At 65.3% G+C, this 57,671-nt stretch carries 47 protein-coding genes (2 of these 47 running past the window's edge); 29 read left to right on the plus strand and 18 right to left on the minus strand.

The features are described from left to right. Positions 1–413 carry the 5' portion of a DUF1697 domain-containing protein gene (locus AB4Y63_RS15395; protein WP_441791942.1) on the minus strand. The gene continues 112 nt to the left of window position 1, outside the view, so only the first 413 of its 525 coding nucleotides appear in the window; the start codon lies at positions 411–413; the stop codon falls past the left edge of the window. Between the two features lie 115 nt (positions 414–528). On the opposite strand from AB4Y63_RS15395, the gene AB4Y63_RS15400 reads away from it, so the two are divergent. The 3 genes from AB4Y63_RS15400 (at position 529) to AB4Y63_RS15410 (ending at position 3,271) form a co-directional block, all read left to right on the plus strand. Continuing rightward, positions 529–1,242 carry a PadR family transcriptional regulator gene (locus tag AB4Y63_RS15400; RefSeq protein ID WP_441791943.1) on the plus strand — a complete coding sequence of 238 codons (714 nt, stop codon included), beginning with the start codon at positions 529–531 and terminating at the stop codon, positions 1,240–1,242. A 212-nt stretch (positions 1,243–1,454) separates the two neighbouring features. After that, a complete protein-coding gene (locus tag AB4Y63_RS15405; protein ID WP_441791944.1) occupies positions 1,455–2,489 on the plus strand; it encodes an ATP-binding cassette domain-containing protein in 1,035 nt (344 codons plus the stop codon). Next, the gene (locus tag AB4Y63_RS15410) at positions 2,486–3,271 is read left to right on the plus strand and encodes an ABC transporter permease (protein ID WP_441791945.1); all 786 of its coding nucleotides are present in this window, start codon (positions 2,486–2,488) and stop codon (positions 3,269–3,271) included. The genes AB4Y63_RS15405 and AB4Y63_RS15410 overlap by 4 nt, the downstream gene beginning before the upstream one ends. A 199-nt stretch (positions 3,272–3,470) precedes the next feature. Here AB4Y63_RS15410 and AB4Y63_RS15415 read toward each other — a convergent pair whose 3' ends face one another. Further along, entirely contained in the window at positions 3,471–4,523 is a 1,053-nt protein-coding gene (locus tag AB4Y63_RS15415) for a hypothetical protein (protein WP_441791946.1), read from the minus strand. Next, entirely contained in the window at positions 4,520–4,885 is a 366-nt protein-coding gene (locus AB4Y63_RS15420; protein ID WP_441791947.1) for a PadR family transcriptional regulator, read from the minus strand. The genes AB4Y63_RS15415 and AB4Y63_RS15420 overlap by 4 nt, the downstream gene beginning before the upstream one ends. A 301-nt stretch (positions 4,886–5,186) precedes the next feature. Here AB4Y63_RS15420 and AB4Y63_RS15425 point away from each other — a divergent pair, with 301 nt between their 5' ends. The 18 genes from AB4Y63_RS15425 (at position 5,187) to AB4Y63_RS15510 (ending at position 32,738) form a co-directional block, all read left to right on the plus strand. Then, positions 5,187–7,343, plus strand: a complete 2,157-nt coding sequence (locus tag AB4Y63_RS15425) for an acyl-CoA dehydrogenase family protein (protein ID WP_441791948.1) — start codon at positions 5,187–5,189, stop codon at positions 7,341–7,343. A gap of 356 nt (positions 7,344–7,699) precedes the next feature. Further along, the gene (locus AB4Y63_RS15430; RefSeq protein WP_441792045.1) at positions 7,700–12,454 is read left to right on the plus strand and encodes a DUF4082 domain-containing protein; all 4,755 of its coding nucleotides are present in this window, start codon (positions 7,700–7,702) and stop codon (positions 12,452–12,454) included. A 63-nt stretch (positions 12,455–12,517) separates the two neighbouring features. Then, complete coding sequence (locus AB4Y63_RS15435) at positions 12,518–13,657, plus strand: Gfo/Idh/MocA family protein (protein WP_441791949.1); 1,140 nt, start codon at positions 12,518–12,520, stop codon at positions 13,655–13,657. Next, on the plus strand, positions 13,657–14,652 hold the full coding sequence (locus AB4Y63_RS15440; protein ID WP_441791950.1) for an NAD-dependent epimerase/dehydratase family protein: 996 nt from the start codon (positions 13,657–13,659) through the stop codon (positions 14,650–14,652). Before AB4Y63_RS15435 ends, AB4Y63_RS15440 begins: the two co-directional genes overlap by 1 nt. After that, the gene (locus AB4Y63_RS15445) at positions 14,649–15,815 is read left to right on the plus strand and encodes a DegT/DnrJ/EryC1/StrS family aminotransferase (protein WP_441791951.1); all 1,167 of its coding nucleotides are present in this window, start codon (positions 14,649–14,651) and stop codon (positions 15,813–15,815) included. Before AB4Y63_RS15440 ends, AB4Y63_RS15445 begins: the two co-directional genes overlap by 4 nt. Then, positions 15,812–16,447: a NeuD/PglB/VioB family sugar acetyltransferase gene (locus tag AB4Y63_RS15450; RefSeq protein WP_441791952.1), complete on the plus strand. Its 636-nt coding sequence runs from the start codon at positions 15,812–15,814 to the stop codon at positions 16,445–16,447. The genes AB4Y63_RS15445 and AB4Y63_RS15450 overlap by 4 nt, the downstream gene beginning before the upstream one ends. Next, complete coding sequence (locus AB4Y63_RS15455; RefSeq protein WP_441791953.1) at positions 16,444–17,565, plus strand: DegT/DnrJ/EryC1/StrS family aminotransferase; 1,122 nt, start codon at positions 16,444–16,446, stop codon at positions 17,563–17,565. Before AB4Y63_RS15450 ends, AB4Y63_RS15455 begins: the two co-directional genes overlap by 4 nt. After that, the gene (locus tag AB4Y63_RS15460; RefSeq protein WP_441791954.1) at positions 17,562–18,806 is read left to right on the plus strand and encodes a hypothetical protein; all 1,245 of its coding nucleotides are present in this window, start codon (positions 17,562–17,564) and stop codon (positions 18,804–18,806) included. The genes AB4Y63_RS15455 and AB4Y63_RS15460 overlap by 4 nt, the downstream gene beginning before the upstream one ends. Beyond that, positions 18,806–20,392, plus strand: coding sequence for a lipopolysaccharide biosynthesis protein (locus AB4Y63_RS15465; protein WP_441792046.1), 1,587 nt, complete (start codon positions 18,806–18,808; stop codon positions 20,390–20,392). Before AB4Y63_RS15460 ends, AB4Y63_RS15465 begins: the two co-directional genes overlap by 1 nt. Further along, on the plus strand, positions 20,389–21,834 hold the full coding sequence (locus AB4Y63_RS15470; RefSeq protein WP_441791955.1) for a glycosyltransferase family 4 protein: 1,446 nt from the start codon (positions 20,389–20,391) through the stop codon (positions 21,832–21,834). Before AB4Y63_RS15465 ends, AB4Y63_RS15470 begins: the two co-directional genes overlap by 4 nt. Next, a complete protein-coding gene (locus tag AB4Y63_RS15475; protein WP_441791956.1) occupies positions 21,831–23,042 on the plus strand; it encodes a rhamnosyltransferase WsaF family glycosyltransferase in 1,212 nt (403 codons plus the stop codon). Before AB4Y63_RS15470 ends, AB4Y63_RS15475 begins: the two co-directional genes overlap by 4 nt. Then, positions 23,039–24,397 carry a glycosyltransferase family 4 protein gene (locus AB4Y63_RS15480; protein ID WP_441791957.1) on the plus strand — a complete coding sequence of 453 codons (1,359 nt, stop codon included), beginning with the start codon at positions 23,039–23,041 and terminating at the stop codon, positions 24,395–24,397. The genes AB4Y63_RS15475 and AB4Y63_RS15480 overlap by 4 nt, the downstream gene beginning before the upstream one ends. After that, a complete protein-coding gene (locus AB4Y63_RS15485) occupies positions 24,394–25,962 on the plus strand; it encodes an acyl-CoA ligase (AMP-forming), exosortase A system-associated (RefSeq protein ID WP_441791958.1) in 1,569 nt (522 codons plus the stop codon). Before AB4Y63_RS15480 ends, AB4Y63_RS15485 begins: the two co-directional genes overlap by 4 nt. Beyond that, the gene (locus AB4Y63_RS15490; RefSeq protein ID WP_441791959.1) at positions 25,959–27,185 is read left to right on the plus strand and encodes a pyridoxal-dependent decarboxylase, exosortase A system-associated; all 1,227 of its coding nucleotides are present in this window, start codon (positions 25,959–25,961) and stop codon (positions 27,183–27,185) included. The genes AB4Y63_RS15485 and AB4Y63_RS15490 overlap by 4 nt, the downstream gene beginning before the upstream one ends. Before the next feature lie 28 nt (positions 27,186–27,213). After that, positions 27,214–27,471: an acyl carrier protein gene (locus AB4Y63_RS15495; protein WP_441791960.1), complete on the plus strand. Its 258-nt coding sequence runs from the start codon at positions 27,214–27,216 to the stop codon at positions 27,469–27,471. After that, positions 27,449–29,236: a hypothetical protein gene (locus tag AB4Y63_RS15500; protein WP_441791961.1), complete on the plus strand. Its 1,788-nt coding sequence runs from the start codon at positions 27,449–27,451 to the stop codon at positions 29,234–29,236. The genes AB4Y63_RS15495 and AB4Y63_RS15500 overlap by 23 nt, the downstream gene beginning before the upstream one ends. Next, positions 29,233–30,717, plus strand: coding sequence for a DUF4082 domain-containing protein (locus AB4Y63_RS15505; protein WP_441791962.1), 1,485 nt, complete (start codon positions 29,233–29,235; stop codon positions 30,715–30,717). The genes AB4Y63_RS15500 and AB4Y63_RS15505 overlap by 4 nt, the downstream gene beginning before the upstream one ends. Positions 30,718–31,145: 428 nt before the next feature. Then, on the plus strand, positions 31,146–32,738 hold the full coding sequence (locus AB4Y63_RS15510; RefSeq protein ID WP_441791963.1) for a DUF4082 domain-containing protein: 1,593 nt from the start codon (positions 31,146–31,148) through the stop codon (positions 32,736–32,738). A gap of 58 nt (positions 32,739–32,796) precedes the next feature. On the opposite strand, the gene AB4Y63_RS15515 is transcribed toward AB4Y63_RS15510, so the two are convergent. Next, the gene (locus AB4Y63_RS15515; protein ID WP_441791964.1) at positions 32,797–33,663 is read right to left on the minus strand and encodes a hypothetical protein; all 867 of its coding nucleotides are present in this window, start codon (positions 33,661–33,663) and stop codon (positions 32,797–32,799) included. Positions 33,664–33,760: 97 nt separating this feature from the next. On the opposite strand from AB4Y63_RS15515, the gene AB4Y63_RS15520 reads away from it, so the two are divergent. Then, positions 33,761–34,636 (plus strand): glycosyltransferase, encoded by an 876-nt coding sequence (locus AB4Y63_RS15520; protein WP_441791965.1) that lies wholly within the window; start codon positions 33,761–33,763, stop codon positions 34,634–34,636. Next, a complete protein-coding gene (locus AB4Y63_RS15525; protein WP_441791966.1) occupies positions 34,633–35,286 on the plus strand; it encodes a polysaccharide deacetylase family protein in 654 nt (217 codons plus the stop codon). Before AB4Y63_RS15520 ends, AB4Y63_RS15525 begins: the two co-directional genes overlap by 4 nt. A 6-nt stretch (positions 35,287–35,292) precedes the next feature. On the opposite strand, the gene AB4Y63_RS15530 is transcribed toward AB4Y63_RS15525, so the two are convergent. The 4 genes from AB4Y63_RS15530 to AB4Y63_RS15545 form a co-directional block, all read right to left on the minus strand. Further along, on the minus strand, positions 35,293–36,195 hold the full coding sequence (locus AB4Y63_RS15530) for a glycosyltransferase family 2 protein (RefSeq protein ID WP_441791967.1): 903 nt from the start codon (positions 36,193–36,195) through the stop codon (positions 35,293–35,295). 64 nt (positions 36,196–36,259) lie between these two features. After that, a complete protein-coding gene (locus AB4Y63_RS15535) occupies positions 36,260–37,546 on the minus strand; it encodes an O-antigen ligase family protein (RefSeq protein WP_441792047.1) in 1,287 nt (428 codons plus the stop codon). Between the two features lie 93 nt (positions 37,547–37,639). After that, entirely contained in the window at positions 37,640–38,416 is a 777-nt protein-coding gene (locus AB4Y63_RS15540) for a hypothetical protein (protein ID WP_441791968.1), read from the minus strand. Beyond that, positions 38,413–39,114, minus strand: a complete 702-nt coding sequence (locus AB4Y63_RS15545) for a hypothetical protein (RefSeq protein ID WP_441791969.1) — start codon at positions 39,112–39,114, stop codon at positions 38,413–38,415. The genes AB4Y63_RS15540 and AB4Y63_RS15545 overlap by 4 nt, the downstream gene beginning before the upstream one ends. Before the next feature lie 290 nt (positions 39,115–39,404). Here AB4Y63_RS15545 and lhgO point away from each other — a divergent pair, with 290 nt between their 5' ends. Continuing rightward, on the plus strand, positions 39,405–40,595 hold the full coding sequence (gene lhgO, locus AB4Y63_RS15550) for an L-2-hydroxyglutarate oxidase (RefSeq protein ID WP_441791970.1): 1,191 nt from the start codon (positions 39,405–39,407) through the stop codon (positions 40,593–40,595). A 1-nt stretch (position 40,596) separates the two neighbouring features. On the opposite strand, the gene AB4Y63_RS15555 is transcribed toward lhgO, so the two are convergent. Genes AB4Y63_RS15555 through AB4Y63_RS15570 form a run of 4 tightly spaced genes read right to left on the minus strand, consistent with a single transcriptional unit; the run spans position 40,597 to position 44,196 of the window. Continuing rightward, positions 40,597–41,607: a hypothetical protein gene (locus AB4Y63_RS15555; protein ID WP_441791971.1), complete on the minus strand. Its 1,011-nt coding sequence runs from the start codon at positions 41,605–41,607 to the stop codon at positions 40,597–40,599. Next, entirely contained in the window at positions 41,604–42,890 is a 1,287-nt protein-coding gene (locus AB4Y63_RS15560; RefSeq protein ID WP_441791972.1) for an MFS transporter, read from the minus strand. Before AB4Y63_RS15560 ends, AB4Y63_RS15555 begins: the two co-directional genes overlap by 4 nt. Positions 42,891–42,901: 11 nt before the next feature. Then, on the minus strand, positions 42,902–43,588 hold the full coding sequence (locus AB4Y63_RS15565; protein ID WP_441791973.1) for a hypothetical protein: 687 nt from the start codon (positions 43,586–43,588) through the stop codon (positions 42,902–42,904). A 5-nt stretch (positions 43,589–43,593) separates the two neighbouring features. After that, positions 43,594–44,196 (minus strand): acyltransferase, encoded by a 603-nt coding sequence (locus tag AB4Y63_RS15570; RefSeq protein ID WP_441791974.1) that lies wholly within the window; start codon positions 44,194–44,196, stop codon positions 43,594–43,596. A 270-nt stretch (positions 44,197–44,466) separates the two neighbouring features. Here AB4Y63_RS15570 and AB4Y63_RS15575 point away from each other — a divergent pair, with 270 nt between their 5' ends. From AB4Y63_RS15575 to pip, 5 genes are all read left to right on the plus strand, one after another. Then, positions 44,467–45,438 carry an ABC transporter ATP-binding protein gene (locus AB4Y63_RS15575; RefSeq protein WP_441791975.1) on the plus strand — a complete coding sequence of 324 codons (972 nt, stop codon included), beginning with the start codon at positions 44,467–44,469 and terminating at the stop codon, positions 45,436–45,438. Beyond that, entirely contained in the window at positions 45,435–46,283 is an 849-nt protein-coding gene (locus AB4Y63_RS15580) for an ABC transporter permease subunit (RefSeq protein ID WP_441791976.1), read from the plus strand. The genes AB4Y63_RS15575 and AB4Y63_RS15580 overlap by 4 nt, the downstream gene beginning before the upstream one ends. A 66-nt stretch (positions 46,284–46,349) precedes the next feature. Beyond that, positions 46,350–47,666, plus strand: a complete 1,317-nt coding sequence (locus AB4Y63_RS15585) for a sensor histidine kinase (protein ID WP_441791977.1) — start codon at positions 46,350–46,352, stop codon at positions 47,664–47,666. Positions 47,667–47,680: 14 nt separating this feature from the next. Then, positions 47,681–48,325, plus strand: coding sequence for a response regulator (locus AB4Y63_RS15590; protein ID WP_441792048.1), 645 nt, complete (start codon positions 47,681–47,683; stop codon positions 48,323–48,325). 74 nt (positions 48,326–48,399) lie between these two features. Beyond that, the gene (gene pip / locus AB4Y63_RS15595) at positions 48,400–49,362 is read left to right on the plus strand and encodes a prolyl aminopeptidase (RefSeq protein WP_441791978.1); all 963 of its coding nucleotides are present in this window, start codon (positions 48,400–48,402) and stop codon (positions 49,360–49,362) included. A gap of 12 nt (positions 49,363–49,374) precedes the next feature. Here pip and AB4Y63_RS15600 read toward each other — a convergent pair whose 3' ends face one another. The 6 genes from AB4Y63_RS15600 to AB4Y63_RS15625 form a co-directional block, all read right to left on the minus strand. Beyond that, a complete protein-coding gene (locus AB4Y63_RS15600; protein WP_441791979.1) occupies positions 49,375–50,187 on the minus strand; it encodes a CDP-alcohol phosphatidyltransferase family protein in 813 nt (270 codons plus the stop codon). A gap of 17 nt (positions 50,188–50,204) precedes the next feature. Beyond that, positions 50,205–53,618, minus strand: a complete 3,414-nt coding sequence (locus tag AB4Y63_RS15605; RefSeq protein WP_441791980.1) for a fibrinogen-like YCDxxxxGGGW domain-containing protein — start codon at positions 53,616–53,618, stop codon at positions 50,205–50,207. Between the two features lie 60 nt (positions 53,619–53,678). Beyond that, a complete protein-coding gene (locus tag AB4Y63_RS15610; RefSeq protein WP_441791981.1) occupies positions 53,679–54,383 on the minus strand; it encodes a hypothetical protein in 705 nt (234 codons plus the stop codon). 239 nt (positions 54,384–54,622) lie between these two features. Beyond that, a complete protein-coding gene (locus tag AB4Y63_RS15615) occupies positions 54,623–56,146 on the minus strand; it encodes an oligosaccharide flippase family protein (RefSeq protein ID WP_441791982.1) in 1,524 nt (507 codons plus the stop codon). 1 nt (position 56,147) lies between these two features. After that, entirely contained in the window at positions 56,148–56,918 is a 771-nt protein-coding gene (locus AB4Y63_RS15620; RefSeq protein ID WP_441791983.1) for a WecB/TagA/CpsF family glycosyltransferase, read from the minus strand. Then, on the minus strand, positions 56,915–57,671 hold the end of the coding sequence (locus AB4Y63_RS15625) for a hypothetical protein (protein ID WP_441791984.1). Its footprint extends 818 nt past the window's final position; only the last 757 of its 1,575 coding nucleotides appear in the window; the start codon falls outside the window, past its right edge — the gene reads right to left on this strand; the stop codon is at positions 56,915–56,917. The genes AB4Y63_RS15620 and AB4Y63_RS15625 overlap by 4 nt, the downstream gene beginning before the upstream one ends.

Genomic DNA, 57,671 nt, shown 5'->3' on the forward strand with positions numbered 1-57,671 from the left:
ACGGTCCAGTAGATGACCCCGTCGCCGGGCCGGATGCTCTCGAACTGCGCATCCAGCTTGTCTTGCCAGGTGAGCAGTTCGGCGGCCAGGGCCGGGTCGAGGGTGAAGATGACATACGGATGCCACCCCTCGCGTTCGGCCTCGAACGGAAAGTCCTCGATGATGCGCCCGATCGTCTCCACGTCGAGCACGTGCACCCACGCCTCGTAGCCGAATCGCTCGCCGAGGGCCGCCTCAATCTGCGGCTTGAGCTCAGCGGCTGAGAGGGGAGAGTCGAACAACACATTCCCGGTCGCCAACACGGTCTTCACGTTGTCGAGTCCGAGGCCCGAAAACAGCGCGGCAACGTCGGCCATCTTCAGGTTGATTCCGCCGACATTCACACCACGTAGCAGAGCTGCATAACGAGTCATGAGGCGAGAATATCGGCTGGCACCGACATCCGCGCGTCCCCTCATAACCGTCGCCAGATGCTCTTGACAGAGCACTCGGTGCGGAATACTCTGAGTGAAGTATTTGGAGGTGAGTATGTCGAAGCGAGTGATTTCGAACCCATTGGCCCTGGCCGTACTGTCGTGCCTGTGGGAGCGCCCGATGTACCCGTACGAGATGACCACCAACCTGCGGGAGCGCGGAAAAGAAGACAGCATCAAGCTGAACTTCGGTTCGCTCTACGCGGTGATCAAATCGCTCGAGAAGCACCAGCTCATCGAGGCGAGTCACACGGAGCGCGAGGGCAATCGGCCAGAGCGCATTGTCTATGCGATCACGGATGCCGGCCGCGTCGAGTCGAGAGAATGGCTCAGCGAGCTGCTGGCCCAGCCGGTCAAGGAGTACCCGGCGTTCGAGACCGGACTCTCGCTGATGCCCATGCTTCCGCCCGCCGACGCCATTGGCTTGTTGCAGGAACGACTCGACCGGCTGGGCGTCGAGCTGGCTGCCCGAGCCGACCAACGTGCGACGGCCCTCATGCAGAGTCTTCCCGAACTGTTCCTGATCGAGTTCGACTACCGCGTCGCGATCATGACCGCGGAACGCGATTTCGTTGCATCGTCGGTCGAGCGGTTCGCGAACGGCAGTTTCGGCGGGATGCAGATCTGGACGCGCCTGCACGAGCTTCTCGGGGAAGGCCGCACTGCGGCGGATATTCAGGCCGAGTTTGGCGCCGAGATTTTCGGCGATCCCGAATTCGGCAGCCCCGGCCTCCGTACGCACAAGGAGGACGCCGACCCCGCGCCCTGACCCGCACACAACTCAACAGCCACCCATAAAAACGGTGGCCCGGATGCGCCAACATCCGAGCCACCTCACATCCGAGTCGTTCCAGCGTGAGCTGAATTCTGCGTCAACAGTCGCCTCAGAGCGTGCTGTCAGTTTAGAGCTGACCGCACGCTCATGCACCGCACCCAACCGCATCTCACACCGGAGCGCTCCCACCCCCAAGGAGGAGCCTCATGGCTACATCACAGACAGATCTGGCGCTTCATGCGACCGATCTGGTCAAAACCTATTCAGGCGGACGCGGCAAGCCGCCGATCCGTGCCCTCGACGGACTGAGTTTCCAGGCCGAAGCCGGAACCATTTTCGGCCTGCTGGGCCCGAACGGAGCCGGCAAGTCCACCACTGTGAAGATTCTGTCGACATTGTCACGCGCCGACTCGGGAACTGCGATGGTCGCCGGGATCGACGTGGGCAAGCATCCGGAGCAGGTGCGCCACGCCATCGGATTCGTCGCCCAAAAGCAGGTCTCGGACCCGATGGACACGGGCTTCGAAAACCTGGTGCTCGCCGGGCGCCTGCACGGTATGAGTGCGAAGGCTGCCCATGCGCGGGCCGACGAGCTGCTTGGCCGGTTCGCTCTCGAGAGCGCGGCCAAGCGCCAGGTGAAAACCTATTCGGGCGGCATGGCCCGCAAACTCGACGTGGCGCTCGGCCTGATGCACCGGCCGGCCGTGCTGTTTCTCGATGAGCCGACCACCGGGCTCGACCCCGAAGCCCGCGCCGAGATGTGGGCAGAGATCGAGCGGATGGCCCGGCAGGAGCAGATGACGGTTCTGCTCACCACCCATTACCTCGAGGAGGCCGACCGCCTGGCCAACCGGCTCGCGATCGTCGACCGCGGCCGCATCGTCGCCGAAGGCACACCCGATGAGCTGAAGAGCGGCCTGCGTGGCGATGCCGTCGTGGTGGATCTGCGGGAAACCGCTGACCTGCCCGCCGCCCGCGCCGCACTCGAACGGGTGCCGGCCTTTCTCGAGCTAACGCTCGAGGGGCGCACGCTCCGCGCCCGGGCGGACGACGGCGCGACGGCTTTGCCGCTCGCCCTCGCCACCCTCGACGCGGCAAACCTGCGCGTGGCATCCGCCACCGTCGCCCGTCCCAGCCTGGACGACGTGTACCTGCGTCACACCGGGCACAGTTTCGCCCGTGCCCACGCGAACAGCGGGGCCATTCCCGCCGTAGAACTCGCAGAGGAGAGTGCATCATGAGCATCGCAACCGCCGTCACCCACACCGGAATTCTCACCGCCCGCCAGTTGCGCGCGGCCTGGCGCATCCCTGCGTTTCTGGTCTTGAACCTGGTGCAGCCCATGATCTGGCTGCTCCTGTTCGGCCAGCTCTTCAAATCGGTCGTCGACATCCCCGGCTTCACCGGGGGAGAAAGCTATCTCGAGTTCCTCACGCCCGGAATCGTGATGATGATGGCGTTGTTCGGCAGTGCCTGGGCCGGCACCACCTACATCCAAGACATGGACCGTGGCGTGATGGACCGCCTGCTCACCTCCCCGACGAATCGGGGCGCGCTGATGGTGTCAACGCTGGCGTATCAGGCGATCCTCACCCTGATTCAGACTCTGATCGTCGTCGGCGTCGCGTGGCTGTTCGGGGCGCGATTCGAGGGGGGAGCAGCCGGCATCCTGCTCATGGTCGTCGCTGCGATGCTGCTGACGGCCATCTTCTCGGCCCTGTCGAACGCGGCGGCCCTGCTTGCCCGCAATCAGAACGTGCTCATCGGGATCTCGCAAATGATCTCCATTCCGCTGATCTTTCTCAGCAGCGCGCTGATGCAGACGAGCCTGTCGGCCTCCTGGGTGGCGACCGCCGCGGCCTACAACCCGGTCGAATGGGCGGTCATCGTGGCGCGGCAGGCGTTGCAGGCCGTGCCGGACTGGGCAACGATCTGGGCGCACCTCGGGATGCTGGCGGCGCTGGCCATCGTGATGGCCTGGCTGTCGACGCGGGCGTTCCGCGCCTATCAGCGCTCGGCCTAGGCCGCACGTAACGGAGGAGATTCTGCGACTCGCCGCCACCAACCGACAGGTTGGGGCGGCGTGGCGCAAAATCTCCTCCTCTGCGTTCAGTCGACGGATGCGTCGGCGTCGGCGAGCGCCTGATTCTCCCGTCCGAGAGCTTCGAGAGCTTCGGTGACGAGATACGTGATGTCGACGAAGAGGATGCGCTCCTGCTTGGTCATTGCGTCGGCTGCTGCTCGGCGGCGGGCTGAGTCGAATCGGTCACCGTTGGTGGCGCGAGAGTAGGCGTCGGCTCAGATGTCGGCGCGGGCGTTCGAGTTTCCGGGAGAGGCGGCACCTTCGCAAAGGGGGCTGCCGCGGCTTTCGCTTTCTCCACGTTCGGTTCGCCGCCGTGGGGATCTTTCACAACCTGAAGCGGGAACACGTTCCAGCCGCGGCCGCCATAGGCCCCGGCAAACGGCACGGTCGAGAGGCTGTTCCCCGAGTAATAGGTTTGGTCATAGTTTTGACCAACATATGCGGAGCCGACGGTTGTGAGCGGGTCACCGGCTTGGTCGAAGAGCTGCACACCGGTCAGCGGATCGCCATTGGCGTCGTAGGCAAAGATGTTGCCCACCCTGTTGCCATCAATCCAGAGCCCGTCCAGATCTGGGGAAGGTGACGAACTGGCGGAATAGTGGACCCTGACATCGTTGAAAACGACGGCGAGCATGAACGGCAGTGCGATGATGCTGATGATGCTGACGAGAGTCCGCACCATTCTCAGCCAGGGTGTCGGCACCCATTTTCCCCGCCCCCACTGAACGCTGACAACGACGGCAGCGAGAAGAAGGGGTAGTCCGGCGGTGCTGAGCGGACGTGACCCGAAGAAGAACGTGGCCGCCTGATAAATCGCCCAACCGCGGAGCAGCCACCACACCGGACGCAACGCGACAAAGAAGTCAATGAGCCACGCCCCAACCGGTGTTGCCCGAACCCGCCGCACAAATTCCTCACGCGCATCGGCAGCGTGATCGCGCCACCGCCGCTTCGGCGGAACCAAGGCACGGCGCTCAGAAAACCCCGCTGAAGCGCGCAACTCTGCGGCGTACAGCTCGGGGTCGCCGAGCGTCAAAGCTCCGTCCTGGTCAGAAGCCTGCTCCAAGAGATCGGCCTCGAGGCCGCCCGTCAGATCGTCAACATCCTCAGCCGGAAGATCATCGAGATACGTCCGGATCGCGGCGGCGAAGGCCGCTACCTCGGCGTCCAAGAGTGTCGCGGTGTCGCTCATATCTTCTCCCCAATCTTCCGAATCACAGGTTTCTGTAGAGGCGCGGGTTCGGCCAGCAATTGCGTCATCGCCGTCGCGAAGTGCCCCCAGATCTGCCGCTGTTGGGCGAGCATCTGGGTGCCTTCCGGGTTTATCGCGTAGTACTTGCGATGAGGGCCGTCCTCGGACGGCACCACGTAGCTCGACAGCGCGCCCGCCGCATAGAGTCTGCGCAGTGTGCCGTACACCGAGGCGTCACCCACTTCGCCGAGCCCGGCGTCGCGTAGCCGCCGCACGATGTCGTAGCCGTACCCATCCTCATGTTGAACCACCGCGAGCACCGCGACATCCAGCACGCCCTTCAACAACTGTGTTGTATCCATTCGGCCTCCCTCAATCTGCAGTCACGGTAGCACGCACTGCACAGTAGTGTGGCGCGCGAACTAGCGTGTCGTGCGTCAGAGCAGTGGCCGGGCAGGCGATCCTGGCCCCTCGTACGGCATCCGTTTTGTAGAAGTACGACCTGCTCAGACTCGTCGACCTGAGGAAACCTACAGAACGGATGCCGCGCACGGCATACTTCTTTGTCGCCGTCTCACGCACTATTTCCGCCGCGTTCGAGCCGCGCCTAACGTGGGTGCACAGCAGGCAACGACAGCACCGCGTGAAAGAAGAGGACCGACGATGGTTGATACCGCACAGCGCCCCGCCCCCCGTTCCCCCAAGTCGGCAGCGGCCTCCGCTGCCTCAGGCACCGAAAAGACGGCCAGCACAACCGCGGCCGTCGACCCGAACGTCAACACCGGCCCGATCAAGATTGCCGGCGACCCGACCGCGCCGCACGTCGACCTCGAGCAGCTCGGCCGCATGCTCCTCGGCACCTGGGCCGACGTACGTCTCGCCGCCCGCAAACTCACCGCGCAGCCCGAGATGCAGCGCATCGAAGGCCAGTCGATGCCCGAGCACCGCGCCCGCGTCTTCGCCCAGATGCAGGTCCTCGCCGACAACGGCCACGTGCACCGCGCCTTCCCGGCCTCCGTCGGCGGCCACGACGACCATGGCGGAAACATTGCCGGCTTCGAAGAACTCGTCACCGCCGACCCGAGCCTGCAGATCAAGGGCGGCGTGCAGTGGGGCCTGTTCGGCGCCGCCGTGCTGCACCTCGGCACCCAGAAGCACCACGACGCCCTCCTGCCCGACATCATGAGCCTCAAGACTCCCGGGGCGTTCGCCATGACCGAGATCGGTCACGGTTCGGATGTCGCGAGCATCGGCACGACCGCCACCTATGACCCCGACACCGAAGAGTTCGTCATTCACACGCCGTTCAAGGCTGCCTGGAAAGAGTTCCTCGGCAACGCGGCGAACGACGGGATCGCCGCCGTCGTCTTCGCCCAGCTGATCACGCAGGGCGTGAACCACGGCGTGCATGCCTTCTACACGCCGATCCGCGACGAGAACGGCGACTTTCTGCCCGGGATCGGAGGGGAAGACGACGGATTGAAGGGTGGCCTGAACGGCATCGACAATGGTCGTCTGCACTTCACGAACGTGCGGATTCCACGCGAAAACCTCCTCAACCGCTACAGCGACGTTGCCCCCGACGGCAGCTACACGAGCTCGATCCACAGCCCCGGCCGACGCTTCTTCACCATGCTCGGCACCCTGGTGCAGGGCCGGGTGTCACTCGACGGCTCGGCGGTTGCGGCGTCCGCGCTCGGCCTCACGATCGCCATCACCTACGCCGGTCAGCGCCGCCAGTTCACGGCCGGCAGCGACACCGATGAAGAGGTCATCCTCGACTACCAGCGGCACCAGCGCCGGCTGCTGCCGCGCTTGGCCACCACGTATGCGGCCACGTTCGCTCACGACGAGTTCCTGGTGAAGTTCGACGAAGTGTTCAGTGGCAAGGCCGACACCGACGACGACCGCCAAGACCTCGAGACCTTGGCCGCAGTGCTCAAGCCGCTCTCAACCTGGCACGCACTCGACACCCTTCAGGAGGCGCGCGAAGCCTGTGGGGGAGCCGGTTTCATCGCCGCGAACCGCCTCGTCGGGCTGCGTGCCGACCTCGACGTGTACGCCACGTTCGAGGGCGACAACAATGTGCTGCTGCAGCTCGTGGCCAAGCGCCTGCTCACCGATTACAGCAAGCAGTTCGCCTCGGCGGATGTCGGTGCCCTTGCCCGCTACGTTGTCAAGAACGCCGCCGACCGTGCCTTCAACGGCACGGGCCTGCGCCGTCTCACCCAGAACGTTTCCGACCGAGGCTCCACGGCGCGATCCGTTGGCGCGCTGCGAGAGACCGCCGTGCAGCGTGAGCTGCTGACTGACCGGGTCGAGAGCATGATCGCTGCTGCGGCGACCGTGCTGCGTCCGGCGAGCAAGCTTCCGAAGAAGCAGGCGGCGGACCTGTTCAACTCCCAGCAGAATCAGCTGATCGAAGCGGCGCGCGCTCATGGTGAACTGCTGCAGTGGGAGGCCTTCACACGCGCTGTCGATGCGACGACGGATGCCGGCACCAAGCAGGTGCTGACCTGGCTGCGCGATCTGTTCGGGCTCGGCCTGATCGAGAAGCACCTCTCCTGGTACCTGATCAACGGGCGTCTGTCGGCTCAGCGGGCCGTGGCGCTCACCGCATACATCGACCGGCTGATCGCCCGCATCCGCCCGCACGCCCAAGATCTCGTCGACGCTTTCGGCTACTCGCAGGAACACCTGCGTGCCCCGATCTCGAGCGGCATCGAGGCGGAGCGTCAGGCCGAGGCTCGCGCCTACTACCGCGACCTGCGCGCTTCCGGCACTGCGCCGATCGATGAGAAGGCGTCGAAGAAGCGGTAGCCCGCGCAATTCTCCCCTCGTTAGGGGGGTATGTGTGGTTTGGTCTTTTGTGCCAATCTCAGTAGGTGAGCGAAAGTCAGGTTTGATATACCTGGCTTTTCCCCTGATTTTCGCTCGCAGCTGGGACGGCACTCACATCGTTTGCAACTCGAGACGAGGTGCCAGCGACTGGGAGACGTTACCCGAACGGCTCCAGGCAGACCACGTGCCGGGGAGCGATCGTGTCTCAGTCGTTGCATTTCGAAACACCCGGTGGACCCTCCCGGCAGTCGGATTCCCCTCGCTCCCGTTGGGGGGTGACATCCGCGACCCTCGTGATTGCGCTGTTTTCGAGCTCGCTGCTCGCCTTCACCGCGATGCCCGCAGAAGCGGCCACGGGCTGCGGTGTGGCAGCGAACCCGATCCTCTGCGAGAACGCACTTCCCGGCACCGACCCATCGGTCTGGGACATCAGTGGCGCCGGTGACTCCGACATCCAGGGGTTCTCGACCGACATCAGTGTGAACGTCGGCACGGCTGTTCAGTTCAAGGTCGACACGTCGGCCCACGCTTACAAGATTGAGATCTTCCGTACCGGTTGGTATCAAGGCCTCGGTGCCCGAAAGATCGCCGATGTCACTCCTTCTGCCACGCTCCCGCAAGCGCAGCCCCAGTGCATCACGGATGCCGCCACCGAGTTGTACGACTGCGGCAACTGGAACGTCTCGGCGTCGTGGGCTGTTCCGTCCGATGCCGTTTCCGGTGTGTACTTCGCCTTGTTGACCAGAAACGACAACGGGAACTCCAGCCACATCACCTTCGTCGTGCGCAACACAGCCAGCCACTCCGCCGTGCTGTTCCAGACATCCGATCCCACCTGGCAGGCCTACAACACCTACGGTGGCTCTGATTTCTATCAGGGTGCCTCGAACGGCCGGGCTTACAAGATCAGCTACAACCGACCGGTGACCACCCGAAGTGGCCCGGACGGACGCGACTTCTATTTCAGCAACGAGTACCCGATGGTGCGATTCCTGGAGAAGAACGGCTACGACGTTTCGTACTTCAGTGGTGTCGACACCGACCGGTTCGGCGGGGCTCTGATGAACCACAAGGTGTTTCTCTCCGTCGGCCACGACGAGTATTGGTCGGCGGCCCAACGGAGCAATGTGGCCGCGGCACGCGATGCCGGGGTGAACCTGCAATTCCTCTCCGGCAACGAAATGTACTGGCACACCCGTTACGAGCCATCGGCCGACTCGAGTGCAACCGCCTACCGCACGCTCGTGTCCTACAAAGAGACCTGGGGAAACTCGAAAATCGACCCCGCCGCTGAATGGACCGGCACCTGGCGGGACCCCCGGTTCGCCTCACAGGCCAACGGTGCGGGCGTGCCGGAGAATGCGCTCAGCGGCACGATGTACATGTCGAACTTCTCCGATCTTCCTGTGACGGTCTCCGCGGCGGAGGGTAAAACACGGCTGTGGCGTAACACCAGCCTGGCCAGCCTCGCCGCGGGTTCCACTGCGGCGCTCGCCCCGCACACGATCGGCTATGAGTCGGACGAGAACATCGACAACGGCTTCCAGCCGGCCGGACTGATCAATCTGTCCACGACGACCGGGGCTGTGCCGCAATACCTGCAGGACTTCGGAAACGTCGTCGCGGCCGGCACGACCACTCACCATGTCACGCTCTACCGCGCGCCCAGCGGCGCGTTGGTCTTCTCAGCGGGCACCGTGCAATGGACGTGGGGACTCGACCAGGAGCACGATGGGCCTGGTGCGCCGGCCGACCCGCGGATGCAGCAGGCGCAGGTGAACCTGCTCGCTGACATGGGCGCGCAACCCGCCACGCTCACAGCCGGCCTCGTCGCGAGCCCGGCCAGCGCCGACCACACTGCTCCCATCGTCGTCTTCAGCTCCCCGGCAGCCGGTGTCTCGGTCGCAAACGGATCCCAAGTGACGGTGACCGGAACAGCATCCGATGTCGGCGGCGTTGTCGCCGGGGTCGAGGTTTCGACCGACGGCGGCACCAGCTGGCACCCCGCGACCGGGCGCACGGCGTGGAGCTACAGCTACATTCAGCACGGGGTCAATGCGGCGAGCATCAGGGCGCGTGCCATCGATGACAGCGGCAACTACCCGTCGTCGCCGAGTTCGCTGCCCGTGACGGTCACCGGCCCATTCTCAGTGTTCGGAAATGAGACGCCGCCCGTCGCGGACGCCGGGGACACCTCCGCGGCCGAACTCGGACTGCGGTTCATGCCGACCCAGAGCGGCTTCGTCTCCGGAGTGCGGTTCTACAAGAGCACAGCGAACACGGGCACCCACACCGGCTCGCTCTGGAACTCGTCCGGAGTGCGCCTGGCAACTGTGACGTTCGCCAATGAGACCGGCTCGGGATGGCAGACGGCCTCGTTCGCTCAACCCGTCGCCGTTGCGTCCGGAACGACGTACACCGTGTCGTACTCGGTTCCGAAAGGCCACTATGCTGCGACAAGCAACGAGTGGGCATATCGCGGCCGGACCGCGGCACCGCTCTCCGTGGCCGGTGGGTTCGGTGCGGCTCCGGCCGGTGTCTACAACACGTCGCTCGGCGCGTTCCCCACCGATAGTTTTGATCAGAGCAACTATTACGTTGACGCCATGTTCACCTCGTCTGACAACTCACCGCTTTCGGCGATGAGCCAGGCTCCTCTTCCGGGGTCGTCGAGCGTTCCGCCGAACACGACAATCAGCGCCGTATTGTCCAAGGACGTCGTTCCCGCCTCTGTCGCGATCACCGTCAAGAATCCGGCCGGCGTCGCGGCGTCCGGCACGGTCAGCTACACCGCCGCCACTCACACCGCCACTTTCGTGCCGACGAATCCGTTGGCCAACTTCACCGTCTATTCCGTCACTCTCGCCGCCACCGCCTCCTCCGGAGGGTCGCTGACGTCCGGCCAGACCTGGTCGTTCACGACGGCGCGCGCCGCCGGAACTGAAGGAATCTGCCCGTGCGGGTTGTTCACCGATTCGACCATGCCGACGACGCTGGAGGTCACCGAAGGGGTGCCGCTCGCGCTGGGCGTTCGATTCTCCAGCACCGCCAACGGCACGATTTCAGGCATCCGTTTCTATAAGAGTTCAGGGAACACCGGGCCGCACACCGGAACGCTCTGGTCGTCGACCGGAACGCAATTGGCAACTGCCAGCTTCACCGCTGAAAGCACCTCCGGCTGGCAGACCGTGACGTTCAGTACCCCAGTGGCCATCACCTCCGGCACCCAATATGTCGCGTCGTACACCAACACGACGGGAGTCTGGTCGGCATCGCCCGGTGCGTTCGCTGGAGCCGGGATCACCAGAGGTCCGCTTGTCGCCGGCACCAACGCCGGAGCATTCACCTATGCGACCGGATTCCCCGGCTCGCAATCATCGACGAACTATCTGGTTGACGTCGTCTTCAACCAGGGTCCGGATCCGATCACGGTCGTCAGCCGGAACCCGGAGGCCGGCGCCGTCAACGTCGACCCGGCGTCGACCGTCTCGGTACGCCTGTCGACACCCGTCGCCCCCGGTTACACCCTGGCCGCGACAACCGGAGGCTCCACCGTGGCCGGATCGACGGCGCTGTCGTCTGACGGGCTGACGGTCACCTTCACGCCGGCGCAGGCGCTTCCGGGCGGAGCACTGATTGCGATCAGCCTGACCAATCTGATGTCGACGCAGGGGGTCGCGCTTCCGACCCAGAACTGGTCGTTCACGACTGCGGCGTCGACCGTCTTCACCCTGTTCGCCAACCGAACCCCCACCGTTGCAGCAGCGACCGACGACTCGCTCTCGGTCGAGCTCGGCATGGCGTTCTCGACCGCCCAGGCCGGAACGGTGACGGCAATCAGGTTCTATAAGGGCAGCGGAAACACCGGCACACACACCGGATCGCTCTGGTCGTCGACCGGTACCCGCCTGGCCACGGTGACGTTCACGGGTGAGAGTGCGAGCGGATGGCAGACGGCCCAGCTGAGCACGCCGGTCGCCCTGGTCGCCGGCCAAAGCTACGTCGTCTCCTACCTGGCTCCCAACGGCCACTACTCCTACACCTCGAATGACTTCGCCCAGCCGAAGATCAACGGACCGCTCACCGCAGGATCGGCCAATAACGGGCGCTACCTCTACGGGGCCGGAGGCTTCCCGACGAGCACCTGGAATGCCACGAACTACTTCGTGGATGTGGTCTTCGCTCAGGCAGCGCCGACGTCACCCCCCACCCCGACTCCGACCCCGACCCCGACTCCGACTCCGACTCCGACTCCGACGCCGACGCCCACGCCCACTCCGACTCCGACTCCGACTCCGACGCCCACGCCCACGCCGACTCCGACCCCGGTGACCGTCGTGTCGACTGCGCCGGCGGCCGGCGCCTCGGGTGTTGCCCCGACCACCACGGTGACGGCGCAGCTCTCGGCCGACCCGGTCGGCACCGTCTCGCTGAGTGTGACCGGCCCCGCCGGATCTGTGCCGGGGGCGGCATCCTATTCCGCAGCGACGCGTACGGTCAGTTTCGTGCCGACCGCTCCGCTTGCATGGTCGACCTCGTACTCGGCAGCCGCCACAATCGCCGCTGTTGCGGTGCCCGGCGGGTCCTGGTCGTTCACGAGCGCGGCCCAACCGCCCACTGTGAGCGCGCTGTCGATCTTCGCGGCAGACGCAACACCGATCGTGCCGGCCTGGGCCGATCAGAGTGAGATTCAGGTCGGGGTCCGCTTCACGGCGGCGGTGGCGGGAAGCATCACCGGTATCCGCTTCTACAAAGGCACGCAGAACACCGGCACCCATGACGGATACCTCTGGTCGAGCACCGGAGCAATGCTGGCTCACGTTGTCTTCGCCAATGAAACCGCCACCGGGTGGCAAACCGCGACCTTCGACCAACCCGTCACGATTCAACCGGGGGTTGAGTATCGGGCGAGCTATCACAGCACTGTCGGCTGGTACTCCGTGACAGTTGGCGGGCTCACTGCCCCCGTGATCACTGGCCCGCTGACCACGCCCGCCACCGGAGCCGTCTATCGCTACGGCGCCGCTTTCCCCGACCAACTGTCTACCCACAACTACTGGATCGACGTCTTCTTCGTTCCGGCGCCATGACGAATCACCGAACAGCGTTGCCGTTACCCGAGCGGCCACGCATCATCGACTTTGGGGGAGAACGTGACTGAAAAACTGAGAATCGCCGTGGTCGGCGCGGGTTACTGGGGGCCCAACCTGGCCCGCAACTTCCATGCCTCTCCAGAATGGGAACTCGTCGCCATCTGCGACATTGACCACGATCGCGCAGCAGCTCTGGCAGAGCAGGTAGGTGGGGCACGCGTCGTCACGTCGCTCAGCACCTTGCTCGACGCCGAAGACATCGATGCGATAGCGATCGCCACTCCGGCACGAACCCACCACGGAATCACCCGGGATGCTCTGAACGCCGGCAAGCACGTGCTGGTCGAGAAACCGCTGGCGGACACCGGCGAGAGGGGGCGTGACATGGTGCGCGCCGCAGCCGAGCGCGGCCTGGTATTGATGGCGGATCACACGTATTGCTATACCCCTGCGGTGCAAAAGATTCGGGAGCTCATTGCTGAGGGCGCCCTGGGCGACATTCTTTTCATCGACTCCGTGCGCATCAACCTGGGCTTGATCAGACCGGATGTCGACGTGTTCTGGGATCTCGCGCCCCACGATCTGTCGATCATTGACTTTGTGCTTCCCGGGGGGCTCCATCCACTCAGTGTGTCGGCGCACGGGGCTGATCCGGTGGGCGCCGGGAAGTCATGTGTGGGTTATCTCGCGTTGCCGTTGCAGAACGGTGCAATGGCGCACGTCCACGTCAATTGGCTGAGCCCGACGAAAATTCGCCAGATGATCATCGGGGGCACCAAACGAACTCTGGTCTGGGACGATCTCAACCCGCAGCAGCGCGTCAGCGTGTACGACCGCGGCGTGGATCTGGGTCTGCAGACACTCGACGGATCGGAACGTACCGAGGCCACGATCTCGTATCGCCTGGGGGATACCTGGTCTCCAGCCCTGCCTGAGCGGGAGGCGCTCGGTGCCATGGCTTCAGAATTCGCCGCATGCATTCGTGAACAGCGACCCTCCCGAACCGACGGTGCAGCCGGCCTCCGCGTGCTGGCCGTGCTCGAGGCAGCGAATCGCAGCCTCGAAGCAGCAGGTGCTGCCGTGGTGCCGTCGACCGTCCCGGCATCCGCGACCGCGACGGCGACTGCATCCGTCGCGCCGTCTCTGTTCGTGGCACATCCAGAATCTGGCCCAGATCGAGAGTTGGTGGGAGAACACTGATGACGAAACTTGAGGGGGCCGCCGTCCTCGTGACCGGCGGCGCAGGGACGATCGGATCAGAGATCGTCGACCAACTACTCGACGCGGGCGTCGCACAGGTCGACGTTCTCGACAACCTCGTGCGTGGCCGGCTGGCGAACCTCGAGGGTGCCCTGGCGTCGGGCCGAGTGACGCTGATCGAGGGGGATTTGCGGGATCGCGATCTGGTGCACGATGTGACCAGGGGCAAGGACCTCGTGTTCCACCAGGCGGCGATCAGGATCACTCAGTGTGCTGAAGAACCCCGATTGGCGCTGGAGGTTCTCGTTGACGGAACATTCAACGTCATCGAGGCGGCGGTCGAACACTCAGTGGGCAAACTGATCTCCGCGTCGAGCGCATCCGTCTACGGACTCGCCGAGCAGTTCCCCACGTCCGAACGCCACCACCACCACAACAACGACACCTTTTATGGTGCGGCGAAATCGTTCAACGAGGGCATGCTGCGCAGCTTCCGGGCGATGAATGGGATCGACTATGTGGGGCTTCGCTACTTCAATGTGTACGGGCCCCGGATGGATGTGCATGGGCTCTACACCGAGGTGCTGGTGCGTTGGATGGAGCGCATCGCCGACGGGAAACCGCCGCTGATCTTCGGTGACGGCTTGCAGACGATGGATTTCGTCTTCACCAGGGACATCGCACGGGCGAATCTCCTTGCCGCGGCGAGCGACGTTCGCGAAGGCATCTTCAACATCGCGAGTGGAACCGAGACGAGCCTGCTCGGTCTGGCAGAGGCTCTGCTCGCCGCGATGGGGTCGGATCTCTCGGTCGAGCACGGCCCGGAGCGGGCGGTGAACGGGGTGGCCCGGAGGCTCGCCGACACCTCTGCGGCCCGTGACACTCTCAATTTTGAGGCGTCGGTGTCGCTCGAAGACGGACTACGGGAACTCGTCGAGTGGTGGGAACCGTTGCGCGACGAAATCGCCGCGGGGCGATCGTTGGTGACGTCATGACCCGCATCAATGTGATGAAGCCATGGATGGGCTCAGAAGAGATGCTCGCACTCAGCGAGGTGATCGCATCGGGGTGGGTGGCCCAGGGGCCGAAGGTGGCGCAGTTCGAGCGCGAGTTCGCCGCTGCGATGCAAGCCGGCCACGCCGTCGCCACCTCGAATTGCACAACCGCCCTGCACCTGGCGCTCATCGTGGCGGGTGTCGGCGCCGGCGACGAGGTGATCGTCCCGTCGTTCTCGTTCATCGCCACCGCGAACGCGCCGACGTACGTCGGCGCGCGACCGATCTTTATCGACGTTGACCCCGCCACCGGCTGTGTCACGGCGGACGGCGTGGCAGCCGCCATCACCCCGCGCACGCGTGCTGTGATCGTCGTTGATCAGGGTGGCATTCCGGTCGACCTCGATTCCATACGCGCGGTGTGTGATCCGCTGGGCCTCGTCGTGATCGAAGACGCCGCCTGTGGGGCCGGGTCCACCTATCGCGGCCGCCCGGTGGGGGCGGGCGCCGATCTCGCCGCGTGGTCCTTCCACCCGCGCAAACTGTTGACCACGGGCGAGGGGGGAATGCTGACAACCTCGAATGCCGAATGGGCGGAGCGGGCACGGCGGTTAAGAGAGCACGCCATGAGCGTCTCGGCCAGCGATCGGCAGTCACACGTGCTTGCACCGGCCGAGGAATATCTGGAAATCGGCTTCAACTACCGGATGACCGACCTGCAGGCGGCCGTGGGCATCGCGCAACTCGGGCGTCTGCCCGAGATTGTGCGCAGGCGTCGTGAGATCGCCGACGGCTACAACGAGGCGCTGCAGGGCATCGACGGGCTCCGCCCGGTCGGCGACCCCGACTGGGGCACCTCGAACTTCCAGTCCTACTGGGTCGAGGTCGAGCCCGAGTTTCCGACCGATCGCGACGGCCTGCTCGTGGCGCTCGCGGAAGCCGACATTTCCGCGCGGCGGGGCATCATGGCGGCGCACCGCCAACCGGCCTATTGGACGGCCGAGACCGGCGATGCATCGCTCGGTGTGACGGAACGCCTCACCGACAACACGCTGATTCTGCCGTTGTTCCACCAGATGACGGAGGAGGAACAGCGCCGCGTTGTCGATGTGCTGCGCGCGAGTTCCGCCGCACGGACCGGCGCGGGCGGCCGGCACTCATGAGAGACCTGATCCTGCTCGCGGCCAGTGGGCTGGCCAGGGAACTCGCATCGGCGGATCTGCGCGACAGCCGGGTAGTCGGTGTGCTCGATGACAATCGCGGGCTGCACGGCACTGAGTGTGCCGGAGCGACCGTGCTGGGCGGAGTTGCGCTCGCGGCCGAACTCGATGCCTACTTCGTGTTGTGCATGGGGTCCGGGCGTGCGCGTCGCCATGCACGTCTGCGCCTCGCCGAGCTCGGCGTCGTCGATTCGCGTTTCGCCACGATCATCGACGCCTCGGTGCGTGTGCCGGAATCATGTCAGGTCGGTGTCGGAAGCGTTGTGCTCGCTGGGACCGTGCTGACCGCATCCGTCACCGTGGGGCGTCACGTCGTGCTCATGCCCCATGTCACGCTCACTCACGACAACGTGGTCGACGACTTCGCGACGCTCGCGGCCGGAGTCTCCCTGGGCGGCTCGGTGCACGTGGGCGAAGCAGCCTCTCTTGGAATGAACTCCTCGGTGCGACAGGGCCTGGTTGTCGGCCGCGACGCTGTCGTCGGCATGGGCGCGGTGGTGTTGGAGCAGGTTCCAGATGCCGAGACCTGGGTGGGCGTCCCCGCACGCGCGATCGAGAGGACGGTGCGAGCGTGAAGGTTCCGTTTCTCGATTTGGCCGCGCAGCAGGCTGAGATCGCCGAGGAAGTGCTTCCAGTGTGGGAGCGCCTCTTTGCGACAGCGGGCTTCATCGGCGGAGAACAGGTCGACGCGTTCGAGTGTGAGTATGCCGAGTTCATCGGCGTGGGCCACTGTGTCGGGGTCGGCAACGGCACCGACGCGCTGGAGCTTGCGCTGCGCGCGGTCGGAGTGAGTCCAGGCGACGAGGTGATCGTTCCGGTGAACACCTTCATCGCCACCGCGGAGGCGGCCTCCCGGGTCGGTGCCGTTCCCGTCTTCGTCGATGTCGACCCCGACCATCTGCTGATCGACCCGGCCGCGGTCGAGGCGGCGATCACCCCGCGCACTCGGGCGATCATCCCCGTGCACCTGTACGGCCAGACTGCGCCGATGAAGGAGCTCGTCGCGATTGCCAAGCGGCACGGGCTCTTCATCGTCGAAGACGCCGCCCAATCGCAGGGCGCGTCGTCGTCTGTCGGTCGTGCCGGCGCGATCGGCCACGTCGCGGCGACGAGCTTCTACCCGGGCAAGAACCTCGGCGCGGCCGGCGACGCCGGCGCGGTACTCACCGACGACCCGGCCATCGCGGAACGGGTGAGAAACCTCGGTGCTCACGGTAGCTCGGTGAAGTATGTGCACGACCGGGTGGGCGTGAACTCGCGCCTCGACGCAGTGCAGGCTGCGGTCTTGCGCGCGAAGCTGCGCCGACTCGACAGCTGGAACGCCGCGCGCAGGGGCGGAGCTGCTCGCTACTCTGAGCAACTTGCCCAGGTGCCCGGAGTGCGAGTGCCCACCGTGCGACCGGGCAACGAAGACGTCTGGCATCTCTACGTCGTGCAGGTCGATGAGCGCGCCCGCGTGCTTGCCGAGCTCACTGCTGCGGGCATCGGCGCCGCCATCCACTATCCGACGCCGCTGCATCTCACGGCGGCCTATGCCGGCCTCGGCTATCGACAAGGCCAGTTCCCGGTCGCGGAGGCTGCGGGCGATCGCATCCTGTCGCTTCCGATGTTCCCGCACCTCACCCCGGACCTGCAGGCGATGGTCGTCGCCGCGCTCACCACTGCCACGACGGCGAGGGGAACAGGGCGATGAACGACGCGATCAATGGGGCAGCGACGCTCACAGTACTGGTGCACCTCAACAGCCTTGAGCTGGGCGGCACGCAGATCAACGCTGTCGATCTTGCGGCGGAAATGCGCGGTCGTGGCGTCGAATCGATCCTGTTGGGCGCCCGTGACACCATTCCGGATGGCCCGTCGCTGATTGAGGTCGCAGCGGCGCGTGGTCTGCAAATCTCTCTCTACGATCCCGCGCCGAGCATCTTTCCGCGTGCGCGCCAGATCACCGCTTTCGCCCGCCGACACCACGTCGATCTCGTGCATGTCTACGGATCATGGGGTGGCGGCGCACGACCGACCTACTGGGGGCCTTCCCGGTTTGCACGGACGCCGTGGGTGCAGACCGTCTACGAGATGAGCGTGTCGCCCAAGCTCTATCGTCGTGTGCCGATGATCGTCGGTACGGGCTATCAGCGCGATGAGCAGCAGAACCGCCCGGGGCGAACCATCCTCATCAGCCCGCCCGTCGATCTGATTGAGAATCACCCCGACGGGCACGACCGGACGCAGTTTCGCCGTGTGAATCGAATCGATGATGGCCCGCTCTTGGTTATCGTCAGCCGGCTTGACGCCAGCATGAAGTCCATCCCTGCCTTCGCCGCGATCGACGCGATGCGCATGCTTGCACCGATGGGAGCAAGCCTTGCCCTTGTTGGCACAGGCGACAATGTGGATGCGACCCAGGTCAGGGCGGATGCCGTCAACGAAGAGGTGGGCAGAGACGCCGTGCGGCTGATCGGGCCGATGGCCGACCCTCGACCCGCCTACGCCGCAGCCGACATCATGCTCGGGATGGGCGGCTCCGCCGCACGGTCATTGGCATTCGCGAAACCGCTCGTCGTGCAAGGCGAATCGGGATGGTCGATGCTGTTCGAGCCGTCGTCCGCCGAGACCCTCGCACGATCGAGTTACTGGAGTCCCGAGGCAGTTCCAGACGCTGCCGCGCGGCTTGCCGCGATCGTCGCACCACTTCTTGCCGACGCCGAGCGGCGCACCGAACTCGGCAGTTTCGGTCGGGCTTTCGCCGAGGAACACTTCGCCCTCACCGCGATGGCCGACCGGCTCAGCGACTTCTACCGCACTGTCCAGGGCGAGTACACGAGCCGGGATTGGCTCGCCGACCTGCCGTTCGAAGGGCGAACGCTTTCCGCCAAGGTTGTCCGCGCGACTCGACAGGCGCTGCGTCTCGCGCCGATCTCGGAGGAGAGTGCGTGATGGAGGTCGAGCGGAAGCGGGATGCCCCTGCCGAACTCTTCACCGACGTACCTGAGGTCGGGGGAGCGCCGAACGCGCTGCCGCCGATTGAATCGGCCCCTCCGCTCGACGTCGGGCGCAGTGCTGCCGCGGGAGTCGTCTGGCTGACGGTTCAAAAATGGGCGATTCGAGTGCTCAGCTTTGTGACGATCGCGGTGCTCACCCGACTGCTCAGCCCGGAGGATTTCGGCGCCGTGGCGGCAGCCTCGACGGTGCTGCCGTTCTTCTTCCTGCTCGCCGATCTCGGGTTCGCCGCCTACATCGTTCAGGTCGAGAAGACCGACCGAACAATGCTGAGCACCGCTTTTTGGTTCTCGATGACGGCTGGGATACTGCTCTGCGGGTGTGTCTTCTTCGCCGCGCCGCTGCTCGGCGCGGTCTTCGGATCCGCCGGCGTCGTACCGGTTCTGCAGGTGCTCTCGCTCTGGGTAGTCGTCACCGCAATCGGCTCGGTTCCGACAGCCCTTCTGCGCCGCGACATGCGGTTCCGGGCGATCGCGGCGCAGGGAGCGGCGGCTGCCGTCGTCGCCCAAGTCGTCGCGATCTTCATGGCTTTGTCCGGCCTTGGAGTCTGGGCCCTCGTTGCACAGTCGCTCGTCGCAGCCGTCATCTCGACCGTGCTGGCGTGGTGGGCGGTCACCTGGCACCCGACGTTTGAGTTTTCACGAACGGACTTCGTGCGGATGGCGCGCTTCGGCGGACAAGTGCTGGGTGTCGAGTTCGTTGCAATGCTCCGTGCCTGGGGTGAGGCCGCTGTCATCTCGGCGACCCTCGGTCTTGCGGCACTCGGGTACATGAGCATCGCCCAGCGCCTCGTGCAAATCGTGCAGGACCTGACGGGAAGCGCGATAGTCCCGGTCACCAACGTCGCCTTCGCCAAGATTCGCGATTCGGCCGCGCGATTGCGCGATGCCTACCTCCGCGCGCTCAAAGTGACCTACGCCGCTTTGTCGCTGCCGCTCACCATCGTCGCCGTCGCGGCCCCGCTCATGATCCCGATCCTTTTCGGCGACGGGTGGCAGCAGAGCTATCAGGTGGCGCAGGTGCTCGCGCTCGCCGGCACACTCTCGGTTGGAGCATGGCTGGATCATGGCTTGTTCTACGGGCTGGGCAGGCCCGGTGCCTGGTTCGTCTACGCCGTGATCATCGACCTGCTGACTTTCGCCACCACCGTCTTCACCGTGCGGTGGGGACTCGTCGCCGTCGCCGTCGGATTCTTGTGCGTTGCGACATTTGCCACGATCGTCCGTTGGTTCCTCGTCGCACGTGCTCTGCAGACGCGCCCGCGCGTGATCGCCGGTCCGTTCGTCTATTTGGTCATCGCCGTCGGATGCATGGGAGCGGCAGGGTGGGGCGTCAAGCTCTGGACGGCTGCACTTCCGCCCTGGCTTTCGATTGTTCTGATCGTGCTCGCAATGCTCGCGGTGCACATCGGGATCACGCTACTGATGGCCCGGCCCGCAATTCATGAAGCGCTCAGGATCGCGAGTCGGTTCGGGATCGGCGAACGTTTTCAGTTCCTCGCGCGGATGCGAGAGCAGTCATGACCGCCGCGCCGGGGCTGGCCACTCGAATGGGCGGACAAACGTTCGCGCTGACGCTTCGCGTCGTCACCGGGGCGACCGGGATGCTGCCACCACGCATCCGCTACGGGTACGTGCACCGAATCACTCAGGTTTTTCTGCGCAAGCCGCTCCCGGAATTGCGCGCACGGGTGGCCGATTCGGCATTGGGGTCGTCGGCGCCGGCCGGATGCGCCGGAGATCTCACCTGCGTCCTCGGGGTTGGCGCACTCGACATCGGCGGGATCGGCTCGGTCGTGGAGGTGCTCGCCACCTGGCTTCCGGCGGCCGGGGTCACCCCGGCCGTTGTCTGCCTCGGTGACGGTGTGCGTGCACAACGCATCCGCGACCTGGGTATCGAGGTGCGTTCCGTATTCGATGGTGCGACGGCGCTCCGCGCGATCGACGAACTCCGCCCGGATGTCATTCAGCTCCACGGCGCCCCGGCCTTTCTTGAAGCGGCCGCCCAGGAGAACGGAGCGCCGCTCGTGCCGGTGATGCACAACACAGAGATCCACTTCTCCCGTGCCAGATGGCGCAGGTTGTCGGAGCTTCTCAGCCGATCAGCTTCCGCCGTCGCCGTCAGCGAGCTTGTCCGCACGTTCCACGCGGCTCATCTGCCGGTGCTGCTCCGGTCGCGGATCGCGGTGATCCCGAACGCTGCGCCGGGAAGCCGTGCGCCCGACGCCGAGCAGCGTCGTGTCGCCCGCGAGAGTCTTGAGCGCGCCGTCGGCGGTCGTTTTCACGATGACGTCGTCTTCGTCTGCCTTGCCCGGTACGACGCGCAGAAGAACATCGCCGGGACGGTTGCCTCATTTCTGGCGTGCGTTGCGGCAGGCGTGCCGGCACAGCTCGTGATCGCGGGCGAACCATCCGACTGGGTTGAACTGCGGCGGTCCGACGCGATCCGACGCGGCAGTCGAGATGCCAAGCGAGTGCATCTGCTCGCCACCTCCGACGCACGAACGCTCCTTGCCGCCGCCGACGCCTTCGTTCTCAACTCATTCTTCGAGGGATGGCCTGTTGCCGCGACGGAAGCGTGGACCGCGGGTCTGCCGCTCATCCTGAGCGATGTCGGCGGGGCCCGAGAGCTCATCGCCCGCGATCCCGCTCGATCGGTTCTCATTGCCAACGGGGCGGGAGAGGCGAGCGTCGTGACCGACGCACGGGTTGAGCGTGCACGGTGGAGCGCGGGACACCAGCGAAATGCGTCCGAGTTCGGGGATGCCATCCGTCGCGTCGTCGACACGGTGCAGCGCGAACGTGTGGCGCCGATCCCGCCGCGCGACGCAGCCGACGGTGTCGTCGCCATGATCGAGGCGCACGCGCGTGTGCTGCGGGACGCAGCAGGTCGAAGTTCCTCCGGAAATTCGACCCGGCCGGGCCGATTTTCGGGCGATGAAGTGAGAGGGGCGGTCACGACATGAGTCGAGGGACACAACTGATCGGGAAGACGCGCCGGGCGCTGGCCGTTGGCCTGCCCGGGATCGCGCAGCGCATCGCGCAGCGGGCCTACCGCAAGACGGGCGCGGCAGACCTCCTCTTCAACCTTGACCTGGACGACCTCCTCGTCGACGTGCCCGCCGAGCTCCCCGTGCCTGCGACGCGTCCGGAACAAGGCCGGCCGCTTCGCATCGGCTGGGTGACCACTCCGCCGGCGGCAGGATCAGGCGGCCACACCACGCTCTTCCGAATCGTCGAGGCGCTGGAGGCAGCGGGGCACACTGGCGTGCTGTTCCTCTACGACAAGCACGGTCTCGACGTCGCACGCCTGACCTCGGTCATCCGGGAGTACTGGCCAGGCATGCAGGCCGAAATTCGGGATGCGCGCGCCGGGATCGAGGATGTCGATGCGGTCGTCGCGACATCGTGGGAGTCTGCGCATGTGATCGTCAAGTACGCGCGCTCGCCGATGCGGCGCCTCTATTTCATTCAGGACTACGAGCCGTTTTTCTACGGGCACGGCGCCGAGTCCGCGCTGGCCGCGATGACCTACCGGCTTCCGTTCCGTCGCATCGCACTCGGTGAAATGCTCGACGGGATGATCCGCGAGCAGACCGGGCTCGCCAGCGATGTCGTACCGTTCGGCTGTGACTCGGCTGTGTATCACTTGCCCGCTGCTGGAACTGCGCGCAGCGGAATCGTTTTCTACTGTCGTCCGGACTTCCCGCGCCGTGGCTATCAGCTCGCCTGCATCGCGCTCATGGTGTTTCACCGGAGACACCCTGACCAGGAGATCCACGTGTATGGGGCGCCGCCGCGAGGACTCAGCATCCCCTTCACTTTTCACGGGCGCATGACGACCAGTGCGTTGAACGACCTGTACGGGCGGACGATCGCTGGACTCGCGATGTCCTTCACCAACATCACCCTCGTTGCAGAGGAGATGCTCGCCGCGGGCAACATCCCGGTCGTCAATGACATTCCGCTCGCGCGCCAGGTGCTGCCCAATCCCCATGTGCTCTGGGCGGAGCCGACCGCTGTCGCGCTGGCCGACGCGCTGAGCGCTGCTGTGACCGCCGACGACCTCGCCGGCCGCGCAGCGGATGCCGCGGCATCCGTCGTCGGACGGTCGTGGAAGCCGACCCAGGACGCCGTCGTCCGCATCATCGTCGAGGAGGTGACGGGAGCATGACCGCAACAACTATTGTTCAACCGCCGCACGTGCTCATCATCGTGCAGAATCTACCGGTCCCACTGGATCGGAGGGTGTGGCTGGAATGCCAGGCCCTGATCGCACGGGGGTACCGCGTCAGTGTGATCTGCCCGAAGGGGCCAGGCGACCCCGGCTATCAGCACCTCGACGGAGTGGACATCTACAAGTACCGCCCTGCGCCGGAGGCGGAAGGTCTCGTCGGATTCGCCTGGGAGTTCGCGTACAGCTGGGTGCGCACTGCGTGGCTGTCAACGCGGGTGCGACGCAATCGACGATTCCACATCATGCAGTCGTGCAATCCACCCGACACATTTTGGCTGCTGGCTCTTCTCTGGCGTCCCTTCGGAGTCGCATTCGTCTTCGACCACCACGATTTGAATCCCGAGCTCTTCATTTCCAGGTTCGGTGAGCCGCAGGGCGGGGCGAGGTCTCTCGAGTACCGCGGCCTGCTGTGGCTCGAACGACGAACACTCCGCGCCGCGCATCGGATCATCTCGACGAACGAGTCGTACAAAGCTGTTGCAATCCGACGCGGAGGCCGCCGACCAGAGGAGGTGACGGTTGTACGCAGCGGACCGGACACCCGTCAGATGCGCCCGATCTACCCCGCGCGACCACGACCTTCCGATGAGATCAATCTGGTCTACCTCGGCATTATGGGCCCCCAGGACGGAGTCGACCAGGTGCTCCTCGTCGTTGACGAACTGGTGCACCATCGTGGACGCACGAATGTGACTGTCACCCTCCTCGGTTTCGGCGACTGCCTTGAGAACCTCAAGGTGCAATCGGCCGAACTGGGACTCGGAGAGCATGTCACCTTCACTGGACGAGTGGACCGCGCGGCGATCGCGGAGCACCTCAGCCGGGCCGACATCGGACTCTGCCCGGACTTGAAGACCCCACTCAACGATCTGTCGACGATGAACAAGACGATGGAGTACATGTCGTATGGGCTACCGGCCGTGTCCTACGACCTCGTCGAGACTCGCGTCTCCGGCGGAGACGCGCTGCTCTACGTCCCCTCGAGCGATATCACGGCGTTCGCCGATGCCGTCGAGACGTTGATCGACGACCAGGCGCTGCGCGCCGAGCTCGGAAGGAAGGCCCGCGCGCGAGTGGCCACGCTCATGGATTGGCGGCCGCAGGCTGAGGCCTATGTCGGGGTGTTCGACGAGTTGTCCGGATTCTCGCAGGCCGGACCGGCCGTCCCCGCGACCGAGGTCTCGCCCAGTGTCGACCCAGAGGGCCGACGCTACGTCGACCTTGATGACGCCGAGGAGTTCAACCGATTCCTCATCGAACGCAGCGCGCAGGCCGAGAGGAGAAGACGATGATGCCGGCCAGGACGAGCCTCCATCACCTGCTCAGCCAAGCGGCCGCCGCGACCCCGGATTCACCGGCGTTGACCTACCGCAATGTCACCATCAGCTACGACGAGACCTGGCGGATGTCCCGCGCCGCCGCAGCACAGCTCCTTGACGTAGGCCTTCAGCGTGGCGACCGTGTGGCGATCTACCTCGAGAAGCGCTTCGAAACGGTCGCGTCGATCTTCGCCGCCTCAGCTGCCGGGGGGATATTTGTCCCGGTCAACCACGTGCTCAAAGCGACCCAGGTGTCTCACATCCTGCAGGACAGCGGCGCACGAGTGCTCATCACCTCGGCCGACCGGCTCTCTCAGCTCAGCTCTGTGCTTCCGACGACGCGTGTCGCGCACGTGATCGTCGTCGGCGATGTGGCGCCAGATCCCGCCGCATCCTGGCAGGTCCACCGTTGGGAAGACGGGCAGGCGGCGGGGGGAGTCCCGCGCCGGTCCCTTGCAATCGACATCGACCCGGCCGCGATCTTGTATACCTCCGGCAGCACGGGCAAGCCCAAGGGAGTCGTGCTCAGTCACCGCAACCTGATCGTCGGCGCCGAGAGCGTGAGCACATACCTGGAGAACACCAGCGATGACGTCATCCTCAGCGTGCTCCCGCTGAGCTTCGACGCCGGCTTGAGCCAGGTGACGACCGCCTTCTCGGTCGGCGCCCACTGCGTCCTCATGAATTACCTCCTGCCACGGGAAGTGGTCAAACTGTGCGAGCGGTACGGCGTCACTGGCCTCACCTGTGTGCCTCCGCTCTGGCTGCAATTGGCTGACTTGAACTGGCCGGAGGCGGCCGCCCGTCGCATGCGGTACTGGGCCAACACGGGGGGCAGGATGCCGCGTCCGACCCTCGATCGATTGAGAGGGGTTTTCACCGGGGCCGACCCCTACCTGATGTACGGCCTCACGGAGGCGTTCCGGTCCACCTACCTTGATCCCTCGGAAGTCGATCGTCGTCCCGACTCAATCGGAAAGGCCATCCCCAATGCCGAGGTTATTGTCCTCCGACCAGACGGGACGCCGTGTGAGGCTGGTGAGGAAGGCGAACTTGTGCACCGCGGCGCCCTCGTCGCGCTCGGCTACTGGAACGACCCGATCCGTACTGCCGAACGCTATCGCCTCGTGAATCACCCTGACCAGCAGTGGCGCGCCCCCGAGCGGGCTGTCTGGTCGGGGGATACGGTGGTGGCCGACGAGGAGGGCTTCTTGTACTTCGTAGGCCGCACTGACCAGATGATCAAGACCTCGGGGTACCGGGTGAGCCCGAGCGAGATTGAGGACGCCGCGTACAGCACCGGTCTCGTGCGCGACACCGTCGCCCTCGGCGAGGATGACCCCATTCTCGGCCAGCGGATCGTACTGGTGGTCACACCGACGACGGCCGAACTCGACATCGCCGCGCTTGTCGCCGCACTCAAGCAAATCCTGCCCCTCTACATGGTCCCGTCCCGTATCGACGTTCGCGAGGACCTGCCCCGTTCAGCCAACGGCAAATACGACCGCACGCTCCTCATGTCGGAGGTGTCCGGATGAAACCGCAGGAACACATCGCCGCGTTCGGCACTATGGACGGCGAGCTCCGGGTCGGCGGGATTCCGCTCAGCCGGCTCGCCGCACGCGTCGGGTCGACGCCGTTCTTCGCCTACGACCGCGCGCTGCTCGACCAGCGTGTCGATCGACTGCGCTCCGTGCTCCCCGCACGTGTCGAGCTGAGCTTCGCGATGAAGGCAAATCCCATGCCTGCCATCGTGCAATATCTGGCACGCAGGCTCGACCGGATTGACGTCGCCTCCGGGCTTGAGCTGCGGACTGCGCTCGACACCACGATCTGGCCTGACAAGGTCAGCTTTGCGGGGCCCGGCAAGACGCCTGCGGAGATCCGGCAGGCGGTCGCAGCCGGCATTCTCGTCGAGGTCGAGTCCACTACTGAATTCCGCCGGGTGATCGCGGCGGGCGACCAGCTCGGGCTCACCCCGAACGTTGCCGTGCGTGTGAACCCCGACTTCGCGGTGAAGGGATCAGGGATGCGGATGGGCGGCGGACCGCAGCAGTTCGGCATCGACGCGGAACAGGTACCTGCGGTGCTGCGCGAATACGCCACGGCGGGAGCGAACGTGCTCGGCTTCCACGTGTTCGCCGGTTCGCAGAACCTGAATGCGGCGATCATCGCCGAGGCGCAGCGGCACACCGTCGACCTGGTGAGCGGCCTCGCCGAGCACCTGCCCACTCCTGTGCGTTACCTCAACCTGGGTGGCGGATTCGGCATCCCATATGTCGAGAAGGACCAGCCGCTCGACCTGGACGCCGTCGCAGGAAACCTCCACGAGCTAGTTGACGGGCCAATCGCCGAGCGGATGCCCGAGGCAAGTCCGGTGATCGAACTTGGTCGCTATCTTGTCGGGGAGTGCGGGGTCTACGTCACCCGCGTGCTCGACCGCAAGGTGTCGCGCGGCACGACCTTCCTTGTCGTGGACGGGGGCATGCATCACCAGCTCGCCGCCTCGGGCAACTTCGGCCAGGCCATCCGTCGCAACTACCCGGTCGCGGTTGGAAATCGCGCCGAACTCGCTGCAGAAGAAAACGTCACGGTCGTGGGATGTCTCTGCACCCCTCTCGACTTGCTCGCTGATGGAGTTGAGCTGCCTCCGGCCGATATCGACGACCTCGTCGTGATCTTCCAGGCGGGCGCGTACGGCCTGACCGCCAGCCCGACCGCATTCCTCGGGCATCCCGCACCCGCGGAAGTACTCGTCTGACCTGTCCTCGTCTCATAAAGGAGTAACCATGACTGACACCCTGAACGCCGTTCGAACCGTCCTGATCGAGGCGCTCGAGCTGCGCCAACGCCCGGAAGACCTCGAGGAGGACACCGCGTTGTTCGGCTCTCTGCCGGAACTTGACTCGTTCGGCGTCGTGAGCCTCGTGGCATCCCTCGAGGATCGCTTCGACATCACCGTCGACGACGACGAGTTCGGTGCCGAGATCTTCGAGACGGTGGGCACTCTCACTGGGTTCGTCGATGCAAAACTCGCGGCCGCTTAGCCAGGGGCCGCACGGCGCCCTCCCGGGATTCGTCGCCGTCGACCGCGACGATGCGGTGATCGACGGGATGCTCGGGCGCCACGAGAGCCTGACGACGACGGCGAGTGGTCCGGCGAGACTGGCCTCATGGGGCTTGAAATCGGTGAATCCGTCATCATCGACCTTGGCGCTCTCCCGCGTGAGGAGGACAAGCCACGGTGAAGTTTCTGCAACGGAGATCGCCGAATGCATGCGGCAGGATCCTGGGGGCCTGACGCGACTGCTCCCTCCCTTCGCCGCGGTACGCGGTGACGAACGGGGGGTGACCATGGTGGCCGACTCGATGGGGTTCAGGCAGCTCTATCACAGCGTGCCGGATGCCGCAGGCCCGCCGGTCCTCTCCACGTCGGCCCTGTTCGCGGGGTGGATCCGTGGTGCCGAAATCGACCACACCGCGGTCGCTGTCCAATCCCTGCTCGGGTGGCAACTCGGCCAGCGCACGTTGTTCCGCGGGGTCGACAAGCTCGCCCCCGGTGCGATCGCTCACCTCGGCACGGACGGCGTTCGAGTGAGCGCGACGGAACGAGGGATCGAAGCCGGAATTTCGCTGGAGGAGGCTGTGTTCGAGGCCGCCGCCATACTGCGCGCGTCGCTGGAGGCGCTCCTGGACGACCACCCCGAGGCGGTGTTGCAACTTACCGGCGGACAGGATTCCCGTCTGCTCCTCAGCGCCATCCCGGTCGCCCGACGGCGAGGTCTCCGGGCAATGACGCTGGGTGCGCCGGGCAGCGGGGACGTCATCGTCGCGCGGCAGCTCGCCGAGCGCTACGGAATGCGGCACGACGTTCACGACCTCGCAGCTCTCGACGGGCTGGATAGCGCGGACGCGTGGGGCATCGTGCAGGATGCTGCGATGCGACTGGACGGAATGTCAGATCCGGTTGCCCTCGCCGCCCTCACCGTTGCAGAGCGCGACTTCGATCAGGGTGTGCGGATCTCGGGACTCGGTGGGGAGATTGCCCGTGGCTTCTACTATGTCGGCGCCGTGAGGGAGCGAGCATTCACGCGAAAGGATGCGGAGCAGCTCGCGGGGTGGCGCATGTTCGCGAACGAAGCCGTCGAGCCGGGCCTGCTCGACTCAGAGTTCTCGTCGTGGGCGCGCTCGACGGCCGACGATGAGGTGGCCTCCGCCCTGTCGGCGGCAGGGGGCGAGTGGTTTAGGGCCACGGACGAGCTGTACCTGCGGCACCGCATGCAGCGATGGGCAGGGGTCACCGACACTGCCGTCGGCGCGCAACGGATAGTTGTCAACCCGATGCTTTGTCAGGAATTTCTCAGTATCGCCTCGAGGCTGTCTCCGGAGGACAAAGCGCACTCCCTGTTCCTCGCCCGACTGCAGATGGAACTCGACCCGGAGCTGGGCAGAATCCCCCTGGAGGGACGCTCGGCCCCGATTGCCACGGCGTACCCGAACCCGTGGCGATCGGCAGCCGGTGCCCTGAATACGGGACGCCGTGTGGCTCGAAAGGTCGGCCAACGTCTTCGGCACGGTAATCGTCCTCCGGCCGGGGGTTTCCAACTCGCGGGGAAGGTCGTGGAACACTGGCGTACGCATCCGGAGGTGCTGTTGGCGACGGAGCTGACGACCTTCATTCGACCGGACTGGATCGACGACATGCTCGCTGAGCGAGTCGTACCGCGACCGAGTTCGGTCGCCTTTCTGGCTAACCTCATCGTGGCGAGCGGTGCTCGAGTCCCACGGGGCGACCCGACGGGCGCGCGATGACGCATGCCCCTGATGCCGACAATGTTTCGACCACGTCCGGCGCCTCCTTCCGACGCAGACACTTGGCGGCCTTTCTCGCGATCGTGCTCGTACTCGTGCTGGCGGCGACAGCAGGCCTATGGTTCCTGGGCACAGCAACGGCGGCTCCCGACACGATCATGGGCAGCGACGCTCCAACGAAGCTGGCGCAAAACTCGGACTCCAGTGGGGTTGAGGTCGGCACGCGGTTCAGCGTGCTCGCAAACGGCACGGCCACCGGGATGCGCTTTTGGAAGGTTTCCGCAGCACCGGGGGTCCATGAAGGAACCCTCTGGACGGCTCAAGGGAAGGAGCTGGCGAAGGCTAACTTCACGGCCGAGACGAGTTCCGGTTGGCAATCCGCGGAGTTCGACAATGAGATCGCGCTGCAGGCGGGTCAGACGTACGTTGTCTCGTACTACGCTGCGGCGGGGCGTTACGCGGTGACGGAGGAGTACAGCGGGACCTCGCTCTCGCCCGATCTGGAGATTTCCCCGGGATTCGGCCTCTTCACATACGGATCCTCGACGCGGTTTCCCACCGACACCTACCGCAACAGCTCGTACTGGGTGGATGTGGTGTTCACGCCAGACTCGCCGCTCGACCAGAGGAAGAACGGCACGGCGTCGACACGACCTGCTGCGCCACCGACACCGACACCGACGCCAGTACAGCCCACACTGGTCGAAGGATTCCCGTCGGCGGACACAACGGGAGTGCCCACCGGAACCGCACTCTCCCCGTACACCGGGCCGTGCAGGATCACGACCGCTGGAACCGTCATCGACGCGAAGACGGTGAACTGCACCCTGCAGGTCGAAGCGCAGGGTGTCGTGATCACCCGTTCTGTCATCAATGGAACCGTTTTCACCGAGGAGGACGGCGTCGGATCTTTCGCGATCAGCGATAGCGACGTGGTCACCGGAGGCGAGATGGGAACCGGAATCGGTGACGCCCGCTTCACGGCCACCCGAGTAGAAGTGACCGGCGGAAATCGTTCAGTGAACTGCTCCCTCGATTGCACCATCGCCGACTCCTATCTCCACGGTCAGTTCCGTGATGCAGAGGGCAAGGCGCATGAATCCGGAATACGGATGGGGTCGGGCTCTGTGATCAGCGGCAACACCATCGCCTGCGATGCACCCGATGTGGCCCCGGATGCGGGATGCTCGGCAGCCCTGACCGGCTATGGTGACTTCGCGGTCGTGAAGAACAACACGATTGACGGAAACCTGATCGTCGGGAATTCGGGCGGCTACTGCACCTTTGGCGGTTCGACACCGGGCAAGCCGTTCTCTACCGGCACCCGGGACATCCGGTTCACGAACAATGTCTGGCAGCGCGGGGCATCGGGCAAGTGCGGCGCCTACGGACCGATCACCTCGTTCGACTCCAACGCCCCGGGCAACGTGTGGGCCAACAACAGCTGGGAAGACGGAACTCCCGTCCAAGCGGCCAACTGAGCGCGGACCCTCTGCCGAACGGCGAGTTGTCAACCCGATGCTTTGCCAGGAGTTTCTCAGTGTCGCCTGAAAGCTGTCTTCGAGAGACAAAGTGCGCTCCCTGTTCGTCACCCGCCTGCAGATGGAACAGGGCCCCGAGTTGGGCAGAATTCCCTTGTGAGGGCGCACGTCGGCGATCGCCACGGCCTACCCGAACTCACCTCATCGTGGCGAGCCGGGAGACGTTCGCGGAATTGACCAACCCGGTAGCCAGGTGATTCGACCTCCGTTCTCGGTTTGACGTGCCGGAGAGCGTCGGTTGTAATTGGGGTCAGACACGCCCCCCTCAATGGGGGGTCGGCCTCCCCGATGGGGGTAAAATCTCGCCGCTCGACGATGACTGTTCGAGTGGGCGACAACTCGAAATTCAGAACGAGTCAGGACCCGTAGTGAACTCCCCAAACAAAGCACCGCTTCACCGTGCTCCAAAATCCAAATCCAAGATCGTCCTCCGCCTGGGCAGCGTCGCAGCTGCGTTCGCGATCTTGCTCTCCGTGATCGTGACGACCGCACCATGGGCGACAAGCCCGGCGTCTGCGGCCACGAGCACGATCATGGGCAGTTCGGCGCCGACTGGCCTAGCGAAGCACTCGGACACTGCCGGAGTCGAGGTCGGCACTCGGTTCAGTGTGCTCGCTGACGGCACGGCCACCGGGATGCGCTTTTGGAAGGACCGGTCAGCCGTAGGACCGCACAACGGAACGCTCTGGACGGCGCAGGGAAAGAAGCTCGCCAAAGCCAGCTTCACGAGCGAGACGAGTTCTGGCTGGCAGACCGCTGAATTCGACCAGCCTGTCGCCCTGAAATCCGGCCAGATGTACGTCGTCTCCTACTATGAAGCGAAGGGTCGGTACGCGGCGACATACGACTATGCCGGCAAATCGCAGTCCCCGCTCCTCAAGATCAGCAAGGGCAGCGGCGTCTTCAAGTACGGCTCGAAGTCACAGTTCCCGACCGATACCTTCCGCAACAGCAACTACTGGGTTGATCTGACCTTCTCGTCGAGCACGACCGGGGCGAAGCCACCGACACCGACAACTACGCCGACTCCGACGCCGACGCCGCCGACCACGACCACGCCGACGCCGACTCCGACGCCGCCGACCACTCCGACTCCGACTCCGACGCCGCCGACCACGCCGACGCCGACTCCGACGCCGACGCCGACTCCGACGCCGACTCCGACGCCGCCGACCACGCCGACCACCGGGTTCCCCTCGTCGGCGACGACGGGAGTACCCACCGGAACCGCACTCTCCCCGTACACCGGACCGTGCCGAATCACGACCGCCGGAACCGTCATCGACGCCAAGACAGTGAACTGCACCCTGCAGGTCGAAGCGCAGGGTGTCGTGATCACCCGTTCAGTCATCAACGGAACCGTTGCGACGAGCGAATCAGGCACCGGATCCTTCGCGATCAGCGATAGCGACGTCGTCATCGGAGCCCAGATGGGAACCGGACTCGGTGACGCCCGCTTCACGGCCACCCGAGTAGAGGTAACCGGTGGAAATCGTTCGGTGAACTGCTACATCGACTGCACCGTCAGCGCCTCCTATGTGCACGGTCAGTTCCGTGATGCAGCGGGTAAGGCGCATGAATCCGGAATCCGGATGGGATCAGGCTCTGTGATCCGCGGCAACACCATCGCCTGCGATGCACCCGATGTGGCCCCGGATGCCGGATGCTCGGCAGCCCTGACCGGCTACGGTGACTTCGCGGTCGTCAAGAACAACACGATTGACGGAAACCTGATCGTCGGAAATTCGGGCGGCTACTGCACCTACGGCGGTTCGACACCGGGCAAGCCGTTCTCCGTCGGAACCCGGGACATCCGGTTCACGAACAATGTTTGGCAGCGCGGGGCATCGGGCAAGTGCGGCGCCTACGGACCGATCACCTCGTTCGACTCCAACGCACCCGGAAACGTGTGGACCAACAACCGCTGGGAAGACGGAACTCCCGTCCAAGCAGCAAACTAAGTGCTGACGCGTGGCCACTCACCTAAGTGGCCACGCGTTTCAGTGTGCGGTCAGCGATCTACCATTCGAGCAGAGTCAGCTCGCTATAGAGGTAGTCGATGTCCTCCGCGCGCACAGACTTACTCCGGAACATCTTTGCCCGAGGCGCGCGGACGTCGACCCCGAGGGCGGGAATGAAGCCGAGCACTCGGTGCTCGGCCAGCGTCGCTAGCGCCGCGTGTCGGAAAAGCAAATGCGAGCCGACCTGCGGCCACGCTGAACGAAGCAGGTCGCGACTACCCCCGACGTAAAGCGGCGAAGCGAAGAACGGCAGCCGCTTGCGCCGGTCCTTGCGAACGACGAGATAGCCGTACTCTCCGTCTGCGATCGCGACGATGTGGCGAGCGGCGGGGGCATCCCGGTGATCACGGTAAACCCGGGCGTCCCGCCCTTCCAGAATCCCCGCGACGATCGCGGGGTCATCCGATACCTTGACGCCGCGTCGCGAGATTCGAGGCAGGTTCGGCGCCAGTCGGGTGGTGGTGTCGAGCGCGGTGAAGCCGAGCCGCTCATTCAGCGCCACGACGCTTCCACTCGGCGACAGGTCAGTGAACTCGAATCCCCGCTGCGCGAGAAGTGCGCGGATCAGCCGGAGGCTGTGGGCGCGGTAGTCCTCGTGGACGCAGAACGCGGCGAGGTTGCAGAATCTGCGCTGTTCACCGTCGACCTCGCGTTCGGAGTAGACCGCGAGGTACGCTCCGACGATCCGGTTGTCTGCGACGAGCTGGAATCCGTGGTTCGGTGCGTCGACGCTCCAGGGGGGAGCAAGTATTGCTCCCCAGGCGGCACGGCTGACCCGTGAGTTCAAGTTTTCGTGGAGGAACCGGGCGACCCCACCGGCATCCTCGTCCGTGATGGGTCGAACCTCAACGTTCTCCCGATCCATGAGCCGATAGTACGGCACAACTGGCGTGTGCAACGGTATTCTGCTCGACACAGGAACTCCCGGTCTGGTCGTCTGATGGCACACCGAAAGGAATCCAATGCCGAGCATCGTGATCGCCGCGCACAATGAGGAAAACGTCATCGGACGGAACCTCGACGCGCTGCTCGTCCAAATCGGATCCGGCCCCCTCGAAGTCGTGGTCAGCGCCAACGGCTGCACCGATAGAACGGTGGAGCGGGCGAGGCGTGCCGGAGTCATCGTTGTTGATCGCCCGGAACCAGGCAAGGCCGCAGCCCTCAACGCGGGCGACGAGGTGGCGACCGGTTTCCCCAGGATCTACCTTGACGCCGACATCCTTGTGCCCCCGGGCGGGCTTGCCGGAGTGGTCGCACGTCTCGCCGAGAACCCGCATGCGCTCGTCGTGGTGCCCCGGCGCCGTTTGGACACGGCGGGACGGCCCTGGCCGGTTCGCGCGTACTTCTCGATCAATGAGAGGCTGCCGGCATTCCGAAACGGGCTGTTCGGGCGGGGGATGATCGCCTTGTCTGAACAGGGCCGCGCGCGATTCGACGCCTTCCCTACGATGATCGCCGACGACCTCTTCCTCGACTCTCAGTTCACGGACGCCGAGAAGGCGGAAGTGAGCAGCGTCGAGGTCGTGGTGGCCGCCCCGTACACGACCCGCGACCTGGTGCGTCGACTGGTTCGCGTGCGTCGGGGCAACGCGGAGATGCGGGCGGCAGCGGCAGCGGGACTGATTAATGTGGAGGTGCGCCCGGCCGACCGCTGGGCCTGGCTGCGCGACGTCGTGGTGCCCAACCCCCGTTTGCTGCTCGCTGCCGTTCCGTACGTCTCGATCACGCTGATCGCCGGTACCCTCGCGCGGCGCCGGGTGAAGCCCGGCCAAAGTTGGGGGCGCGATGAGAGCACCCGCGGAACACAACCGTCATCCACGAACGGGGCACCGGCATGATCATCAACCTCTGCTTCCACGGCATTGGAACCATCGACCGCGAGCGGGAGGATGGAGAATCCCGGTACTGGGTCACCACCGACAACTTCCTCCGCATCCTGGATGAGGTGCGAGAGAACCCCCAGGTCCGGCTCAGTTTCGACGACGGCAATCGATCGGATGTCGCGGTGGCACTCCCGGCTCTCCTCGAACGATCGTTGCGTGCCTCGTTCTTCGCGCTCGCCGGCCGCTTGGACGATGCGGCAAGTCTTTCCTCGCCTGATCTCCGGGACCTCCGCAGCGCCGGCATGGCCATCGGCAGCCACGGCTGGACTCACGTTCCCTGGCGCGGACTCAGCGAAGGCGAGGCCCATCGAGAGCTCGTCGATGCCCGGACAGCCCTTGCCGAGGCTAGCGGTGGAGAGATCGAGGACGCGGCGCTTCCCCTTGGGCGGTATGACCGTCAGCTGCTCGGGCGGCTGGGGCCGATCGGCTATCGAACGGTATATACGAGCGACCGGCTTCCGGCGCGCTCCTCAGCGTGGCTTCAGGCGCGATACAGCGTTACCGCGCACGACACCGTGGAATCGATCAGTTCGGTGATCAGGCATCGCACGGGCGTGGGGGATGCCCGCAACCTGCTGGCAAGCGCGGTGAAGAGAATCCGCTGACCGTCGTTACTCAGGCAAGTACGCCGTGCTCGCGCCGAGCTGGGGCGGGCGAAGCGAAGGCTGCAACAGTGCGCGCACCGTCGTCCAGGACTGGCGTTCTCCGAGTATCGCGCGGCGAAGCTCGACGCCGATCGTCATGCCGAAATACAGCCACGCACGCGCCTCGCCGGAACGACGGCGATAGAGGCGTACTCGGTTGAGCATTTGCATGGTGTGTGTTGTCGCGCTCTCGCCCGACCCCCCACCGACGTGCATCGCACCAGCACGGGGCGTGTAGACAGTGGCCCAGCCGGCGTCTCGAGCCCTGAGACTGAAATCAGTCTCCTCCGAGTACAGGAAGTACGACTCGTCGAGGCCGTCGAGCCTATCGAAACAGCGACGGTCGACAAGCAGGATCGCGCCAACTGCCCAGTCGACCTCGTGTTCGCTGTCATACTCGCCCTGGATCTCGATCCGCTCAGCGAACACCGGAAGACCTGTGAAGCTCAACCCTCCGACCCGGCCGAGCGTCGGTCCCCGCCGCAAAGTGGGGGACAGGCTGCCGTCCTCCTCGCGAACGCGCGGGGCGACGATGCCGGCATCGCTACGTCGTCGGAGCACCTCAAGCATTCGTGGAACCGCGTCAGGGTCGAGGGTGGCATCGGGGTTGAGGATGAGAACGGTCGACGCCTCGGGTGACGTGCGCACGGCCCGATTGATCCCGGCCGCGTAGCCATCGTTCGATGCACACACAACAGTGCAGTCGGACCGACGCGCGAGAAGCTCCTGCGTCCCGTCAGTCGAACCGTTGTCGACCACGACGACGGAATAGCTGAGGTCGCCGAACGCGTCGGGCAGGCTGTCGAGCAGAGCCGCCACGTGGCGTGTGCTGTTGTATGTGACGACGACAGCAGCTACGTCAATCGGCATGTGTTCCACGGTACGGGGCACCTCCTCCGGGTCGGGGCACCGTGCGAGGTGCGCGGGTCAGTTGTCATAGGTGTGCCGTCCCCTCGTGAACCGAGGCCGGCGGTGCGTCCAGAGCGATATTCGCCGCGACGGCGCGGACGCTCCCGCAGAGCCCCGCCAGGAGGAACAGCATGCCGCCCGAGATGGGGAATGAAAGCCCATCGAAGAAGGCGAACAGCACGGCGATATTGAAGAGCGACGCGGCGAGCGCGTGCCCCAGCAACCGGATGTCGTGGTCGCTGGATCTCCGTGCCTGCCAGGCGCTCCAGATTCCTGCGACGAAGAATGCGGCAAAGGCAATGATGCCCAGGATGCCCAACTCAACCGCGATCAGCACCCACTGGTTGTCGAAAATATAGTACCGGGGAAGAAATACGCCGAACCCGGAACCGACCAGCGGCGAGGTGGACATGAACTCGGGAATCCGTTCCAGCCCGTTCGTGCGGGACTGGGTGCTTGGGTCGGCGGCTACGCCTGAAAACAGCCCAACGGTTGTCGAGAGCAAGCCGGGGACCGCCGCGATGACTACCCCGGCGACGACCACTCCGCCGCCGACGACGGCAGCCCGATACCGAGGCGGGACGGCCGGAATCATGGAGATCATCGCCACCGCGAATCCGATGATCGCCGACCGTGACACGGCCACCAACGACGAGACCGAAATGAGACCGACGGGTAGCCACCACCACAGGCCGCCGCGAGCCTGATTCGATCGGAACCCGTGAGAGATTGCGGCGGCGATGACGAGCGGAAGGGCGGCGTTGATCGCGGTCGCGTACTCGAGCGGATGGATCGCCGTTCCCGACGAGCGGATCACGCCAGCACGCTCCTGGATGCCTCCCGCCATACTCAGGCCGGGGATTGTCCCGAAGAAGTCGACGAGCCCTTGCCCGGTGAAGAACTGCAGGAGGCCGAGTGTCGCGAGCAAACCCGCACCGATTCCGATCCGGCGAACCATGCTCGTGAGGTCGTTCCTCGTACGGATGCCATCGATCGCGATGAAAAGCACACCTGTCCATGACAGCAATCGGATCAGTGCAGTGAACGCCGGACTCACCTGATCGTCGGGCTGGCCGCGCAGCATGGCGGCTGCGAAACTCACGAGCACGAGCACGCCGAAAACCGCGAATGCGAACCGCATCGGTTGTGACACCACGCGTGCATCGAATGCTCGAGCCTGCAACCGGGATATCGTCCACCAGGCCAGAAGCACGAGTCCCCAAATCAGGGACGGGCTACCGAGTGAGCCGAGCGCGGTGACGACAACCCCGGACGGTATGGCCAGGAGCAGTACCAGGTACACCGTGAGCATCGTCACCGCATCGGCGCCTCGAGGACCACCGGCACCCTGAAGCTCGACTGGGGCAGCGGGTCCCCGCGACGTGCTCTCGGCGATCATGGTGCCTCACCGCGAACTGGGGACAGACGGTTCAGCCGCAGCTCGCTCATCGTCGTAATGCGACTGGTCGGAGATTATCGACGGCTGATACGGCGGCGAAGGCCGGCCGGCAATGCTTGGCGAGGGAAGTGATTCCGGCTGAGGATCGACGGTCGCTCGTCTGCCGCTCTTTGAGGCTCGACGCGGCTTCCGTTTCGGGTTGACCCCGTCGACCAGGCCGGCAATCAGCAGCGTGAGCACAACGACGACGATTCCGGCACCGGCGGCGCCGAGGATTCGACTTCGTTGTTGAGGAACACTCTGCGTGTCGACGGTGAGAGGCAACACGGTCACACGATTGTTCGCCGGGATCTTTTCCGTCCGTTGGAGATCCTCGAGCACGCTCGCCGTGCGGTCGACGAGCAGCCCCAGTACCTCCGCGGCGGCGGCGTCGCTTTCCGCGGTCACCACGATGAGGATGACCGGGCCTGCAGTCGTCGTGTCGCGCGAGATCTCGATCTTGATTCCGGGGTGTTCCGCGACCACCTCGTTCAGCACATTCTCTGAGCCGACCGCTCGCACGAGCACGTCGGCTGCCGGTGCCAAGCCACCGAGAAACAGGTATGGATTCGCACCGTCCGGCATGCTGGCCGCCCCGGGGATCAGTAGTTGTGTCGCGGATCGCTCGTATCCCAGGGGAATCACGTACCAGGCGCCCATCGCGACCGCGGCAGCAACGATGAACCCGGGGATGACGATGTACCACCGTCTCCAGAGCCGACGAAGCGTATCGGAGAATTTCACGTTGTGGCTCCTGTCTGCGTATCACCGGACAGCCGCAGTGATGCCAAAACGGCCGCGGCCCGTCGTCTTGAGAGCCGACGATCGGCGGCGACAGAACCCCACGCGCCCACGATCATGGCGGCGGCAAGCATCGCGGCGCCAGCGGCGAGTTGGCCGCTTCGAGAGGCAGTGACATGCTCGATCTGCATGGTCAGGGGTACCACGGTGGCCACGATTCGGCTGTTCGGAGACAGCGCCAGCGCGGCCTGCTGGGCGCTGGCAATGCTGAGAACCGTTGCGACGAGCTCCTTCTGCCTGGACTCGACCCAGTCGAAGGAGCGCCCCACAACCTCGATCTCGACATCCGACTTGCTGAAGCTCGATACCCACTGATTGCCCGAGTTCGCCAACTCGACAAGCACCCCTTCACGCACCCCTGCGCCGAAGTAGGGTGCTTCATCCATCGAATACCGCGCCGGGGGGCGGCCGTTGTTGATCGCCTGCACCACGGACCCCGCAAACGCGATGACGCTCGAGTCATTAGTTCCATTCGGCGACAGGCTTGTCGAGTCCGGACCCATGAATGTCACCACCGTCCGCGTGGTGTAAACACCTCCATCGCGGGCCAGCAGCACGGTGGCGAGCGCGGCGCAGACGACGAGCACCAGCGGGATGTACCAGCGCCGGAGCATTGCGGCCACAACTTCACGAATGGTCATCGGCGGCCAATGGGGATGAAGAAATCACGGTGTAATCGCCTGCATTTCCGGGTTACAGGTGGTGCGTCGGGTGGTCGCTCACCTCAGCTCATTCAGCGACATCAGTTGTTGAATATTGCTCAGGTGTGCCACTCGACTGTATCGCGCCGCACCCGCGGAATGCTCACCCCCAGACTGGGGGGTGTGCGTGTTGTCGTCGGGCTGTCAGAGTCGGGCCGTCGTGCTGCGTCACGGGGCGAGAAGTCGAATCGTGCGGAAGTTTCGACTCCGGCGGACCTCGAGGAGGTGTCATGATGCGAACATCGGTGACCATCATCGGTGGGGGAATCCTCGGACTCGCCATCGCCGAGCGCGCATCCCGGCGAGGGATGACCGTCACCCTGCTGGAGAAGGAAAACACGTGGGCGGCCCACCAGACGGGCCACAACTCTGGTGTGATTCATGCCGGCCCGTACTACGCGCCCGGTTCGCTCAAGGCCCGCCTGTGCGCGGCAGGAAATCGGTCGATGGTCGACTTCGCCCGCGAGCACGGAATCGACCATGCGGTTGGCGGCAAACTCATCGTCGCGGTCGGCGCTGCCGAGGAGGCCAGGCTCGACGTGCTTCATGACCGGGCACGGGCCAACGGCGTACCGGTTCGTCTCCTTTCCGCCGATCAGGCCAGGGAGATCGAGCCGCACCTGAACGTCTCCCGTGCCCTTCGGGTGGAGTCGACCGGCATCATCGACTACGCGCAGGTGAGCCGCAGGCTCGCCGAGCTTGCCACCGCTCGGGGCGCCGAACTCATCCTCAACGCTCGGGTCCAGAGCATCGCCGTGTCCGGCGGTGGTGTCACGGTCGACTATGGGACCGGTCGGAGCCGGTCTGATCTGCTGATCAACTGCGCGGGGCTCCACGCCGATCGGGTCGCCGCGATGGCCGGAGTCGTTCCGCAGGTGCGCATCGTGCCGTTCCGTGGGGAGTATTACGAACTCGTGCCCGGACGGCGGGCACTCGTGAACGGTCTGATCTATCCGGTGCCCGACCCCGCACTGCCGTTTCTGGGCGTACACCTCACCCGCATGATCGATGGCACAGTTCATGCCGGCCCGAACGCGGTGCTGGCGCTCGCCCGGGAAGGCTACGACTGGAAGTCGGTCAGTCTCAGAGATGCGTTCGAGTCGCTCAGCTACCCGGGCTTCCTCCGGATGGCGAGGCGCAATCTCGGCACTGGCGCAGAAGAGGTTGCCCGATCGTTTTCGCGGCGGCTCTTTGCGCGCAGCCTCGCCCGGCTGGTGCCGGCGATTCGCCCCTCCGACATCGTGCGATCCGGATCGGGAGTCAGGGCCCAGGCGGTGCACGCCGATGGCACACTCGCCGACGACTTCGTCATTCAGAGGGCGGACCGACAACTGCACGTGCTGAACGCCCCGTCGCCGGCCGCGACTAGTTCGCTGGAAATCGCCGGGCATATTCTCCTCCTCGCCGGATTGGACGGTTGAGTCAGCGCACGACTGACGGTGACCAGGCATGTTCGATGTACGGCCGGGGAGCTCTCGTTCCGTCAGCGAGAACTGACCAGACGGTGCTGTCGCCGATGGTGGTCGGTGAGGCCAGGCCATAGAGCAGGGTGTGGGAATCCAGCCATTCGACCTGATCGTCAACGTTGGCCTTCTCGGGCAGCACTGTTTCGACGCCCGTCGCCAGAGTGAGCACCGCGATCGCCCAGTGCGGCGACGTCACCGTCGCCTGGTTCTTCTTATATGCGATCTGGGTTCCATCCGGTGAGAGGGAGGGGCATTCGGCAGTGTCTTGGATGGCGGTGAGCGTGCGCGCCGCACGGTCTCCACGCACCAACCAGGTGCGGCCGCCCGATGCTGCGGTGGCGTAGAACACGTTGTCGTCGGCGCTGAACGTCACCCCCCAGACGTTTCGATCGATGGCCGTGACCGGCTGGCCGTCGACGAGGAGCGGGAAGTCCTGCAGATTCCCGGAGTCGTATCCGTCGAGGGAGCGGATGACCGTCTGGGTTGAGAAGCCGACGGTGGCATACGATTCACCGGTCACAAACGCGGTCGACGTGATCAGGCGGGAATCAGCAGAGATACGCGTGCGACTCGGGATACCGGGCAGCGGCCACGATTGCGTCTCCGACCAATTCGCGTCCATCAGGCTCGCCGTGAACGTCGTGACGACGCCGCGATCGATATGCAGGCACATTCCCATCGTTCGGGTTGCGTAGACACGATCGCAGGCCACGGTCGTCACCGTACGCGGCCCCGACGGATCGGCCAGGGGAACGCTGGCGACGAGGCCATATCCCATCCCCGATGCGGTGTTTCGAAAGATGATGTGCGGGCCGGTTGCCGGGGCATCCGTCTTCGTCTGCACCTCGCTGGGCGCCGAGCTGCGCTGCTGGTAGCCGGCCCAGGCGACGAGACCGTAGGTCAGAGCGCCGCCGAGCAACAGGAGTGCGAGGGTCGCCGCCAGCCAGATTCGCACGCGCGTGCTCATGAGCTGGTGCCCCGGGTCAGCGCGCTGCGGGTGAAAGCACCCCGGAGCAGAAGGGCGACGAGGGGGATGACGACGGCGAGGGCGGCGGCAACGACGAGCATCGCGTTCTCCCGGCCGAGAGCGAACCAGAGCAGCCCGAAACCGGTCGACGCGATCAGCCGGGCCAACGCGACGACGGTCTGCGCGGCTGCGATGCCGCTCGCCCTGCTCGCCGCCGGCGTGCTCTCTGCGGCGAGTGCGGCGAGGATCCCATCGGTCGCCGCGTAGAACGCACCCAGTAGAACCAGACAGGCGAGGGTCAGCCAGAGGCCCGTCGCCGGGATCGCCGCGCAGAGGTAGGCGGCCAACAAGAAGAGGTGACCGAGAACGAAGATGCGGGAGCGACCGAAGCGGTCTGCCAGGCGGCCGAAGGGGATGGCGAAGAGCAGGAACGCAACGTTGGTGCCGACGTAGAGGAGCGGGAACCAGGCTGCGGCAAAAGCGTCGCGGCTCTGCAAGACCAGGTAGATGAAGCCGTCACCGATCGTGAGAACCCCGAGGAGGCCGGCAACCAGCAGGAGACGGCGGAGGCGTGGGTCGGTGAGATTGCGCCAGCGAAACGGCTCGCGCGGGTGTTCGGCGGTCGCCCGCTCGGCACGGAGCCGGCGGTTTGGCACCACCAGGCCGAGGATCGCGACGCCTAGGACCGCGAAGGCCAGGGACATCACGAAGATTGTGCTGTAACCGTCGGGAATGAAGAACAAAACCGCGAATGCCAGCAGGGGCCCGAGCGCGGCGCCGACCGTGTCGAGCATCCGGTGCACGCCGAAGGAATGCCCGAGATTCTCCGGGTTCGACGACCCGGCGATCAGGGCGTCGCGCGGTGCCGTGCGCAGTCCCTTGCCCAACCGGTCGACGGTGACGATCGCGATCAATGCGCTGAACCCGGTGGCGAAGAGGAGCCCGATGCGGGCGACCGCGGAAATCCCGTATCCGAAGAATGCGATCCATTTGGGTTGGTCGCCACGATCGGCCGCCCAGCCGCCGGCGATCCGCACGATCGCACTGATGCCCTGGTACAGCCCGTCGATGAACCCGTACGCAACGGTCGAGAGGCCGAGCACCCCGGTGATGTAGAGCGGCAGGATCGCGGAGACGGACTCCGACGAGATGTCGGTGAGCATGCTCACGATGCCGAGGGCGATCACCACCGATGACACCCGCGTGGTCGCTTTCGGCAATTGAGGTCGGTCAGGGTCGGCCGGTCGTCGTTTCGCGGTGCGATCGGAGAAGGAGATGTACATGCCGGCCCCGATCAGTCTGCCGCGGTCAACGCGCCGAAGACGATGTAGCGGCAGCCAGTGCGGGTCTCGGTGACGGTGAGCGTCACGCTATTGGTGCCACGAGTGAAGTTCAGCGCCGATGAGTCCTGGCCGGCGGGGGCGGCTGAGTCGAGGAGCCCGTACTTGGCGAATGCGGTGCGGTAGTAGGCCACCACGTCATCGGCCGACATCGTGCTCTTCGCGGTGAGCGCGGCCTGCAGGTGGGAGCCCTCCGAGGCGACCGAGCTGCTGACCACAGTGGACTGGGGTGCGGTCGGAATCAGGTGGGAGGGGAAGCCGTGCACGATCTTTCCGGTCGCGCTCGCCGTGGCCGGCAATGGAGTCGTGACCAAAACCGGCAGCGGCGTCGACGGGGGAAGCCCGGGCGAGGCGTCTGGCTCAGGCGGCAGCACTTCCGCTGCCGGGGGCTGGCTGGATGCGCCAGGCTCCGCGTCGGGCGCGGGTGCGGCTTTCTCGGGAGGAGACGTCGGTTCAGCAGTGGAGGCCCCGGCAGCGCCGAACGACGGATCAACGGCGGTGGCCGTGGTGTGGGGCAGGGCTGAGCGGGCGCTCGCCGCATCCGACCGTGTCTGTTGCTGGCCGACGATGAGTGCTCCGCCCAGGAGGAGGGCCACCGCCGCGGCTCCGGCGGCGATGAAAATGACAGCGCGCTTGTTCATGATCCTCACCCCATCGGCTTCAATTCGCCGTGTTCCTCCACGAAGAGGTCACCGGTCGCCGGACAGGTGAACCGTCCATTCGGCCCCGCGATCAACGGCACGCCGGCCGGACCGACCCAGCCGACGCGGCGTGCGGGAACACCCGCGACGATGGCGTAGTCGGGAACGTCTTGTGTCACGACGGCGCCCGCGGCGACCAGTGACCAGCGCCCGATCGAGAGGGGGGCGATGCATACGGCTCGAGCGCCGATCGCCGCGCCGGTGCCGACGTTCACGCCGACCATGTTCCAATCGTCGTTGCCTTTGCGGCTTCCGTCCACGTTGATCGCGCGCGGAAACTCGTCGTTGGTGAACACCGCGGCGGGGCCGACGAAGACGCCGTCCTCCAACACGGTCGGTTCGTAGACCAGGGCATAGTTCTGGATTTTGCAGTTGCGCCCCACGATGACACCCGGCCCGATGTAGGCGCCACGCCCCAGAATGCATCCCTCGCCGATCCGGGCGTTCTCTCGAACCTGGGCGAGATGCCAGACTTGCGCCCGCGGGCCGATCTGCGCCGTCGGGTCGATGTCAGCGGTCGGCGCAATCTGTGCGGAATTCGTGGCCATGTGGGTATCCCTGCATTTCGGGTGTACAGGCGCACTGGGCAAGTTGACGGTTTCTCAGTTACCCAGTTGATCGACACTAACCCGCGAGGGGCGCGGAGCGCTGTCACCTCATCGGGGGGTGCCGGGTCATACCCAGGTATGAGGTGAGGAGCCGTCAAGCATCCTCGCGGCGGATGCACGAAGGCATCCGTCATCCGTAACGTCAGTAGTGGGGCCGGTCTCAGGCTTCGAGACCAGGCCCCACCAACTTACAAACGCGAAGGACAACGGATGATTCAGGCACAGTCCCTGACCAAACGCTACGGAACCAAGACGGCGGTCGACAGCATCGACTTCACCGTGCAGCCGGGCAAAGTCACCGGATTCCTCGGCCCGAACGGCGCCGGAAAATCCACCACGATGCGCATGATCGTCGGTCTTGACCGGCCGAGCGCCGGCGAAGTCACCGTCAATGGCAAGCTCTACCGCGAGCACCGCGCACCCCTGCGTGAAGTGGGTGTGCTGCTCGACGCCAAGGCCGTGCACACCGGAAGAAGCGCCTACAACCACCTGCTGGCGATGGGCGCCACCCACGGCATCGGCGCGAAGCGAGTGAAAGAGGTCATCGAACTGACCGGCCTCGAGTCCGTCGCCCGCAAACGCGTCGGCGGATTCTCGCTTGGCATGGGCCAGCGTCTCGGCATCGCCGCGGCGCTGCTCGGCGACCCGGCCACGCTCATCCTCGACGAGCCCGTCAACGGCCTCGACCCCGAGGGCGTGCAGTGGGTGCGCCACCTCGTGCGCCGCCTCGCCGCCGAGGGGCGCACCGTGTTGCTCTCCTCTCACCTGATGAGCGAGATGGCTCTCACTGCCGACCACCTGATCGTGCTCGGCCGCGGCCGCGTGATTGCCGACGCCCCGGTCGCCTCGATCATCGCATCGGCGACGCTCAGCACCGTGCGGGTGCGGAGCCCCCACTCCGCGCACCTGGCGACCCTGCTCGCGCAGCCCGACGTCACCGTCACAAACCTTGAACAGGACGTGCTGGAGATCGTCGGCGTCTCAGCCGTCGTCATCGGCGAGACGGCGACGAACGCCGGCATCGTGCTTCACGAGCTCACCCCGCTCGTGGCCTCGCTCGAAGAGGCGTACATGACCCTGACTCAGAACGAGGTGGAGTACCGCACCGGCGGACCCGCCACCGGTTTCCTGTCCGACCAGACCACCGCCGACTCGGCCAACACCGCGGAGGCGGCACGATGACTTCACTTTCTTCCTTCGGCTCCGTTCCGGGCTCCGCCCGAACTAGTTTTGTGCCGACCGGCTCCGGACTCAGCGCAGCCGGCATCATCCGCTCGGAGTGGATCAAGCTGAAGAGCGTGCGCTCGACGGCCTGGTCGTTCGTGCTGATCGTGCTGGCATCGTTCGGCATGGCGACGATCATGTCGCTGTCCCTCAACCTGGATGGCGGGGGCGCCGCGCTTTCGCCGGCCGATCAAGCCGGCTATCTGGTGCTGGCATCCACCTTCGGCGTCTTCTTCGGCCAGCTGATCGCCGCGGTGCTCGGCGTGCTCGTGATCAGCGGTGAGTACTCGACCGGGATGGTCAAGTCCACCCTCACCGCGGTGCCGCGCCGGCTCGGCGCACTCTGGGCCAAGGCTGTTGTGTTGTTTGTCGCCACGTTCCTGGTCGGAGCGGTCGCCGGCATCGGGTCGTTCTTCATCGCGACGCCGATCCTCGCCGGCGAAGGACTGCACGCGAGCCTGGTCGACACGAATGTGATCCTCCCGTTGCTCGGGTCGGCGCTCTACCTCGCCCTCGTCGCGGTGTTCGCGCTCGGACTCGGCACCATCCTGCGCAGCAGCGCCGGCGGCATCGCTGCGGCGCTCGGCCTCATCCTGCTGCTGCCGATCGTGCTGCAGATGATTCCGGCCGAGTGGGCCGGCGATCTGCTGCCCTACCTGATCTCCAACGCCGGCATGGGCATGTTCGGGCTGACGATGGGGTCCGTGGCGCTGGAGTGGTGGCAGAACCTGCTGATCGTGCTCGGCTGGCTGACGGTGAGCCTGGTTGCGGCAGCGGTATTGCTGAAGCGACGCGACGCGTAGCCTCCCGACGCGGGTGCCGCCGGCACCGAACGTTCCACCCTGTCCTCAACCCGTAGAGTCCAATCAATGACCGAACACAGTCCATCCCCCGTGCCGCACACGCCGCACGGGGGTGAGCTGCGCCTGCCGACCCCACCCGGGGTGATCCGCCAATTCTGGATTCGGCATCCGTGGGTCACTGACTCGATCGTCGCCGGGGTGTACGTCCTGCCGATGCTCATCGTGCTTGCACTCGAGGCGTTCGGGGCGATTCCCGATCCGCGCTCGACCGCGATGATCGCGGTCAACCTGATCGTCGTCGTCGCCATGGGCGGTGCGCTGCTCTTTCGCCGTCACGCGCCCCTGGCCGTGTTGGCGGCGACGTGGGCCGGCCTCCTCATTTCGTTTCCCGACTACGGTGAGGGCGACACGCTGCCGGTCTTCTTCGCCCTCTACGCCGTTGCGGTCTACCGCTCGGTGCGCGCGGCCTGGATCGGACTCGGCATCTCGATCGTGGTGGCAACCGGCGGGGCGTATCTGCACCAGGATCTGCTGAACGAACCGTGGGGATCCGTCAGCGCCCAGTACGGCATCATCATGCTCGCGGTCACGCTCATCGGGATCAATATCGGCAACCGTCGGCGCTATGTGCTCGCCCTGCTCGACCGGGCCGCCCAGCTGGTCAGAGAACGCGACCAGCATGCACAGTTGGCCCGGGCGACCGAGCGCTCCCGGATCGCTCGGGAGATGCATGACATCATCGCGCACAGCCTGTCGGTGATGGTCGCACTCGCCGATGGGGCAGAGGCGCTCGCCGAGAAGGATCCCAGCCGCTCACGGACGGCGATGCGAGACATCGCCGTCACCGGGCGCACGTCGATGACCGAGATGCGTCGGCTGCTCGGGGTGCTCGCCGATGAAGCGCAACCGGATGCCGCCGCCCCTGACCTGCAGGCGGCTCCCCTTCAACCGTTGCCGGGTACCCGGCAGCTCTCCGACCTTGTTGAGTCGTTTCGTGCGGCCGGGCTGCCCACCCGGCTGAAACTCTCGGGACGTCCACCGCACAGTCCCGGAGTGCAGCTGACGATCTACCGCGTCGTGCAGGAATCATTGACCAACGCACTGCGCTACGCGCGCCATGCGACCTGCGTCACCGTCGCCGTACGTACGGAACCCGGGCTCGTCATGGTCACTGTCACCGATGACGGGCGTGCGCTCCCCGGCGCACCGTCGCAGGGCTCGGGCCGCGGAATCATCGGTCTGGGCCAGCGAGTGGCACTCTATGGAGGCACTCTCAACGCGGCGCCATTGCCCGGCGGAGGCTGGCAGGTGCACGCCAGCATGGTGCTCGATGCCGGCCCAGACACCGACACAGGTTCAGACGAAGAAGAAGGAGACGCGTGAGCCAGATTCGGATCATGCTCGTAGATGATCAAACCCTGATGCGGGTCGGCTTTCGCATGGTTCTTGACGCTGAGGATGACTTTCAGGTGGTCGCTGAGGCCGGTGACGGTGCGGAGGCGATTGCGCTCGCCGCGAGTCAGCAGCTCGACGTGATCCTGATGGACGTCCGCATGCCCGGTATCGACGGGATCGAGGCAACTCAGCGGATCACCACGGCCAATCCGGATCAGAAGGTGCTCATCCTCACCACCTTCGATGTCGACGAGTACGCGTTCGGCGGGTTGCGCGCTGGAGCGAGCGGATTTCTGTTGAAAGATGCGAAACCGGCCGAGCTCATGGCCGCGGTGCGCGCTGTCGCATCGGGGGAGGCATCCGTCTCGCCGCGGGTGACGCGGCGGATGCTTGAACTCTTCGGCGCTCACCTGCCCGGTGATGCCCCCGACCAGGCGGCGTGCGCCCTGTCGCAGCTCACTGACCGCGAGCGCGAGGTGTTTCTGGCCATCGCCGAGGGGCTGTCGAATCAGGAGCTGGCCACCCGGTTCTTCCTGTCGGAGTCAACGGTGAAAACCCATGTGGGGCGCATTTTGGCCAAGCTTGAGCTGCGAGACCGGGTGCAGGCCGTCATCCTCGCCTACGAGCTGGGGCTGATGGGCAGGTAGCCGCAGACCACCATCTGCGCGACAAGCGGCCATGTCGCCCCTCGTGCGCGGGTGAAGCCCTCTAGGCTCTGAGAATGCGCGACTTCTACCCTGAGATCGAACCCTACGAAACTGGCTTCCTTGAGGTCGGTGACGGCCACTCCATCTATTGGGAGGCCTCGGGCAACCCCGACGGCAAGCCGGCGGTATACCTGCATGGCGGCCCCGGCGGTGGCTCGAACGGCAACCAGCGTCGCGTGTTCGATCCCGCGAAGTACCGCATCATCCTTTTCGACCAGCGTGGCTGTGGCAAGAGCACCCCGCACGCGAGCGCTGCGGACGCCGACCTCAGCACCAACACCACCTGGCACCTCGTCGCCGACATCGAGAAACTGCGCGAACACCTCGGAATCGACACCTGGTTGGTCTGCGGCGGCTCCTGGGGAAGTACCCTGGCGCTCGCCTACGCGCAAACCTTTCCCGCGAAGGTCAGCGAGATCGTGCTGCGCGGCATCTTCACGCTGCGCCAGGTTGAGCTCGACTGGTTCTACGAAGGCGGAGCCGCAGCCATCTACCCCGACTTCTGGGAAGGTTTCGTCGAACCGGTTCCGGTCGCCGAGCGTGGCCACTTGATGGATGCTTACGGTCGGCTGCTCTACGACTCCGACCCGGAGGTGCGGGAGCGCGCCGGTATCGCCTGGTCGACCTGGGAATCGTCGACGATCACACTGCTGCAGCAGCCCGAAACGATCGCCAAGTTCACCGAGCCAGCGTTCGCGGTCGCCTTCGCCCGCATCGAGAACCACTTCTTTGCAAGCAACGGCTGGTTCGAGCCGAACCAGCTGATCCGGGATGCCCCGCTTCTGAAAGACATTCCTGCGGTCATCGTGCAGGGGCGTTACGACATGTGCACCCCGGCATTCACCGCGTGGGAGCTGCACAAGGCCTGGCCGGAAGCTGAGTTCCGGATGATCGCGGATGCCGGCCACGCGTTCGATGAGCCCGGCATTCTGGATGCGCTGATCGAGGCAACCGACCGTTTCGCCGAGCGGAGCTGAGGCGTTCCCGGCTCAGCCCTTGGCCGCCCTCCGGCCGTGCGCGACGAGGTGAAGGTACTTCCTGCGCATCGAGATCGCAGCGTGCGCGACGTTCAGAGCGAACAGCGCGGTGTAGACCCAGACGAATACGGGGGGAGCGCCCCACAGCAGAAAGATCCAGCACAAGGTTCCGGTGTCGACGGGAATCAGCAGGAGCGACTGCTTGACCCCGGCCGACTCGGACGCCGGTACGGCGGAACCGGCGAGCTGCTCGGACAAAATCTGGCTGAGGAACTGGCCAGAGCTGACCAGACAGTAGCCGATGGCGACCAGCAGCGGCCAGGTTCCGATGCCGGGAACCGCGTACAGTCCGACGAGCACGGCGAGGTGAATCGCCGGTGTCCGAATTGCATCGACCACGTGATCGAGCCATTCGCCGGCCGGCCCGCCGCGCTGGCTGAGGCGAGCGACCTGACCGTCGGCTGAATCAAGCACATAGCCGATGGCAAGCAGGAGCGCAGCGCCGATTCCGCTGGCGATACTCGGCGGCACCAGCACGAGCATGGCCAGGCCCGCGGCCGAGAAGGCCGCGGATGTGGCCGTCACGGCATTCGCAGACCAGCCCAGGCTGTAGGCCAGTGCCGCAACGAACCGGGCCAGGCGACGGTTGACCCACCGGGTGTAGGCGGGAACTCCGTTGCCCGGCTTTTGCGCGAGGTGCAGTCCGAGCAGGGCTCCTCGAAACGTTCGTTCGGTGAAAGCCTTGTGCCGTGACGAACCTGGCCGGGCCGGCAGTGCCAGCGGCACCGGCACGCCGGCCGGCGAATCGGATGCCCAGTGTGTCATTCGCGTCTCACTTTCGTTTACCGGACCACGGCCGTCAGCTCGAAGCTGGCGCTCGGGGTAGCGCGATAGTTGGAGAGAACCTGCGCGGTGATCACATTGCGGCCGACGACCAGCGAGGAGCCGGGCACATCGACGACCACCGGGTTCGCAATCGCGTTGGCAGCAGAAACGGCAACCGTCGCGTAGGTGCCGTTGGTGACGGTCCCGGCCTGGACATTCACGCGGGTGAGTTCAGCGCCATTCAGAAAGAGCACGATGCCGTCGTCGGCCCTGGTCATGATTCGGAGTGTGCCGATCTTGCCGGGATCGGCGACGGTGAACGCACCGCGGTAGTAGGTCGCCAGCGGTTTGGGGGTATCCGCAGTGGTCACGTTCGTTCCGAGAACCGCCTGTCCCCAGCCGAGCGGAGCCACGCCGGTCGACCACGCCGAGGCATCGAATCCCGGTGATGCCCAGTTCGACGCCGGCGCCGCGCCCGCGTAGTAATACGACCAGGTGGACGCAGCGGGAACGATGACGGTCCCCGCAGGAACGGTGCCAGGGCCGACCGGTGGGACGACGGGTGGCTGAGTGCCGAACGTCGCCTGAGCGGTCAGTTCGAAGCTGGCACTCGGCGTCGCACGGTAGTTGGAATGCACTTCGGCAGTGACCAGGTTGGCGCCCGTCACGAACGCCGACCCCGGCACCATGACTGTCACCGGTTTGGCTAGAGCGTTCGCTGCCGAGATCGCAGAGTTGGCGTAGGTCGATGAGGTGACCGCCCCGGCTGCGATGTTGTTGCGCGCTACTTCGACTCCGTTCACGGAGACGACGATGCCATCGTCGGCTCGCGTCGTCAGCGTCACCGACGCAACCTTGGTCGCATCCACTACGTTGAACGACTTGCGGTAGTACGAGGTGACGGGTTGGGGTGCCGCCGCGGTGAGAGTCGTACCGAGGATCGGCTGTCCCCAGCCAAGCGGCGCCGCGCCGGTCGACCAGCGTGAGCTGTCGAAGCTCGGTGTCTGCCAGCCCGCTGCCGGTGGCGTCGCCGAATAGGAATAGCTCCAGGTGCTTCCGGCGGCGATCAACACGGGGTTGTTCGGATCGGACGGGGGTGTCGCTCCCGCGAGCACCGCCGGCGTGCTGGCCGACCAGTTTTCAGAACCGTCGACGGCGCGAACGAAGTACTTGGTGCCGACGGGTGCGGCGGAAACCGTGGCGCTGAGCGAGGCGGTCGTCGCGATCACCCTGTCGTTCCGCAGGATCTGATATCTCACTGATCCACGGTTGTCGGATGAGCCAGACCAGGTCAGCGTGTCGCCGCTCGCCGATGACACGACGGCGAGTGCCGTCGGAACGGTCGGCGCTTGTGCGTCATTGCGCGCGAATCGCACGAATCCACCCGACCATTGACTGACAAACCCGGCCTTCATGGACTTCGCATAGTCGCCGCCGAACCAGGTGTTCCCCAGCGAATCGTTGAAGAGAGCCCACGCGCCCGCTCCGGCTCGCTGATTCACGATCGGGCTGAACTGCGGCAGCGGTGCCCCGGTAGCGCTGTCCCAGGCTCCGGCACTGCTGATCTTTGACACCTGAGTCCAACTCGTGCCGACATCCGGAAAGCTGTGCGTGCCGTGGTAGATCGAGAAGAAGCAGTGGCAACCGGCGTAGATCACCGAGCCATCGGTCGAGATTGCCTGGAAGTCACCTCCCGCGCGGCCGATGTTGCTGCTCTTCTCCGCCATCGAGGCGCGGTCATAGCTGTACAACATGTGTTGCGCACCGCCGATCCAGACAACCCCGCCGACTTCCTTGACGGCTTGCTGGTAGTTGGCGGTCGGGCTGGAGAAGGCGATCGTCCAGGGAACGACCGAGGTGTCGGATGTCCTGACCACGGCGCCCTTGACGGCTGCGGTCGTCTTCGACGCGGTGAAGAAGCCGGCGAAGTAGACACGGTCGCCGAGTGCGGAGGCGTCGAGCGAGACCACCGTGCCGTTGAACTCGGGATTCCACGTGGAGTCCGGCGTGCCGTTACCGACCGAGACTCGACCTGCAGAGCGCAGGTAGACCTGTCCCGACGCCGTCCCGCCGGTCATATGGGTGAATTGGCCGCCGATGTAGAGCCAGTTGCCCTGCACGTCGAGTGCGCGAACGACCGGCACCCCGCTGCTGAGAGTATTGATCAGTTTCGTCGTGAACGCGGTATCCGTCGCTCCCGTTGTCGGGTTGAGCGCGACCAGTGCTGGTCGAGCAGCTCCGTTCACTTGGCTGAAGTACCCGCCGACGGCGAGCGTGCCATTCGGCAAGACGGCGAGTGCCTTCACCTGCTTGTCAAAGGTGGGCCTGAATGACGAAATCCATTCGCCGGTCTTCACGTCAAAGGCGGCCAAGTAGGCCTGTGCGACTTGGGAAGCGCCGGCTGCCGTCTTCTGAACCGTCAGGAAGTTGCCGCCGACGTAGACGACGCCGTTGCTCTCCGCGAATGCTGAAACCTCGTTGCTGCCCTCGACCGTGTTGGGTCCGGCGCCGAGTCCACTGACACCCCACACGGTCGGAACGGCGAAGCTCTCCGCGACGGCCGGCTGCTCGACTTTCACCGTTCCCGTGTCGGGAATAGCTGAGAAGATGGACGAGCTCATCAGCTTCGGACGCAAGAACACCTGGGTGAACGGCCGAGGGTACCCGGCGCTGGTGCTCGAAGCCCAGATGTAGCTGCCGGCATCGGGCGTCCCGCGAGCGTCGCTGCCGAACCCAAATCCCGAAGACCAGCCGGGGGTCGCCCCTGTCGCCGTTTCGATTCGGTTCTGGGCGGTGCCGAAACCGAACCCCTGGGTCATGCCGCCGATGCCTGACTCGGTTCCGATCGTCCACGAGTCGACTCGCTGCACGTTGCCGAACATCCACGACCACCGATCACGTGGCGATGAGAACGTGAATGTCGACTCCTGCCACTGTGTCCCGGCCGTGTCCGTCGCACGGCGCAGTCGGATGCCATCCGTCATCGACGAAACCGGCTGGCCGTTCAGAAGACCCGTGATCACTCGGCTGGACAGCTGCTTCGGCACAAACGCCGCCGTCCCGGTGACCGTGCCGCTCACGTCGCCCGGCGTGCCTGAGCCTTCATCGGACTGGGACCAGCCGTCGCGTCCGCGCCCGACAAGAACCCAACCGCCACCACTCGTGCTCTGATCGCAATAGAACTGCTGGGGGGCGCCAGAACGGGGTGTGCCGAGCCAATACACGCCGCTGGGGGCCGCGGGCGTCAGCTGCTTGACTTCCCAACACGACGCAGCCGCTGTGGCGGCGGTCAGCCCGTCGGGTGCCGGAAGAGCCGACACCGCGTTGGCGCTCTGGGGCACCAGCACCGACACCAACACGATTCCGGCCGCCAGCAGTGGCCCCAGACGGGAAACGGTCGAACGATCCGAAACGCTTCGGGTAAGCGCCATCTCAGTTCTCCTTGTTCTGTGTTGACGTTTCGAGGGACGGACGCTCACCGGAACCGGCGCTCAGCACGTCGTGTCGGCGGGGAAGGTGCGTGAGATCACGCGCCAGGTTGAACCGCTCTGCTGCAGCGTGAAGATGTTCAGTGCGCGGTGGGTCTGATCGTTTCCGGCACCGGCAAGCGACTTGCCGTCGGAATCGAGAGTGACAACGTCACTGGAGTCGATGCACGCCTCCGCAACGGTCGTCGGCGGAATCGCGGTGGCGTCCGCGCTCACAATCGTCAACGAGACGACAGTCGGTGTGCCCTCCTGTGTCCAGCCGTTGGCGACGAGTTCCTGTTGATCGTTCTCGATCTCGGCAATGATGGCGCCGGATGCCACCTTCGACAGCCTGTCGGACGTGTCGGTGGCGTCGGGTGCGATGGCCGCCGCGGCAGCAAGGAAATCGGCGACGTGGGTAGTGGCCGCAGCCGGAGGAAGCAGGTCGGGAACGGGCGATGCGCTCGGGGCGGCTGAAGGGCGAGCTGCTGCGGCGGCGGTCGGGATCGGAGTCGACACCACGGGCTGATCAGCCGCCTGGGTGGAGGCGGTGGTGCTCGTCCCGGTCGGCCAGACGGACCAGGTGAGGCCGATCACGGCGACTGTCGCGAGCATGCTCACTGTGACGATCGTGGTTCGACGCCGGGAATCGCGCCGCGCGGCCCGTGCAATTTGAGCAGAGTCGTCGATGGCGGCTTCGGGAGACGAGGACTCGACAGGGTTGCTCATCTGCTGGCTCCCGGACGTCTGGGGAGACGGCGAGGCGAGCGGTGGCGCGCTGCACGGCCCATGCGCAGCAACGATGCAGGTGTCGGGTCCACCAGTACTCTCCTGTATTTCGGGTTACAGGCTGATATGCGAAGTCGACCAGCTAGAAAAGCTGAATAAATTTCAACATAGGCCGCAGACTACGCCCGCGCTCAGTCGGGAAATACCCCCCATTCGGGTGACCTCGCACCTCACGCGGCTCAGTGGCGTCGGGCGAGCAGCCGGAAATCATGCAGATGCAGCCGCTTCCGATCGAGCATGCACCAGCCTGCGAACAGGATGCTGCCGCCGATGATCGCAAGGAACAGTGCCAGGACCGTCTCGCCCAGCGTCATCCGCAGCGTGATCGCCGGAACTCCAAAAGTGACGAGAGGAACAACGAGCGCATAGGTGATCGCTCCGACGCCCATCCGGATGCCGAGAAAACGTCGGACTTCGATGGTCGCCAGCGCTGCGTCAAGCAGCATGCAGAAGGCCCACGAGATCGCAGCTCCGGTGATTCCGATCAGTGGAATGAGCACGAGGTTTCCGGCCACGTTGACAAGAAGTACCACACCCTTGTTGATGGCCGCCCAGCCGCTTCGCCCGCTCATCAGGAGCACCGACTGAATATTTCCGGCGGTGAACGCGAGTGTGGCCCCGACGCAGAGGATGACGAGGGCCGTTGCACCCTGCTCGAATCCGGGCCCCAGCCAGCTGAGCACAACCGGGGCGAAGACGGCCAGGATGAGGTAGGCCGGCGTGCCGAACAACACGAGGAGTGTGGCCGTCAGCCGATACAGCGCTTCGACCTCGGTGTATTTCTTCTCAAAAAGGAGGGTGCTGAACCGCGTCGAAACGACGATCCGCAATGCGGTGTCGATGATCAGGCCGGCCGCGACGAATCGGCTCGCGCCGCCGTAGACTCCGGCTGCCGCCGAACCCGCGATCACTCCGACCATGATCACATCCAGCCAGATGAGGGTCTGTTCGAGGCCAGCCGAGGCCGTGCGTGGCAGCGCATAGTTCAGGATGCTGCGCCGCAACGCCGGGACCGGGCGCCACGAGCCGCGCACGTCAGCGGCGCGTTCGTGCCGGCCAACCTGGAACCTGACGATGATCAGGGCGGCGATGAGCGCAAACGGGAGCGGGGCGGCCCACGCGAGGGTGACTGCGACAAACGATCCACCCGCGGTGGCCACCAGCCACACGACGATCGGGCGCACGACAGGCAGACCGATGCTCCCCACGCTCACAAACGGAATGATGCCCCCGAGCCCCCGCGTCACGGCCAGGGCGACGAGGAGCAGTGCTCCGGCCGGCAGGAACCAGCCAGCGACGGTCACGGCGCGCACCACCTCGCTGGAATGGGCGTCGTCGCCGAGCATCAACGCGGGGGCCACGATGGCGATGGCGAGGGCGCACACGCTACTGCTGAGCGCCGTCACGAAGAACATCGTGCCGAGTGCGCTCCGGATCCGACCCGGATCGTGCGCGACAAGGCGCGGCATAATCCAGAGGGCGGCCGAGTCCATTCCGGCACGGGCGAGGCTCAACACGATGGTGAAGACGGCAATGGCTTGCAAAACGACACCTGAACCCGCGTCACCCAGTGTGCGCGCAAGAACGACTGTCAGGACGAAACCCATGATCGCGCTGGTCGCCGAGCCGACAAAGCTCGCAGCTCCCTGGCGCGCGATGAGTCGCGAATCCTGGGCCCGGGATTCGAGGTCTGACTTGCTCACCTCACTGGGCTGACCCACGTCGGAGGCTCACCACCTGCTTGCTGAGTCGGTAGAGAAACGTCGGGTTGCCGAGAAGGTACCGGGACCCGAGCCGTTTCGGTTCGATCATCAGGCGCCAGAGCCATTCGAGCCCCGACGAGATCATCCACGATGGTGCGCGCTTGTTATCACCGCTCACCCAGTCGAAGAGACCCCCACAGGTCAGAATGACGGGAACCGAGAGAAGATCTCGATGACGTGCGACCCAGTCCTGTTGCAGAGGGTCGCCCAGCCCCACAAACAGAATGTGAGCCCCTGACCCGTTGATGTCGGCAATCAACTTGTCCATTTGATCGGAAGGAATGTAGCCGTCTCTGGCCTCGATCAGCAGGTCGGGCTGCGCATCGCGAAGCCGGGCTGCGGCGCGCTCCGCAACACCGGGTCTACCGCCATAGAGGAAGATCTTCTTGCCTTCCAGAGCCGAGACCGACGCAAGCGGGTGGATGAGGTCTGTCGTTGCGACCCTCTCTGGTACTTCGCCCCCGAGAAGCCGGGCCGCCCAGACAACCGATCGGCCGTCGGCGTAGCTCAGGTCGGCCTCCAGTAGGTTCTTGTGGAACACTCTGTCCGTGGCCGCCAGATTGCAGACCGCGGCATTCACCCCGACGGCGACCCGGGTGTGCGGTGCGTTCGTCCAGGTCATGACCGTCTCGACGATTTGGTCTTGACGCATCCGGTCGACCGGGACCCCGACGACTATCGTGCGGGGCGCCGCCACATCGGCCTCGCTCATTTCGGTGCCGACGACGAGAGCGCGTACGAATCGGCGTCGGGCTCTTCACCGGCGACGACCCGCTCGCCGGGCGGCGCCGGCGTCGGGACCAGGGTTTGGGGGGAGGGAAGTGAGCGTTCGCGGGGCACGGCGATCGTGCCGAGGACGGCGATTCCGAGGCGCGCCGACTCGGTGACGACGTCGGCGATTCGGTCGGATCGGCTTGCCCGAAGCGCTGCGACAATCACGACGGCGTCGGAGTGGCGGAGCGCGGCAAGTTGGCTGGATCGGGGTGACGCGTGGTCGAGCACGACGAAGTGGAGTTCTCCTTGCCGATGTTGCGAGACTCTGTCGCGCACGTCTTTTGACATGTCAGGAGAAGAATTACCGGCCGGGTCCGCCTCCGCCGGAATGAAGACATCAAGGTGCTGGCTGAGGCCGGACCGGTAGAGGTTTCCCGACTCGTCGGCGCTCTGCGAGATCAGATCAAGACCCACCCGTATCTCTGCAGAGAAGGCGGGTGGCCCCGGCAGAATGAGATGCGTCGTGAGGTCCTGTTCAGCCATTACAACGGCCAGATTGACCGGAATGTCAGAGAGCACCTCACCAGGGGTGTCGTCGAAGATCGTGATGACGTGCGCGTCGACCGGGAGGTCGGTCAGGATGCGTTCGCGGGCGACGCGCAGCAGCTCAAGGGTGTCGTCGCTTGCGGGGATCGAGGCGTTCAGCGAACTGATGTCCGCAAGGATGGGTGCCCCGGTGATGCGACGCACT

It is taken from the genome of Leifsonia sp. YAF41 (genome assembly GCF_052113185.1).
In the GTDB taxonomy this organism is placed as follows: Bacteria; Actinomycetota; Actinomycetes; order Actinomycetales; family Microbacteriaceae; genus Cryobacterium.

Coding starts and splice junctions, on each gene's coding strand:
- AB4Y63_RS15575 (WP_441791975.1), top strand. CDS start 44,467: ATGATTCAGGCACAGTCCCTGACCAAACGCTACGGAACCAAGACGGCG.
- AB4Y63_RS15485 (WP_441791958.1), top strand. CDS start 24,394: ATGATGCCGGCCAGGACGAGCCTCCATCACCTGCTCAGCCAAGCGGCC.
- AB4Y63_RS15420 (WP_441791947.1), bottom strand. CDS start 4,885: ATGGATACAACACAGTTGTTGAAGGGCGTGCTGGATGTCGCGGTGCTC.
- AB4Y63_RS15585 (WP_441791977.1), top strand. CDS start 46,350: ATGACCGAACACAGTCCATCCCCCGTGCCGCACACGCCGCACGGGGGT.
- pip (WP_441791978.1), top strand. CDS start 48,400: ATGCGCGACTTCTACCCTGAGATCGAACCCTACGAAACTGGCTTCCTT.
- AB4Y63_RS15465 (WP_441792046.1), top strand. CDS start 18,806: ATGGAGGTCGAGCGGAAGCGGGATGCCCCTGCCGAACTCTTCACCGAC.
- AB4Y63_RS15580 (WP_441791976.1), top strand. CDS start 45,435: ATGACTTCACTTTCTTCCTTCGGCTCCGTTCCGGGCTCCGCCCGAACT.
- AB4Y63_RS15490 (WP_441791959.1), top strand. CDS start 25,959: ATGAAACCGCAGGAACACATCGCCGCGTTCGGCACTATGGACGGCGAG.
- AB4Y63_RS15560 (WP_441791972.1), bottom strand. CDS start 42,890: ATGTACATCTCCTTCTCCGATCGCACCGCGAAACGACGACCGGCCGAC.
- AB4Y63_RS15565 (WP_441791973.1), bottom strand. CDS start 43,588: ATGAACAAGCGCGCTGTCATTTTCATCGCCGCCGGAGCCGCGGCGGTG.
- AB4Y63_RS15610 (WP_441791981.1), bottom strand. CDS start 54,383: ATGAGCAACCCTGTCGAGTCCTCGTCTCCCGAAGCCGCCATCGACGAC.
- AB4Y63_RS15410 (WP_441791945.1), top strand. CDS start 2,486: ATGAGCATCGCAACCGCCGTCACCCACACCGGAATTCTCACCGCCCGC.
- AB4Y63_RS15480 (WP_441791957.1), top strand. CDS start 23,039: ATGACCGCAACAACTATTGTTCAACCGCCGCACGTGCTCATCATCGTG.
- AB4Y63_RS15620 (WP_441791983.1), bottom strand. CDS start 56,918: ATGAGCGAGGCCGATGTGGCGGCGCCCCGCACGATAGTCGTCGGGGTC.
- AB4Y63_RS15505 (WP_441791962.1), top strand. CDS start 29,233: ATGACGCATGCCCCTGATGCCGACAATGTTTCGACCACGTCCGGCGCC.
- AB4Y63_RS15500 (WP_441791961.1), top strand. CDS start 27,449: ATGCAAAACTCGCGGCCGCTTAGCCAGGGGCCGCACGGCGCCCTCCCG.
- AB4Y63_RS15495 (WP_441791960.1), top strand. CDS start 27,214: ATGACTGACACCCTGAACGCCGTTCGAACCGTCCTGATCGAGGCGCTC.
- AB4Y63_RS15405 (WP_441791944.1), top strand. CDS start 1,455: ATGGCTACATCACAGACAGATCTGGCGCTTCATGCGACCGATCTGGTC.
- AB4Y63_RS15530 (WP_441791967.1), bottom strand. CDS start 36,195: ATGCCGATTGACGTAGCTGCTGTCGTCGTCACATACAACAGCACACGC.
- AB4Y63_RS15460 (WP_441791954.1), top strand. CDS start 17,562: ATGAACGACGCGATCAATGGGGCAGCGACGCTCACAGTACTGGTGCAC.
- AB4Y63_RS15445 (WP_441791951.1), top strand. CDS start 14,649: ATGACCCGCATCAATGTGATGAAGCCATGGATGGGCTCAGAAGAGATG.
- AB4Y63_RS15525 (WP_441791966.1), top strand. CDS start 34,633: ATGATCATCAACCTCTGCTTCCACGGCATTGGAACCATCGACCGCGAG.
- AB4Y63_RS15535 (WP_441792047.1), bottom strand. CDS start 37,546: ATGCTCACGGTGTACCTGGTACTGCTCCTGGCCATACCGTCCGGGGTT.
- AB4Y63_RS15600 (WP_441791979.1), bottom strand. CDS start 50,187: ATGACACACTGGGCATCCGATTCGCCGGCCGGCGTGCCGGTGCCGCTG.
- AB4Y63_RS15400 (WP_441791943.1), top strand. CDS start 529: ATGTCGAAGCGAGTGATTTCGAACCCATTGGCCCTGGCCGTACTGTCG.
- AB4Y63_RS15570 (WP_441791974.1), bottom strand. CDS start 44,196: ATGGCCACGAATTCCGCACAGATTGCGCCGACCGCTGACATCGACCCG.
- AB4Y63_RS15555 (WP_441791971.1), bottom strand. CDS start 41,607: ATGAGCACGCGCGTGCGAATCTGGCTGGCGGCGACCCTCGCACTCCTG.
- AB4Y63_RS15470 (WP_441791955.1), top strand. CDS start 20,389: ATGACCGCCGCGCCGGGGCTGGCCACTCGAATGGGCGGACAAACGTTC.
- AB4Y63_RS15450 (WP_441791952.1), top strand. CDS start 15,812: ATGAGAGACCTGATCCTGCTCGCGGCCAGTGGGCTGGCCAGGGAACTC.
- AB4Y63_RS15545 (WP_441791969.1), bottom strand. CDS start 39,114: ATGACCATTCGTGAAGTTGTGGCCGCAATGCTCCGGCGCTGGTACATC.
- lhgO (WP_441791970.1), top strand. CDS start 39,405: ATGATGCGAACATCGGTGACCATCATCGGTGGGGGAATCCTCGGACTC.
- AB4Y63_RS15440 (WP_441791950.1), top strand. CDS start 13,657: ATGACGAAACTTGAGGGGGCCGCCGTCCTCGTGACCGGCGGCGCAGGG.
- AB4Y63_RS15415 (WP_441791946.1), bottom strand. CDS start 4,523: ATGAGCGACACCGCGACACTCTTGGACGCCGAGGTAGCGGCCTTCGCC.
- AB4Y63_RS15520 (WP_441791965.1), top strand. CDS start 33,761: ATGCCGAGCATCGTGATCGCCGCGCACAATGAGGAAAACGTCATCGGA.
- AB4Y63_RS15430 (WP_441792045.1), top strand. CDS start 7,700: ATGCCCGCAGAAGCGGCCACGGGCTGCGGTGTGGCAGCGAACCCGATC.
- AB4Y63_RS15475 (WP_441791956.1), top strand. CDS start 21,831: ATGAGTCGAGGGACACAACTGATCGGGAAGACGCGCCGGGCGCTGGCC.
- AB4Y63_RS15590 (WP_441792048.1), top strand. CDS start 47,681: ATGCTCGTAGATGATCAAACCCTGATGCGGGTCGGCTTTCGCATGGTT.
- AB4Y63_RS15425 (WP_441791948.1), top strand. CDS start 5,187: ATGGTTGATACCGCACAGCGCCCCGCCCCCCGTTCCCCCAAGTCGGCA.
- AB4Y63_RS15605 (WP_441791980.1), bottom strand. CDS start 53,618: ATGGCGCTTACCCGAAGCGTTTCGGATCGTTCGACCGTTTCCCGTCTG.
- AB4Y63_RS15515 (WP_441791964.1), bottom strand. CDS start 33,663: ATGGATCGGGAGAACGTTGAGGTTCGACCCATCACGGACGAGGATGCC.